The organism is Erwinia aeris, from assembly GCF_041224955.1.
GTDB lineage: Bacteria > Pseudomonadota > Gammaproteobacteria > Enterobacterales > Enterobacteriaceae > Erwinia > Erwinia aeris.
Window position 1 is genome coordinate 113,931 of record NZ_JBGFFX010000008.1, and the last position, 57,671, is coordinate 171,601.

The 57,671-nt window shown below is 58.0% G+C and carries 42 protein-coding genes (2 of these 42 cut by a window edge); 11 read left to right on the forward strand and 31 right to left on the reverse strand.

Going from position 1 to position 57,671, the window contains the following annotated elements:
• From recB to AB6T85_RS14340, 4 genes are all read right to left on the reverse strand, one after another.
• Positions 1–1,488 carry the 5' end (the start) of an exodeoxyribonuclease V subunit beta gene (gene recB, locus AB6T85_RS14325; RefSeq protein ID WP_369895932.1) on the reverse strand. Its footprint begins 2,049 nt before the window's first position, so the window shows 1,488 of its 3,537 coding nt (coding positions 1–1,488); its start codon is at positions 1,486–1,488; its stop codon lies beyond the left edge, outside the window.
• Positions 1,485–4,370 (reverse strand): pitrilysin, encoded by a 2,886-nt coding sequence (ptrA, locus tag AB6T85_RS14330; protein ID WP_253458770.1) that lies wholly within the window; start codon positions 4,368–4,370, stop codon positions 1,485–1,487. The genes recB and ptrA overlap by 4 nt, the downstream gene beginning before the upstream one ends.
• Positions 4,371–4,509: 139 nt before the next feature.
• Positions 4,510–7,878 (reverse strand): exodeoxyribonuclease V subunit gamma, encoded by a 3,369-nt coding sequence (recC, locus tag AB6T85_RS14335; protein ID WP_369895934.1) that lies wholly within the window; start codon positions 7,876–7,878, stop codon positions 4,510–4,512.
• Between the two features lie 104 nt (positions 7,879–7,982).
• The gene (locus tag AB6T85_RS14340; RefSeq protein ID WP_253458764.1) at positions 7,983–8,732 is read right to left on the reverse strand and encodes an oligogalacturonate-specific porin KdgM family protein; all 750 of its coding nucleotides are present in this window, start codon (positions 8,730–8,732) and stop codon (positions 7,983–7,985) included.
• 230 nt (positions 8,733–8,962) lie between these two features.
• On the opposite strand from AB6T85_RS14340, the gene AB6T85_RS14345 reads away from it, so the two are divergent.
• A complete protein-coding gene (locus tag AB6T85_RS14345) occupies positions 8,963–9,109 on the forward strand; it encodes a hypothetical protein (protein ID WP_253458761.1) in 147 nt (48 codons plus the stop codon).
• A 1-nt stretch (position 9,110) separates the two neighbouring features.
• Here AB6T85_RS14345 and AB6T85_RS14350 read toward each other — a convergent pair whose 3' ends face one another.
• The 4 genes from AB6T85_RS14350 to AB6T85_RS14365 are packed head-to-tail and all read right to left on the reverse strand — an operon-like array spanning position 9,111 to position 10,849.
• A complete protein-coding gene (locus AB6T85_RS14350; protein WP_253458758.1) occupies positions 9,111–9,404 on the reverse strand; it encodes a prepilin-type N-terminal cleavage/methylation domain-containing protein in 294 nt (97 codons plus the stop codon).
• Between the two features lie 16 nt (positions 9,405–9,420).
• Positions 9,421–9,861 (reverse strand): DUF2509 family protein, encoded by a 441-nt coding sequence (locus AB6T85_RS14355; protein ID WP_369895937.1) that lies wholly within the window; start codon positions 9,859–9,861, stop codon positions 9,421–9,423.
• Positions 9,858–10,409: a prepilin peptidase-dependent protein gene (locus AB6T85_RS14360; protein WP_253461231.1), complete on the reverse strand. Its 552-nt coding sequence runs from the start codon at positions 10,407–10,409 to the stop codon at positions 9,858–9,860. Before AB6T85_RS14360 ends, AB6T85_RS14355 begins: the two co-directional genes overlap by 4 nt.
• Positions 10,400–10,849: a prepilin-type N-terminal cleavage/methylation domain-containing protein gene (locus AB6T85_RS14365; RefSeq protein WP_301289822.1), complete on the reverse strand. Its 450-nt coding sequence runs from the start codon at positions 10,847–10,849 to the stop codon at positions 10,400–10,402. The genes AB6T85_RS14360 and AB6T85_RS14365 overlap by 10 nt, the downstream gene beginning before the upstream one ends.
• Between AB6T85_RS14365 and AB6T85_RS14370 the strand changes: the two genes are divergently transcribed.
• Complete coding sequence (locus AB6T85_RS14370; protein ID WP_369895996.1) at positions 10,806–11,171, forward strand: hypothetical protein; 366 nt, start codon at positions 10,806–10,808, stop codon at positions 11,169–11,171. The two genes, AB6T85_RS14365 and AB6T85_RS14370, sit on opposite strands and share 44 nt — an antisense overlap.
• 101 nt (positions 11,172–11,272) lie before the next feature.
• On the opposite strand, the gene thyA is transcribed toward AB6T85_RS14370, so the two are convergent.
• The 4 genes from thyA to rppH all read right to left on the reverse strand — a co-directional run bounded on the left by thyA (position 11,273) and on the right by rppH (position 15,867).
• Entirely contained in the window at positions 11,273–12,067 is a 795-nt protein-coding gene (thyA, locus tag AB6T85_RS14375) for a thymidylate synthase (RefSeq protein WP_253458753.1), read from the reverse strand.
• On the reverse strand, positions 12,064–12,945 hold the full coding sequence (lgt, locus tag AB6T85_RS14380; RefSeq protein WP_253458750.1) for a prolipoprotein diacylglyceryl transferase: 882 nt from the start codon (positions 12,943–12,945) through the stop codon (positions 12,064–12,066). Before lgt ends, thyA begins: the two co-directional genes overlap by 4 nt.
• Positions 12,946–13,084: 139 nt before the next feature.
• Positions 13,085–15,331 carry a phosphoenolpyruvate--protein phosphotransferase gene (gene ptsP, locus AB6T85_RS14385; protein WP_253458747.1) on the reverse strand — a complete coding sequence of 749 codons (2,247 nt, stop codon included), beginning with the start codon at positions 15,329–15,331 and terminating at the stop codon, positions 13,085–13,087.
• 11 nt (positions 15,332–15,342) lie between these two features.
• Positions 15,343–15,867: an RNA pyrophosphohydrolase gene (rppH, locus tag AB6T85_RS14390; protein ID WP_125287387.1), complete on the reverse strand. Its 525-nt coding sequence runs from the start codon at positions 15,865–15,867 to the stop codon at positions 15,343–15,345.
• Between the two features lie 687 nt (positions 15,868–16,554).
• Here rppH and mutH point away from each other — a divergent pair.
• From mutH to AB6T85_RS14410, 4 genes are all read left to right on the forward strand, one after another.
• On the forward strand, positions 16,555–17,241 hold the full coding sequence (gene mutH, locus AB6T85_RS14395; protein WP_253458745.1) for a DNA mismatch repair endonuclease MutH: 687 nt from the start codon (positions 16,555–16,557) through the stop codon (positions 17,239–17,241).
• A 68-nt stretch (positions 17,242–17,309) separates the two neighbouring features.
• On the forward strand, positions 17,310–18,020 hold the full coding sequence (locus tag AB6T85_RS14400; protein ID WP_253458743.1) for a TerC family protein: 711 nt from the start codon (positions 17,310–17,312) through the stop codon (positions 18,018–18,020).
• 164 nt (positions 18,021–18,184) lie between these two features.
• Positions 18,185–18,400 carry a YgdI/YgdR family lipoprotein gene (locus tag AB6T85_RS14405; RefSeq protein ID WP_125287384.1) on the forward strand — a complete coding sequence of 72 codons (216 nt, stop codon included), beginning with the start codon at positions 18,185–18,187 and terminating at the stop codon, positions 18,398–18,400.
• 180 nt (positions 18,401–18,580) lie between these two features.
• Positions 18,581–19,621, forward strand: a complete 1,041-nt coding sequence (locus AB6T85_RS14410) for an NADP(H)-dependent aldo-keto reductase (RefSeq protein WP_253458739.1) — start codon at positions 18,581–18,583, stop codon at positions 19,619–19,621.
• Between the two features lie 83 nt (positions 19,622–19,704).
• Here the strand turns inward: AB6T85_RS14410 and lplT are convergent, their stop codons facing one another.
• The 3 genes from lplT to AB6T85_RS14425 all read right to left on the reverse strand — a co-directional run bounded on the left by lplT (position 19,705) and on the right by AB6T85_RS14425 (position 26,385).
• Positions 19,705–20,919, reverse strand: coding sequence for a lysophospholipid transporter LplT (gene lplT, locus AB6T85_RS14415; protein WP_253458737.1), 1,215 nt, complete (start codon positions 20,917–20,919; stop codon positions 19,705–19,707).
• Positions 20,912–23,077 carry a bifunctional acyl-ACP--phospholipid O-acyltransferase/long-chain-fatty-acid--ACP ligase gene (gene aas / locus AB6T85_RS14420; protein ID WP_369895941.1) on the reverse strand — a complete coding sequence of 722 codons (2,166 nt, stop codon included), beginning with the start codon at positions 23,075–23,077 and terminating at the stop codon, positions 20,912–20,914. The genes lplT and aas overlap by 8 nt, the downstream gene beginning before the upstream one ends.
• A gap of 284 nt (positions 23,078–23,361) precedes the next feature.
• Entirely contained in the window at positions 23,362–26,385 is a 3,024-nt protein-coding gene (locus tag AB6T85_RS14425; protein ID WP_369895943.1) for a hypothetical protein, read from the reverse strand.
• A gap of 278 nt (positions 26,386–26,663) precedes the next feature.
• Here AB6T85_RS14425 and AB6T85_RS14430 point away from each other — a divergent pair, with 278 nt between their 5' ends.
• Both AB6T85_RS14430 and AB6T85_RS14435 read left to right on the forward strand, forming a co-directional pair.
• On the forward strand, positions 26,664–27,233 hold the full coding sequence (locus AB6T85_RS14430; protein ID WP_369895944.1) for a hypothetical protein: 570 nt from the start codon (positions 26,664–26,666) through the stop codon (positions 27,231–27,233).
• Between the two features lie 165 nt (positions 27,234–27,398).
• A complete protein-coding gene (locus AB6T85_RS14435; RefSeq protein WP_253458721.1) occupies positions 27,399–27,974 on the forward strand; it encodes a cupin domain-containing protein in 576 nt (191 codons plus the stop codon).
• 211 nt (positions 27,975–28,185) lie between these two features.
• Here the strand turns inward: AB6T85_RS14435 and AB6T85_RS14440 are convergent, their stop codons facing one another.
• From AB6T85_RS14440 to AB6T85_RS14475, 8 genes are all read right to left on the reverse strand, one after another.
• Complete coding sequence (locus AB6T85_RS14440; RefSeq protein WP_369895946.1) at positions 28,186–29,619, reverse strand: efflux transporter outer membrane subunit; 1,434 nt, start codon at positions 29,617–29,619, stop codon at positions 28,186–28,188.
• A 9-nt stretch (positions 29,620–29,628) separates the two neighbouring features.
• On the reverse strand, positions 29,629–32,718 hold the full coding sequence (locus tag AB6T85_RS14445) for a multidrug efflux RND transporter permease subunit (RefSeq protein ID WP_369895948.1): 3,090 nt from the start codon (positions 32,716–32,718) through the stop codon (positions 29,629–29,631).
• Positions 32,715–35,885 carry an efflux RND transporter permease subunit gene (locus tag AB6T85_RS14450; RefSeq protein WP_369895949.1) on the reverse strand — a complete coding sequence of 1,057 codons (3,171 nt, stop codon included), beginning with the start codon at positions 35,883–35,885 and terminating at the stop codon, positions 32,715–32,717. Before AB6T85_RS14450 ends, AB6T85_RS14445 begins: the two co-directional genes overlap by 4 nt.
• Positions 35,882–37,075, reverse strand: coding sequence for an MdtA/MuxA family multidrug efflux RND transporter periplasmic adaptor subunit (locus AB6T85_RS14455; protein WP_301730082.1), 1,194 nt, complete (start codon positions 37,073–37,075; stop codon positions 35,882–35,884). The genes AB6T85_RS14450 and AB6T85_RS14455 overlap by 4 nt, the downstream gene beginning before the upstream one ends.
• Before the next feature lie 274 nt (positions 37,076–37,349).
• The gene (locus AB6T85_RS14460) at positions 37,350–40,262 is read right to left on the reverse strand and encodes a S8 family serine peptidase (RefSeq protein ID WP_369895951.1); all 2,913 of its coding nucleotides are present in this window, start codon (positions 40,260–40,262) and stop codon (positions 37,350–37,352) included.
• Between the two features lie 250 nt (positions 40,263–40,512).
• The gene (locus AB6T85_RS14465; protein ID WP_301730080.1) at positions 40,513–42,231 is read right to left on the reverse strand and encodes a penicillin-binding transpeptidase domain-containing protein; all 1,719 of its coding nucleotides are present in this window, start codon (positions 42,229–42,231) and stop codon (positions 40,513–40,515) included.
• Positions 42,232–42,582: 351 nt separating this feature from the next.
• On the reverse strand, positions 42,583–42,930 hold the full coding sequence (locus AB6T85_RS14470) for a hypothetical protein (protein WP_301252526.1): 348 nt from the start codon (positions 42,928–42,930) through the stop codon (positions 42,583–42,585).
• A gap of 235 nt (positions 42,931–43,165) precedes the next feature.
• Positions 43,166–45,436, reverse strand: a complete 2,271-nt coding sequence (locus AB6T85_RS14475) for a molybdopterin guanine dinucleotide-containing S/N-oxide reductase (protein WP_369895953.1) — start codon at positions 45,434–45,436, stop codon at positions 43,166–43,168.
• A gap of 361 nt (positions 45,437–45,797) precedes the next feature.
• Here AB6T85_RS14475 and galR point away from each other — a divergent pair, with 361 nt between their 5' ends.
• Positions 45,798–46,799, forward strand: a complete 1,002-nt coding sequence (galR, locus tag AB6T85_RS14480) for an HTH-type transcriptional regulator GalR (RefSeq protein WP_125287364.1) — start codon at positions 45,798–45,800, stop codon at positions 46,797–46,799.
• 3 nt (positions 46,800–46,802) lie between these two features.
• Here galR and lysA read toward each other — a convergent pair whose 3' ends face one another.
• Complete coding sequence (lysA, locus tag AB6T85_RS14485) at positions 46,803–48,056, reverse strand: diaminopimelate decarboxylase (RefSeq protein ID WP_253458694.1); 1,254 nt, start codon at positions 48,054–48,056, stop codon at positions 46,803–46,805.
• A 119-nt stretch (positions 48,057–48,175) separates the two neighbouring features.
• Here lysA and AB6T85_RS14490 point away from each other — a divergent pair, with 119 nt between their 5' ends.
• The gene (locus tag AB6T85_RS14490; protein ID WP_369895955.1) at positions 48,176–49,096 is read left to right on the forward strand and encodes a LysR family transcriptional regulator; all 921 of its coding nucleotides are present in this window, start codon (positions 48,176–48,178) and stop codon (positions 49,094–49,096) included.
• On the opposite strand, the gene AB6T85_RS14495 is transcribed toward AB6T85_RS14490, so the two are convergent.
• Positions 49,093–50,256: an MFS transporter gene (locus AB6T85_RS14495; protein WP_253458688.1), complete on the reverse strand. Its 1,164-nt coding sequence runs from the start codon at positions 50,254–50,256 to the stop codon at positions 49,093–49,095. The genes AB6T85_RS14490 and AB6T85_RS14495 overlap by 4 nt on opposite strands.
• Positions 50,257–50,726: 470 nt before the next feature.
• On the opposite strand from AB6T85_RS14495, the gene AB6T85_RS14500 reads away from it, so the two are divergent.
• On the forward strand, positions 50,727–51,350 hold the full coding sequence (locus AB6T85_RS14500; RefSeq protein WP_253458685.1) for a serine protease: 624 nt from the start codon (positions 50,727–50,729) through the stop codon (positions 51,348–51,350).
• Between the two features lie 289 nt (positions 51,351–51,639).
• Here AB6T85_RS14500 and lysS read toward each other — a convergent pair whose 3' ends face one another.
• The 6 genes from lysS to dsbC all read right to left on the reverse strand — a co-directional run.
• Complete coding sequence (gene lysS, locus AB6T85_RS14505) at positions 51,640–53,160, reverse strand: lysine--tRNA ligase (RefSeq protein ID WP_253458682.1); 1,521 nt, start codon at positions 53,158–53,160, stop codon at positions 51,640–51,642.
• Positions 53,161–53,169: 9 nt separating this feature from the next.
• Positions 53,170–54,268, reverse strand: a protein-coding gene (gene prfB / locus AB6T85_RS14510) for a peptide chain release factor 2 (protein WP_125287358.1) whose coding sequence is annotated in 2 segments (ribosomal slippage) — positions 53,170–54,192 and positions 54,194–54,268 — 1,098 coding nt in all. Because the reading frame shifts where the segments join, the coding sequence is not laid out codon by codon here.
• 143 nt (positions 54,269–54,411) lie between these two features.
• The gene (locus tag AB6T85_RS14515) at positions 54,412–54,810 is read right to left on the reverse strand and encodes a helix-turn-helix domain-containing protein (protein ID WP_253458680.1); all 399 of its coding nucleotides are present in this window, start codon (positions 54,808–54,810) and stop codon (positions 54,412–54,414) included.
• On the reverse strand, positions 54,807–55,106 hold the full coding sequence (locus tag AB6T85_RS14520; protein WP_301252521.1) for a type II toxin-antitoxin system HigB family toxin: 300 nt from the start codon (positions 55,104–55,106) through the stop codon (positions 54,807–54,809). The genes AB6T85_RS14515 and AB6T85_RS14520 overlap by 4 nt, the downstream gene beginning before the upstream one ends.
• A gap of 147 nt (positions 55,107–55,253) precedes the next feature.
• Positions 55,254–56,972, reverse strand: a complete 1,719-nt coding sequence (recJ, locus tag AB6T85_RS14525) for a single-stranded-DNA-specific exonuclease RecJ (RefSeq protein ID WP_301252520.1) — start codon at positions 56,970–56,972, stop codon at positions 55,254–55,256.
• Between the two features lie 5 nt (positions 56,973–56,977).
• Positions 56,978–57,671, reverse strand: partial view of a bifunctional protein-disulfide isomerase/oxidoreductase DsbC gene (gene dsbC / locus AB6T85_RS14530; protein WP_253458674.1) — the 3' portion only. 5 nt of this gene lie beyond the right edge of the window; the window shows 694 of its 699 coding nt (coding positions 6–699); its start codon lies beyond the right edge, outside the window — the gene reads right to left on this strand; the stop codon is at positions 56,978–56,980.

Below are 57,671 nucleotides of genomic sequence, written 5' to 3' on the forward strand. Positions count from 1 at the left end.
GCGCAGCGCGGGCTGCTCCTTGCCCTCAACGGTAAAGCTCAGCGCGGCGTTGGGCGCGGCTGGCTCAACGCGAATAAAGGGAATTTCGCTGAACAGAAAGGGATCCTGCATGCGGGAAAAGAGCTGGTTAACGCTGTTAACCATCATCGGCGACGAGCGCCAGTTAGTTTCCAGCGTGTAGTGAGCGCTGACTTCCCCACGCGCTTTCATATAGGTAAAAATATCCGCGCCGCGAAAAGCGTAAATCGCCTGTTTGGGATCGCCAATCAGCAGCAGCGCGTTGTCGGGCTGCTGGCCGTAGATACCGCGGAAAATACGGTACTGCTGCGGGTCGGTATCCTGAAATTCATCAATCAGCGCGACCGGATAGCGGGTTCTGATCGCCTGCGCCAGCGCCTCGCCGCCCGGCTGCCGCAGCGCGCTGTCGAGGCGCTGTAGCAAATCGTCAAACCCCAGCAGCGCGTTCTGGCGCTTCTCTTTCTGGGTTGCCTGGCGGATTTCCTCCAGCGCGGTGGCGATCACTAAATCGCGCAGCGACAGCGGCTCGGCCAGAAAACGGTCGATCTCTTCGAACAGCGGATGCTGCGGCGGCTCGCCCTTTTTGGTTTTTTCATGCAGCACGCGCTGGCCAAAGCGTTCCAGCTCTTTGGGAAACAGATAGTCCAGCGTCTCCGCCATCGCCCACTGGTTCAGCTTGTCCAGCCAGTTAGGTAAGTGCTTACTGCTGTAACTTCGCTTATCCACGCCCGATTGCGCGATCAGATCGTGCAAATTACCGGCCGCCACCCAGGCCGCTTTCAGGCCGTCGATCTGCGCGATAATTTTGTCGTGGCGTTCGCTAAAGGTTTCCTGCAAATCAAGCGGATATTTCAGCACCGGCGCTTCGCCGTTCAGCCAGGGCAGCAGCGTGGTCAGCAGCTGCTCCGGCCCCTGCCACATCTGGGTCATTACCCGCGCTATCGGCAGCGGCAGCGGATAGCAGTAGCGGCGCCAGAAGTCGGCGGCGGCCTGACGGCGCAGCGGAAACTCATCCTCAATCAGCTGCTGCTCAAACAGCATGCCTGACTCAAAGGCGTTCAGGTTCAGCATGCGCTGGCAGAAGCCGTGGATGGTAAAAATCCCGGCGTCGTCCATCTGCCGTTCTGCGGCCAGCAGCTGCGCGGCCGCCTGCGGCAGGTCGTCGATTTCCGTCAGCAGCTGGGCCAGCACGCCGTCAGCCGTATATCCGCGCACGCAGGCGATACGCAGCCGGTGGATGTTTTCACGGATGCGGCCGCGCAGCTCTGCGGTGGCCGCTTCGGTAAAGGTCACCACCAGGATCTCTTCAACCGACAGCGGCCGCCCGAACGACGCTTCGCCGCCCAGCCCCAGCAGCAGACGCAGGTAGAGCAGGCCGATGGTAAAGGTTTTCCCCGTGCCCGCCGAGGCTTCTATCAGCCTTTCGCCTTTCAGCGGCAGCGTCAGGGGATCGAGACGCTGGACCTTCATTTATCGCTTTGCACCGGAAAAGATTGCTGTAGCTTCGACACTTCCTGCCAGGTGGTAAAGCCCGCCGGCTTCGCATAGTCGGCCTTGTCGTGCTGGCTGCCGGAGATCTGCGACAGCAGCGTCAGGCCCTGCGGTTTGCTGACCGCATCGTGGAAAAAGGCCGCCAGCTTCTCTGGCGTCAGCGCCTGAATACGGGCAACCACTTTTTCACGGGTGTCGAAACGGTAGTTCTGCCGGTTGAAATCTTTACTGTAGCGGCCCGCTTCTTCATCCAGCGTTTGCGGACGCTGCTTCAGCTCGTTGATCATTGCCGCCTGATACTGGGCGAAATCCTCTTTGCTCATCTCGCGCAGGCGCTTTTCCGCCGTCGGATAGAACGCCTCAAAGCGCTGCAGCAGATAAGCGGGCTGCTTAACGTTGCTTTGCAGCAGGAAGCCGATGCCCCACTGGCGACCAACCGGCATCTGGAAGGCGAATACCGCATAGCCAAGCTGCTCCTCAGTACGCAGCTGGTTATAGAACCACGGCTGCACAATCTGGCTGAGCATGGCGCTGCTGGCGATGCTGTCGAACTCTTCATAGCCGAGCGGCACGTACAGCGCGGCCAGCGCGGAATCGGTGCTGCTGCCGGCCTGTTGTAAATTGGCGTTTGCCGTTTTATCCACCGTCAGATAATCGCTGTGCCAGCTGCTCTGCCCTTCGCAGTTAAGCTGCGCTTTCAGCGTGGTCGCCAGCGCCTTGACGCTTTCCGGCGTCATATTGCCGACCACCATCAGCTCCGGCGTCGCTTTTTCCAACAGCATACTGCGGTAATTCTTCAGATCGGCCAGCGTAATACCGGCCACCAGCTTACGGCGCTCGCTGCGTTGGGTATAGGGCAGCTGCGACAGCATTTGCGCGGGCTGAATAGCCAGCTCGAAGGCCTTCCCTTTTTCGGCGGCGTCCAGACGCTCCAGATACCAGGACTTCGCCTGATCCAGCTGCTGCTGCGTTGGCTGATAGCTGGCGTACTGTTTCAGCAGCGTCTGCATCAGCTCCGGCAGGTGCTGAGTAAAGCCGCTGGCGTTAAAGGTTACGCCGTCGTTTTCGCTGGTGGAGAAGCTGATGCCGCCAACCGAAGCCTGCGAGTTCAGCTCGTCCAGCGCCTGGCCCGCCAGGTAATCATTCATGCCGAACAGCACCTGATTTTTAGCGGTGCTCATCGCCTCTTTGTTACGCAGCGCCAGCGTGATGTTGGCTTTGGGATCGTCCGCGTAAAAGCGGCTCGGCATATAGAACACGCGCAGGCCCGGCTGGTTAACCAGCGTCTGCGGACGGTCAACCTGCTGCGCCGGTTTAATCAGCGTGAAATCAGACGGGATATAGGGATTCAACACGGGCAGGTCCAGCGAAATAGCCGCGCTTTCCTTCTGCCAGGCGGCAAAACGTTCCGGCGTGATGCGATCGACCTGATAAGGCGCATTAACGAAATAGGCGGTCTTATTGTGCGGCTCGTTCGGGCTGATAAACCAGATCCGGGCGTTCTGCGGCGTCATGCCGTCCAGACGCGCTTTAATCGCCTGCGGATCGTAGCGATCGGCGATATAGGACGCGACCAGCGTGTCGGTAACCGGCACGCGCAGCATGGTATCCACCAGCCATTCGATATAGTCCATGTCACGCGTGATCGACGGATAGCGGAAGTCCAGATCCAGCACGTGCGCCATTTCATCAAAATAGCGTTTGTCGATGCCTTCGTTACGCAGCTTGTTCAGATAGCTGAACACGGCGGCCACCACCCGATCGCGGTTTGCCTGCCCCCGATCGGTCAGCGAAATAGAGATGGAAAAGACGCCGCCGTTGCGATCGATAACCGGATCGGCGCCGGCATCAATAGAATCGGCCAGGCCCTGGCTTTGCAGCCAGTCGGAAAGCGTATTTTTGCTGCGATTGCCGATCAGATAGGCGATTAACGTATCGGTCTTGCTGCGAAACTGGTCGCTGTTATTGTCGATGCGAAACTCGATCCTGACCTGCTTGCGCGGCTGGGCCGGCACGTAGTGGATCACAATGCCTTTCTGCTGGTCCGTCACCACCGGCACGGTAATCGCAGGCACTGCGGCATTGTGGTTCGCCACTCTGCCAAAGGTAGTGGCCGCGATTTTTTGCAGTTCCGCCAGCGGCTTATTGCTGTAAATCACCGCTTTCATCAGGTTGGCCGAATAGTAGCGCTGATAAAAATCCTTCAGCGCATCGTGCAGCTTGCTGTCCGGTTTGTCTTTCAGCGTGTCCAGGTTGCCGCCGGAAAAAAGCGAGCTGGGATGGTCAGGATTCAGCGTTTCCGCGCCGACCTGCGCCATGCGCAAGCCGTCGCGCGAGCGCGCCATCGTCAGCTCCGCATTCACCGCATGGCGCTCGCGATCGGCATTAACCGGATCCAGCAGCGGCTCGGCGATGGCATCCGCCAGCCGATCCACCGCCGGGGCCAGCGCATCGTTTTCCACTTCCAGGTAGAAAGCCGTGCGGTAGGACGCCGTGCTGGCATTGTGGCTGCCGCCGTGCTTTTTCAGGAACTCCGCCAGATTATCCGGCTGCGGATAGCGTTTTGACCCCATCAGCAGCATATGCTCAAGATAGTGCGCCAGACCCTGCTGGTTACGCGGGTTGTCCAGCGAGCCGATGGGCAGCGTCAGCGCCGACAGGGATTTTGTCGCCTGCGGATCGGAAACCAGCAGTACCGTCATGCCGTTGTCGAGTTTGATCGCCTGATACTGGCGCGGATCTTTTTCACTTTTGCGGATAGCTTCAGGGATCGGCTGCCAGCCTGACTGTGCCTGGCTCAGCGGACTCCAGAAGGTAAAAAGCAGAAACAGCGTGGTGAACCAGACTGCATAACGACGCATTCAAACTCCTCGACAATCTAACGTGCTTTCTGCGCCCCCGAAGCGGCGACAGCTAAACGACGACCCTAAAGACTCCGCTGGCTAAGAGCGGACAGAAAAAAAAGCGAAATGGGGTTATAAAGTAACACTACAGGATGTCTCAGTTAATGTCATTCATCCGCAGCAGCGGCAGCAGCCAGACTTCGGCGTTGTGCGTGATTTGCTGTAGCGTTGCTTCATCCAGCGTGCGGAACAGCCGGGCCAGATAGGGATCGCTGCCCTCGCCTTCTATTTGCATATTGCCCTGCCAGGCCTGCAGCAGCTTATTGCGCGCTTTTGCCTGCGTCGCCTCATCGTAAGAGACCGCCGCCGCCTTTTCGTCATAGCAGGCCTCCAGCCAGGCACCGCCGGTTTTGGGCAGCAGCAGCAGCGGCGCGCGCATGCCTGCTTTATAGCCTTCGATATAGCGTTCAAGCCAGCCGCTGGCCTCAATGGCGGAGAGCGGCGGGAACCACCAGCGGCTCTCTTTACGTCCGTACATGCGGCTGGCGCCGCTGCCGCCCAGCACGCAGTAGACCAGATGTTCCAGCCACAGCGCCAGCCCGTCGGTAAAGTTAAGGTGGCCTGGCCGCCAGCGCAGCAGGCCATCGTCCTGTACGGCAGGCAGCCAGCCGCTCAGCTGAAGCCCGCCAACCTGAAGATTGATTTCCTGGCTGACGGCATCCTTGCGCTGCTCGCGCACCACGCCGGCCAGTTCGGCCATATCCGCCAGCTGATCCTGCCAGAACAGTTCGCCCCAGGCGCCATACGGCAGATTGCCCGCCGCGCGATGACGATCGAACAGCGGTTCGCCCGGCTGGCCTTCAATCAGGGTATTCAGCAGCTGGGTATTAAGCTGGTAACGGCTGAGGTTATCCAGAATAAAAGGTTCCGCATCCGGCAGTTCCATGTCTTCCGCGCTGAAGCTGACGCCCAACCGCAGGCTGAAAAAGGCGCGTACCGGATGACGCCAGAAACGCAGCAGCTGGTCGAAGTTAAGCTCGGCAATATTTTCCTCCGGCAGCGGCTGCATAAATGGCGGATGCGGCACGCCGCTCGCCTTCGCTGCCGGTAGCCACTCCGCCGCATAGCTCTGATAACGCGCCTGCGGCAGAAAGTTTTCCGCCGCAAACGGCATCCTGCTGTGTAGGTGATGCAGATGCGCGATAACCCGCGCCGCGCTGGTATCCACATCGCTCTGACGGTCTTCCGGCAGACAGAAGCTTTGCCCGATATAATCCACCAGCTCGCTGACCAGCACCGAAGGGAATCGTTCCGAATTGTCCTGTATGGTGCGGCCGATATAGCTGATATAGAGCTGATGCTGAGCGGAGTTAATGGCTTCCAGAAACAGATAGCGGTCGTCGTCGCGACGGCTACGGTCGCCTTTTTTCGGCTGCTGGCTCATCAGATCGAAACCCGGCGGCGGCAGCGTGCGCGGGTAGACGCCGTCGTTCATGCCCAGCAGGCAAACCACCTTAAAGGGAATGGATCGCATCGGCATCAGCGTACAGAAGTTAACCGGGCCAGCAAGAAAGCGCTGGCTGATCCGCTCCTGATCCAGCCTGGCGCGCAGTTCGTCGCGCAGCAGCGACAGCGGGATAGCCTGCTGATATTCGGCCTGAATACCGTAGCTGATGGCCTGCTGCCACTGCTCTTCAATCAGCGCCAGCGCCGCTTCCGCCTCGGCATCGCCTTCAAAGAAATCGCCAAGCAGCTCGCGACAGAGCGGCAGCCACGCCTCCAGCGCTCTTGGCTCGCTCAGCCGCTCGCGCCAGCGACGCAGCTGCATTAACAGCTCGGCCAGGTGCCCCACCAGCTCGGCAATCAGGCCGCTGGATTCATCATAGGGCAGCACGCCCTGCCAGTGGCCGATATCGCTGTGCATGGCGTAGCCCAATAGCATTCTCGTCAGGCCGAACTGCCAGGTATGCTGTCCGGTTGGCGGCAGATCCAGCTCGCGCACCGTGTCGTCATCCAGCCCCCAACGAATGCCGCACTCGCCGACCCAGTGCCGCAGCCGCCGCAGCCCTTCTTCATCAACAGAGAAACGGCTGGCAACCGCCGGCACTTCCAACAGTGCCAGTACGCTTTCGGAGGTAAAGCGGCTGTCCGGCAGGCTCAGCAGCGCAATAAAGGCCTGCAAAGCAGGATGCGCCTGGCTGGCGCGACGGTCGGAGATGGAAAAAGGCAGCCAGCGTTCCGCAGGCGCATTGCCGAAAACCGCCTGGATAAACGGCGTGTAGGCGTCGATATCCGCCACCATCACGATAATGTCGCGCGGCGAAAGCTGCGGATCTTCCGCCATAATCGCCAATAGCCTGTCCTGCAACACTTCCACTTCGCGCTGCGGGCTGTGGCAGAGGTGAAAAGTCACCGACTGGTCGTCGGGATCCAGCACCCGCTTGCCCAGGCTGGATTCCCACTCTTCCCGCTTCAGGCCGATCACGGCATTGTCTTCCAGCTCCAGCAGATCGTGCTGTAGCGTTTGCAGCAGCGTGGTCGGTTCGATATCGACAAAGGCGTCGATTTCCCGACACTCCATCTGCGCCAGCAAAAACAGGTTGTCGCGCCCCAGCTTACCCCAGGAAGCCAGCAGCGGATTGCTCAGCTGCTGCTCGCCCGCCTCGTTAAACAGGCTGGCGGCGTCTTCTTCACGAAACAGCGCGCTTTCCCGCTGCTGTTTGTAGTGCTCGCGGCGGCGGCTTTGCAGCTTAGCCAGAAAAGCGTAATCCTGAATGTCACCCCAATAATGGCGGCACGGGTTGGTAAACAGCAGGTGGATATCTATATGCTTGCCGAGCGCCTGAAGCGCCTGGAGGTACACCGGCGGCAGCGCGGAGATGCCGCAGATAAATACGCGATCCGGCAGGTTTGGCGGCCGGGTACTGCTTTGTTCCAGCGTGGCGATAAACCGCGCGTAAAGATTGGCGCGGTGCCATTCCGGATGGCCCAGCTCGCGGTTCCAGGCAACCAGCTCCGCCCACAGCGGCGCCTGCCACTGCTGCGCTTCGCCCAGCCCTTCGATCTGCTGCCCTTTTTCCCAGCTGTTAAGCCACTCCGAGCGGTAAACCAGATACTGGTCGTAAAGATCGGCTACCCGCGATGCGAGCTGAAACAGCTTACGCTTGTCCTCGTCGTCAGAAAGATAGTGGCTCAGCATAACGAATTCCGGCCGCGACAGCAGCTTCGGCAGGATAGTCATCAGCTTCCAGCTCATGCTGGCTTTGCTGAAGGCGCTCTCTTTAGGAATGCCCGGCAGAACGCGGACAAACATATCCCAGATAAAGGACGCGGGCAGCGGAAAGGCGATATTAGCCGCAATGCCGAACTGCTCGGCCAACGACATTTGCAGCCACTGCGCCATACCGGGACTCTGCACCAGCACCACTTCGGACTGGAAAGGATCGCGCAGCGGCTGGTTTTCAATATGAAAAGCCGCCAGCGTTTTTAAAAGATCCAGCTGATTCGAGTGATAAACGGTAAACATGCCTGCTCCTGGTACGGTGTTGCGCTCTGCGTGCACACTCTACCCCGTCCGGAGGCTGTTGCAAATGCGGCTGTCAGGCCGTTTACCGTTTATGTAGCCAAAATTTATTTAAAGGTATAGGCGACGCCCAGCCTTAAGCGGAGCTGGCGCTCGCTGGAATAAGCGCTGCGGCCGATATCGGCGAAGGTGACATAAGGCCGCCACTCTCTGTTCGCGCCAACTACATAATCAAACTGTAGCTCCTGCTCGTAGTTATTTTTCTTATTGGCGAACAGTAAATCGTCACCGTGCATATAAATGTATTTATAGGTGGTGGTTAAATCTTTCCAGCGGTAGCGGAAATAGGCATCAAAGCGGTTAACGGTACGGTGCTTGTCCAGGCTGCAATAGTCGTGACCGGCTTCACCGCACTGGCCGTCATGCGCATAGTCGCTTAGCTCCAGGCGATACATACCGCCAACAGACCAGCTGTCATTAATTTTATACCAGGGCACGACGCCAAATTTCCATTCCGTTCTCACCGAACTGAACTCTGGCTGAATAAAAGGGGTAAAAGTCCAGTCGCCATAAAAAAAGTTTTTCATCAGCGTCATTTCGACTACGTTCAAAACTATGTCGTTATAATATTTATCTTTCGGGTCCGGGCCGCCGGTTTTAAATTTGGTTTCGACGCTAAAAACGTAATTATCAGGCAGGCTGGCACCCAGCGCCAGCTTATCGTAGTGGGTGCGGTCGCGCAGGCGGTAGCCGTGTCGATAATCCACGGTCACATCTTTGACGGCATCTGCGCCCGCCGGGGGAAGAAATACCGCGGATAAAGAGAGGGAGAGTAAAAGTTTCGTTGCTATTTTCATCTTGTTTCATCCGTGAAGGTTTATTAAAAGAGCCTGTTACTGACTGCATTAATTGCCAGGCAGATTCAGTCGGGATAGTTAACCGTCCTGGTATACCTCCTTAATACAAAAAGCCGCTGCCGTTCTGTGTTAATACTGACACGGGAAAAGATATTTTTATAAAAACTTTCAAAACCGCCTGAAAAGCAAAGTCACTTGATAAAAACAAAAATATTATGACAGGGAAAGTAATGGATAGTTACGTCCCGAACCTTCGCTATTTTGCCAGCTTGTTTTTTTCTGTGGCAGCAGAAAAAAGATTTCCGGCTGTTATCTCTCATAAAGAGATAATCGGCCGCTGGCTGCTTTCAGGCTTTTTCAAAACGACGACAGCATAAACTACCTGTGCAGCTCTGCACTTTCCTGTTGGTCTTCGCTTTTACAGCTCAGCTGCGATAATGCAGCTTTAGCCCCGGCAGGACTGATAACCCGCGCCGTTAACAGCATGCAGCCTTCGGTCAGCGTTTGCTGTTCCAGCATCGTCTGCCAGCCGGGCGCCTGATAGCCTTCGAACCGCTGCCGGGCCAGCCTGACCGCTTCCCGCTGCTGTAGCTGCAGCTGAAAGCTTCTTCCCAGCGCCAGCTGATACTGAACCAGCGCCAGCGAGCTCAGGCTAAACAGCAGCAGCGCCACCAGCGTTTCCGGCAGGCTAAAGCCCTGCGGTTTCCCTGTCCGGCAGGCAGTCTTCTTCCTGCGCCAACGGACAAAAATCAAGCCAGCCGTGCGGCTGTGGATGTACGCGGCCATTTTGTTCATCGTGGGTTACCCATTGATAAAAGGCGATAGTGTCTTTGCCGCCGTCACCACGTAATAAGGCTTCGCCTTTCGTTGTCACTTTAAAACAGGCCCGCCAGTCAGGCTGCTGCCGTGCCGTAAGGCAGCGCCAAACCACCGTCGACGCCCATTTTTCCCTTTTCCCCGCCTCCAGCGCCGAAGCGGCCAGGCTGGCCTGCCGCAGATAAAGCCGCTCGTCCGCCACAAGGCTTAACGATGCATCCAGCTGCTGTCGGGTGGCGTTGAGCAGCGCCGTCGACATCAGCAACAGCAGGATCGCCATCAGCAGCACACCGCTTCCCTGCTGCGTATTCACAAGTTTTCCGCCGTGATCCAGCGCTCGACGGTTAGCGGCAGCTGCGGAAAACGTCTGGCATAGCCGCCAAGCAGCAGTCGGATCTGTCTCGCCTGCTTAAGCACGCGAAAATCGCTGATTACTATGCTGTCCGGGTCGTTCATTTTTTCCCATCCGCCGCTGTCGCAGCTCTGTACGCCGCGCTGCGCCTCCAGATTGCCGTCGCGCAGCCGGAAGCCATAGTAGTCGCTGTTGTCATTGCCCGGCCCTTCCCAGCGGCCGTTGCTGTTCTCGTCCCAGCGCACCAGCAGGCATGCGTTTTTTTCGCCGATCGTCTGCAGCCCTTCGCCCTGGCATTTGCCGTGACAGTAGCCCGCGCGCCGCACGCTTTTTTCCAGCGTGCTCATCATCAGCTGTAGCTCTTCGTGAAGCTGAAAGGTCAGCAGGATCCGCAGATTGCCGATCTGCAACAGCGGCAGAAATTTTGCCGCGCCCAGCATCAGTACGCCGCTAATCGCCAACGCCACTAACATTTCCGGCAGGGTAAAACCACCGCGCTTCACGGACAGGCATCCTGACAAATGCGCACCCTTGCCCTCGACGACAGGATAATATGACGTTCGCCCGCCGCGCCGACGATCACGATCCGGCCCGGTTTGGCCACGTTGCGGCGGCCATAAAATCCCATCCCCTCCGTGAGCGAGGCTATTTTTATCGCAGGCCAGGGCGCAGTTAACGTTCGGCGCTGGCGGCCATGGCAGGACGCCTGCACCGGGCCGCTGCCCAGGCACCACGAAGCGCCATCCGTTTTCCACAGCAGCGCCTGCCGGTTATGCCAGTTTGTCTCGCTGCGCAGCCGCAGTAAAAAATGCTGGATTTGCCGCGCGCTCGCGTTTAGCCGCTGCGTCTGCTGCCACTGCTGCCAGCCACCGACCGCGCCGGCCATCAGCATGCTGGCGATAGTCATGACGATCAGCAATTCCGGTAAGGTAAAGCCTGCTCTGTTCATGTGCTCTATTGTGCCGTTGGCGAGCAAAGTTGCCAGCCACAAAAAGCCATCATGCGAGCGGCTTTCCGGCCGTTTACGCTTTGGATGTTTCATTACCTGTTTTTTTGCGGCCTGTATTGGAAAAACAACCTTTTCCGCTGCGGTTTTACCGCGCCATCCTGTCGGCAAAAATAAAGTTCAGACAGGTGGGCGCTTAAGCTCCGGGCAGGAAAGAAAGAAGCTGAGAGAGCGGCAGCGGCAAGAGAGCGGCAGCGGCAAGAGAGCGGCAGCGGCAAGAGAGCGGCGCTTAAGCTCAGGGCAGGAAATAAAGAGGCAGAAATAACGGTGGCAACACGGGGATACTTAAATTTAGTACAGCAAAGAGAACGGCAGCAGCTTTGTCGGGTCGTAAAAAAGGGAGCGAAAGCTCGCTCCCTTAGTCGGTCAGATGGCGACCGGCGCCTTAATGGCAGGATGCGGATCGTAACCTTCGATATCGAAATCTTCAAAACGATAATCAAACAGCGAAGCGGGTTTACGTTTGATCACCAGCTTCGGCATCTCACGCGGCTCGCGGGTCAGCTGCAGATTCGCCTGCTCCAGATGGTTGCTGTAGAGGTGCGTGTCGCCGCCCGTCCAGACAAAGTCGCCCGGTTCCAGATCGCACTGCTGCGCCACCATATGCACCAGCAGCGCATAGCTGGCGATATTAAACGGCAGGCCAAGGAACACATCGCAAGAGCGCTGATAGAGCTGGCAGGAAAGCTTGCCGTCCGCCACGTAGAACTGGAAGAAGGCATGGCACGGCGCCAGCGCCATCTCGTCAAGCTCGCCCACGTTCCACGCGGAGACGATGATGCGGCGCGAGTCCGGATCGTTTTTCAGCTGCTCCATCACTTTTGCCAGCTGATCAATCTGGCGGCCGTCCGGCGCGCCCCAGCTGCGCCATTGCTTGCCGTATACCGGGCCAAGGTCGCCGTTTTTATCGGCCCACTCGTCCCAGATGGTCACTTTATTTTCTTTCAGATAGGCGATATTGGTGTCGCCCTTCAGAAACCACAGCAGCTCATGGATAATCGAACGCAAATGGCACTTCTTGGTGGTCACCAGCGGAAAGCCTTCCTGCAGGTTGAAACGCATCTGATGACCAAAAATCGACAGCGTGCCGGTACCGGTACGGTCATTTTTCGGCGTGCCCTCGTTGAGCACTTTCTGCATTAATTCCAGATACTGTTTCATTTTTCCTCACGAACGTGTTGCACGGTACGGCGGCGATACGCCCAAATCATCATAATGGCGCCGGCGATAATCATCGGCGTCGAAAGGATTTGCCCCATGCTGATAAAATTGTCGAACAGGCCCAGCTGGGCGTCTGGCTGACGGAAATACTCCACGATAAAGCGGAATACGCCGTAGCCGATCAGGAACAAACCTGATACCGCGCCCATCGGACGATTTTTACGGATAAAAACATTCAAAATGATAAACAGCACCACGCCTTCCAGCAGCAGTTCATAGAGCTGAGAAGGATGGCGCGGCAGCACGCCGTAAGTAGCCAGCAGCGACTGCCATTCAGGATGGGTGGCGGCCAGCGCTACGTCTTCGCCGCGCGAGCCGGGAAACAGCATCGCCCATGGCAGATCGGGCGCTACGCGTCCCCAGAGTTCACCATTGATAAAGTTGCCCAGACGGCCGGCGCCCAGCCCGAAAGGGATCAGCGGCGCGATAAAATCCGCCACCTGGAAAAAGTTGCGTTTGGTACGGTGGGCGAACCACAGCATCACGCAGATAACGCCCAGCAGGCCGCCGTGGAACGACATGCCGCCATCCCAGACCTTGAACAGATAGAGCGGATTATCCAGAAACAGCGGCATATTATAAAACAGCACGTAGCCGATGCGGCCGCCCAGGAAGACGCCGAGGAACCCCGCATAGAGCAGATTCTCAACCTCTTCTTTTTTCCAGCCGCTGCCCGGCTTGTTGGCGCGGCGTACGGCCAGCCACATGGCAAAGATAAAGCCGACCAGATACATCAGGCCATACCAGTGCAGGGCGATCGGCCCGACGGAGAAAATTACCGGATCAAATTGGGGGAAAGCCAGATAGCCGTTAGTCATCTTTCACCATTATTAATAGTCCCTGATTTCAGGTGACGGAATGAATAAAGCGCGCGTGCGGCGCCGCGCAGAGGCGCGCATCATAGCACAGGCCGCACGAAGGCGGCCCGATGGAACTTTGTAAACTTTAATAAGAGAACTATCGACCACCGCGGATCAGACCGCCCAGCCCGCGCCGTTCCATAAAGGCGGCGACCAGGTGGCGCACCTCATTTGCCTGTTCCGCCTGCAGGCCCGCTTCCGCCAGCTTCTGCGCCTCTTCGTAATCAATATGATGCAGAAGATATTTCACCCTGGCGACGTTGCGTCCGTTCATGCTCAGATGGTGATAGCCCAGCCCCACCAGCAGGGCGACGCAGCTGGAATCGCCCGCCATTTCGCCGCACAGACAGAGTTCGATATTGGCCCGCTTCGCCTCTTCCGCAATGGTTTTCAGCGCGCGCAGCATCGCCGGATGCAGGCTGTCGTAAAGGCTGGCGACGCGCGTATTGTTGCGATCGACGGCCAGCAGGTACTGCGTCAGATCGTTAGTGCCGACGGAGATAAAATCGACCCGCTTTGCCAGGTGGCCGATCATAAAGATCATCGAGGGTACCTCAATCATCACGCCGACGCGCGGCCTGGGAATCGGGTAGCCCAGCATCTCTTCCACTTCCTTTCCGGCTCGTTCGATTAGCCTGAGCGCCTCGTCGATTTCATCAATGCTGGTGATCATCGGCAGCAGAATGCTGAGGTTGTCGCTGGCGACGTTAGCGCGCAGCATGGCGCGTACCTGGACCAGAAAAATCTCCGGCTGATCCAGCGTTAGTCGGATACCGCGCCAGCCCAGGCAAGGGTTCTCCTCGCTTATCGGCATGTAGGGCAGCTGTTTGTCAGCGCCGATATCCAGCGTGCGCAGCGTAACCGGCTTTTCCAGGAAGAGTTGCAGCATCCCCTGATACTGCGCGACCTGCTCCTCTTCGGAAGGGAAACCGTTTTGCAGCATAAAGGGGATTTCCGTACGGTAAAGCCCGACGCCATCCACGCGACCGCCCTGCGCCTGCTCATGCTCCGCGCTCAGGCCCGCGTTGAGCATCACTTTTACCGGCTCGCCCGACTTCAGCGTCGCAGGCCGCTCCACCACGTCTTCCGCCAGCTTGCTCAGCTCGTTTTCTTCGCTGATCAGCCGCTGATATTCCTGCACCAGCACCGGTTCCGGATCCACCAGCAGCTCGCCGCGATAGCCGTCCACGATCAGCAGCCTGCCGTTGAGCGCCTCGGGCTGAATATCCGCGCCCATCACGGTCGGAATGCCCATCGCGCGCACCATAATCGCCGCGTGCGAGTTGGCCGCGCCATCCCTGACCACCACGCCTGCCAGGCGATCGTGCGGCAGCTCGGCCAGCGTCGTGGCGGTCAGCTCGTCGGCCACCAGCACGAAGCGTTCGGGCCAGGTATTGGTGCCCTGCATGGTGTCGTCGAGGTGAAACAGCAAACGCTGCCCCAGCGCGCGCAGATCGCCCGCCCTTTCACGCAGATAGCTGTCCTGCAGGCTGGCAAACTGGGCGGCAAACTTCTCAATGACCTTCTTTACCGCCCATTCCGCCACGAAGCCGTTGTCGATCTCCGCAAAGAGATCTTTTTTCAGCCTGTTGTCGCTGAGCAGGTGCGAATAGAGATCGAAAATGGCGGCGCTTTCTTTATGCACGCTGGAGGTGAAACGTTTGCTGTAGCGGCGAAACTCGCCGGAAGCCTCGTCCATCGCCAGCGACAGCCTTTCGCGCTCGCGCACCGCATCCAGCGTGGAGGCCGCCGAAACGGTATCCAGCGACGGCTGGTTACTTTCTACCCAGCCTGCGGCCACCGCCACGCCCGGCGCGGCGGCCAGGGCGCGCACGCGGGTTTGCCGGTACTGTCCGAACAGCGTATTAAGCTGCGATTGAGAGAGAATAGTGGCCATTTGCGTAGCCAGCGTCACCAGAAACGATTCTTCGCTCTCGTCAAACTGGCGGTGCTCGCGCTGCTGAACGACCAGTACGCCCAGCAGCTGGCGGCGGCTGATAACCGGCACGCCGAGAAAAGAACGGAAGCGCTCTTCTTTTACGGAAGGAATATATTTGAAGCTGGGATGACTTTGCGCATCGGCAAGGTTGATAGGTTCAGCCAGACGCCCTACCAGCCCGACGATCCCTTCGTCGAAAGCCAGCGCGACGGTGCGGCCGCGCGGCTTTTTCAGGCCGCGCGTCGCCATCAGGTAATAGCAGCGACGGTCGTGATCGGCCAGGTAGACCGAACAGACTTCGGTATCCATTGCCAGGCAGATTTCGCTGACCAGAATGTCGAGCGCCTCGGTCAGCCGGGGCGCTCCTGCCACTTTCTCCACTATCTCGCGCAGCTGTATAAGCATATCTGAGCGGCTTACCCTCTCTTCCGTCGATAAGGCGTATTTCGCGGTACGGCATTCTCCTGCAGGGGCATCACCACGCTGGCGAACTCCTTCATCACCCGGCGATAAACGTCGCGTTTAAAAGAGACAACCTGACGTACAGGATACCAGAAGCTCACCCAGCGCCAGCCGTCGAACTCCGGCGTGCTGCTGGTTTGCATGTTGATATCCGCGTCATTGCACAAGAGTTGCAGAAGAAACCACTTCTGTTTCTGGCCGATACAAACCGGCTTTGTGTCCCAACGCACCAAACGTTTCGGCAACTTATAGCGTAACCAGTTCCGGGTAGAGGCAAGGATGCGCACATCTTTGCGGTGCAAACCGACTTCCTCAAAGAGTTCTCGATACATCGCCTGTTCTGCCGTTTCGCCAGGGTTGATGCCTCCCTGAGGAAACTGCCAGGAGTGCTGGCCATACCTTCTGGCCCACAACACTTGTCCCTGCCTGTTACAAATTACGATACCAACATTCGGGCGGTAGCCATCATCATCGATCACTGGACTACCTCAAAACTAATACTCGGATAGCCTGATTGTTTCATACTCCTTACAGACGGTAAACCACTGCTTTTGGGGCGTTACTGACGGCATTCGCGGGATAACTTGCGAACATTCGTAGAGTTATAAACAGAAATCGCCACTTTTGCGCGATCTTATTCACCTTTTCTGTGGATATCTTTGTGCAGAACTCTCCTGGCCGCTGGGGAAAACTCAGAGTGGCGCCTTTTAGCCCAAGGTTAATACTTTGGTTAACGCATTATAAATATTGGGATTTATCCAATTCTACCGCGTCCTTCTGCTGTTTCAGGGCCCCCGATCAATGACGACCCCATGCAGGTGGCGAAAGATCGAACACCGACTTTTTTATCCACAGGATATGTTGCTATCCTAAGCAAAAAATGCGGTAACCCGGGTAAAACCGCCGCGTCAAGCCTGTAAATCGAAACAGTATTATTTTAAAAATCGACTTATCCCATTTTTCTGTGGATAACTACGTGTAAGATCCTGTTCATTGTCGGTGCGCAGGCAGGCATAACCTTTTCAACTTCCCGATCGCGGCCGCAAAGTGACAAAAAAAAGCCGCGATTAATCATGCTATTATTGCGCTTTTCCTCAGGGATGAACGCATCCCTTTTAATATGGAAAACTACTGTTCATTTTTTAACCAACAACCAAGAGCAGGCGATGCCAGACTATTTTTCTCCGGTTTTACCGCCGGAAAACGAAGCCGCGTTACTGGAACGCGCGCGCCAGCTGGCTGGCTTTACGCTGGGCGAACTGGCGTTGAGAGCGGGCCTTACGATACCGCGCGACCTGCGTCGTGATAAGGGCTGGGTGGGTATGCTACTGGAACGCTATCTGGGCGCCAGCGCAGGCAGCAAACCAGAACAGGATTTTGCCGACATCGGCGTGGAGCTGAAAACTATTCCTGTCGACGCGCAGGGCCGCCCGTTGGAAACCACCTTTGTTTGCGTGGCACCGTTGACCGGCAACAGCGGTCTGGTCTGGGAAACCAGCCATGTGCGACATAAGCTGGCGAGAGTATTGTGGATCCCGGTAGAAGGCGATCGGGCTATTCCGCTGGCCGAACGTCGCGTCGGCGCCCCGCTGCTGTGGAGTCCCAGTGAAGAAGAAGAGCTGCTGCTGCGGCGCGACTGGGAAGAGCTGATGGATATGATCGTGCTGGGACAGGTAGAGCGTATTACCGCCCGCCACGGCGAAGTGCTGCAAATCCGGCCCAAAGCCGCCAACAGCAAAGCCCTGACGGAAGGCATTGGCGAAAACGGCCAGCCGGTAATGACGCTGCCCAGGGGCTTCTACCTGAAAAAGGCTTTCACCGCGCCCTTACTGGCACGTCATTTTTTACTGTAAAGCTTTAGCTGAGCGGCATCCGGATGAGTATACTCTTCGTTTAACTTTCGTTTAGGATGCAACGTTGTATGTTTGACTGGATTGCCGATCCCAACGCCTGGCTGGCGCTGGGTACACTGACGATTCTGGAAATCGTTCTGGGTATTGATAATATTATTTTTCTTTCTCTGGTGGTGGCTAAACTTCCCAAACAGCAGCAGAACGCCGCGCGCCGTATCGGCCTGGCGGGCGCCATGCTGATGCGTCTGGGTCTGTTGGCCTCGATTGCCTGGGTCATTCGCCTGACCACGCCGCTGTTTACGCTGATGGACCACTCTTTTTCCGCGCGCGATTTAATCCTGCTGTTCGGGGGGCTTTTTCTGCTGTGGAAGTCCAGTATGGAGATCCACGAAACAATAGAAGGCGGTGAAGAAGAACATAAAAGCAATGTTCATTCCTTCGCCGGCGCGATTGTGCAGATTATGCTGCTGGATATTATCTTCAGTCTTGATTCGGTAATTACTGCCGTTGGCCTGTCCGATCATCTGATTATTATGATGGCGGCCGTGGTAATTGCAGTGGGCGTGATGATGTTTGCCGCCCGCGCTATCGGTGAATTTGTTGACCGCCATCCTTCAGTAAAAATGCTGGCGCTGACTTTCCTGATCCTGGTAGGTTTCACCCTGATCCTGGAAAGCTTCAATATTCACGTGCCAAAAGGTTATATCTATTTCGCGATGTTCTTCTCCATGTCGGTAGAGTGTCTTAACCTGCTACGCGGCAAAAAAAACCACGCCTGATACCAGGCCGACCGGCGCTGCCGGTCGGCTTCTTCCTGTTGTTTTTACGATCAAAGTCAATAGTTCGTCGTGCTGTGACGCCTTTTTAGGAGTTCTGCGGTTAACGCTTTCTGTAAAATGCGCTATTACTGATGCAGGCAAATTGAAGGCTAAGGGAGCGAAGTATGAAGTTGATGTCTGGCGCGGCCGTTCTGATGCTGGCCACGCTGCTCGGCGGTTGCAGCAGTGATTACGTGATGGCGACAAAAGAAGGCAAGATGATTATGACCCAGGGTAAACCGGAGATCGATCAGGATACCGGTCTGGTGAAGTACACCGATCGCTCCGGCCATGAGCTGCAAATCAACGGCGATGAGGTTTCATCGATTGTTGAACGCTAAGCCCAATCCCGCCACCTGACGCTTTCCGACAGGTGGCCCCCACCGCACTTCCCGATAAATCCGCTCTTCCCCCTGTAGCGCCCGACGGTTATAGTCAAAAGCCGGATCTGGCGTTTGCTTCAACAGTTTTACCCCGCACGCCAGGCTGGTCTTTTAATAATGAAAAAAGGAAGCCGGCACATGCATTATCATCGCATCCCCCACAGTACGCTGGAAATCAGCAGCCTGGGATTAGGCACCATGACGTTTGGCGAGCAAAACAGTGAAGCCGATGCCCATGCGCAGCTTGATCTGGCGCTCCGTTCCGGCATTAACCTGATCGATACCGCTGAGATGTATCCGGTGCCGCCGCGCCCGGAAACGCAGGGGTTAACCGAAACCTATATTGGCAGCTGGCTGAAGGCGCGCGGCAATCGCGAAAAAGTGGTGCTGGCCTCTAAAGTCGCCGGGCCGGTACGCGGTGCGGATGCTTCAATCCGACCGGGCCAGGCGCTGGATCGCAAGAACATCCGTCAGGCGCTGGACGCCAGCCTGAAGCGGCTGAACACCGACTATCTGGATCTTTACCAGCTGCACTGGCCGCAGCGACAGACCAACTACTTCGGACGGCTGAACTACGAATATGCGGAAGATACCGCCACGGTCACGCTGCTGGAGACGCTGGAAGCGCTGAACGAGCAGGTTCGTGCCGGTAAAATACGCTATATCGGCGTCTCGAACGAAACGCCGTGGGGCGTGATGCGCTATTTACAGCTGGCGGAAAAGCACGAGCTGCCGCGCATTGTCTCTATTCAGAACCCCTACAGCCTGCTGAACCGCAGCTTTGAAGTGGGTCTGGCGGAAATCAGCCAGCACGAAGGCGTCGAGCTGCTGGCCTATTCCTGCCTGGCCTTTGGCACGCTGAGCGGCAAATACCTGAACGGCGCTAAGCCTGCCGGCGCGCGCAACACGCTGTTCAGCCGCTTTACCCGCTACAGCGGCGAACAGGCCGAGCTGGCTATTGCCGAGTATGTGGCGCTGGCGAAAAAGTATAATCTTGACCCGTCCCAGATGGCGCTGGCTTTTGTCCGTCAGCAGCCTTTCGTCGCCAGTACGCTGCTGGGCGCGACTACCCTGGAACAGCTGCAGCTGAATATCGACAGCTATAATCTGACGCTGGATGAGGAAGTGATGCAGGGGCTGGAAGCTATCCATCGCCGCTACACCTTCCCGTCGCCTTAACTCGTTTTTTGACGAAAACGGTTAACGGTAGCCAGTAAAAAGGGGCGGAATATTTCCGCCCCTTTTTTGCTCTGAAAATCCGTTTATTTCCCCACTCTGGTGTGGCGATGCTGCGCCAGCTGCCAGCCCCACAGCACGGCAATCGCCAGCGCAAACAGCGCACCGAAGCCCACGCCGGTGGCTACCGGCGGCGCGCCCAGCTTCACGGCCAGCGAGTAAAGCCCCAGCATGATCAACATCGCGCCGTTCTCACCCAGGTTTTGTACCGCAATAGCGTTGCCTGCGCCGACGCTCTCCTTGCCGCGCATCTGCAACAGCGCGTTCAGCGGCACCACAAAGAAGCCGCCAAGCATGCCGATAACTATCAGTAATCCGTAAGCGCCTGCCGCCGTGTGCTGCAAGGCGAAAAAGACCACCGCCACGCCAATCAGCACGCCCGCTGGCATACATCTGCCGACCGTTTTCAGCGTCACCAGCTTCGCGGCCGCGCCTGCGCCGAACACAATGCCGATGGCGACCATAGCATTCAGCAGCGTGGGCGTTTTGTTATCGGTAATACCCAACGCGACCGGCACCCACAACACCAGCAGAAAACGCAGGGTGACGCCCGCGCCCCAGAAGAGGCTGGTGCCCACCAGCGAAAAACGCGTTTCGCCATTGCGCCACAGCTCGCGACAGGCGTGGAAAAAGCTGAGCGACATGCGCAGCGGATGCCAGCTTTGCCCCGCCCTCGCCGCCGCCAGTTTCGGGATCAGCACGTTCGCCGCTACGGCAAGCCCGTAGGCCAGCACGCAGGCGATAAGCGCGCCGGTCAGATTCCAGTCCGCCAGCACGCCGCCCGCGATCGATCCCAGCAAAATAGCCGCAATGGTTGAGGATTCCATCAGGCCATTTGCCTTGACCAGCGTTTCGCCGCCGGTGATTTCGCCCAAAATGCCGTACTTGGCTGGTGAATAGGCCGCCGCGCCAACGCCAACCAGTGCATAGCCGATAAAAGGATTAAAGCCGAAACAGATAGTCAGCGCGCCCAGCAGCTTGAGGCCGTTGGCGACCATCATCACCCGACCTTTGGCGAAGCTGTCCGCAACCTGGCCGACGAAAGGCGCCAGGATGATATAGGTGGCGACAAAAACCATTTGCAGCACCGGCTGGCTCCAGTCCGGATAGACCTGGTTTTTAAGCACCGCCAGCGTGGCGAAGAGCAGCGCATTATCGCCAAAAGCCGACAAAAACTGCGCGGCGATAACCGCCATCATGCCGCGCGAAAGCAGCTTTTCGCTGCCGGATGAGTTATGCATTTTCCGCCTCTTTTTCCGGCTGTTCCGCCATGCTTTTCAGCGTAACGAAGTCGGGTTTCCCGCTGCCCAACAGCGGCAGCTGCGGCAACACGCGAATATCGCGCGGCACCGCCAGCTCCGGCGCGCCCAGCTCGCGAGCCGCCTTCTGCAGCCTGTCGCGGGTTAATTCGCCGTCGGTGGTAAACAGCACCAGCGCTTCGCCACGGTTGCCGTCGGGCTTTATCGACGCGGCGTGCTGTTTTTCTGCCGATGCCTTCAGCGCAATCTGCTCGACGATTTCCAGCGACACCATTTCGCCCGCCAGCTTAGCAAACCGCTTTGCGCGCCCCTGGATCTGACAAAAACCATGCTCGTCAAAGCTGACGATATCACCGGTATCGTACCAGCCTGCTTCCATCTGCCCTTCGCCGTTATCCGCCTGCGGCGCTTCCAGCACGCCTGGTTTTTCTACCCGGAGGTAGCCTTTCATAATATTCGGCCCGCGCAGCTGCAGAAGCCCGCCCTGCTCAATCCCCGGCACGGAAATCAGACGAGAATCCATGCCCGGCAGAATACGCCCGACGGTATGGTTTTTCGCCGCCATCGGCACGTTGATGGCCACCACAGGCGCGCACTCCGTCACGCCGTACCCTTCCAGAATGCGGATGCCGAATTTCTCCATCCAGACCTGACGCGTGCCCTCCTGCAATTTTTCTGCGCCGGCCACCACGTAGCGCAGGCGCGCGAAATCATACGGATTAGCAAAGCGCGCGTAGTTGCCCAAAAAGGTGGAGGTGCCGAACAGTACGGTGCAGTTCCGGTCATACACCAGCTCCGGAATAATACGATAGTGCAGCGGGCTGGGATAAAGGAACACTTCTGCCCCGGTCATTAGCGGCGTAAACAGCCCAACGGTCAGGCCGAAAGCGTGAAACAGCGGCAGCGCGGACATAAAGCGATCGCGCGGCGTAAAGTCGGCCACCGTGCGGATCTGTTCCACATTCGCCAGCAGGCTTTTATGCGAATGCACCACGCCTTTAGGATGACCTTCCGAGCCGGAGGTAAACAGCACCATCGCCGCGTCTTCCGGCTGCTGCTGCACTTCAGCATGGCGTGGCAGAAGAAGATGGCCGAGGATCCAGAGTTTATCCTGCGTGGTAACCGTTCCTTTCAGATCTTCCAGAAAGATCCATTTTACCCCGGTAAGCTGCTCCGGCAGATGCCAGAGCTTGCCCTTGTCCAGAAACTGACGGGAGGTGAAAACCGTTTTTACCTCTGCCGCTTTCAGCGCGCTGCCCACGCCTTTAACGCCAGCGGTGTAGTTAAGCATCGCCGGAACGCGGCCACGCATCGACGCGCCCAGGATCGCGGCGGCGGTCACCGTGGTATTCGGCAGCAACAGGCCAATGTATTCACCTGGCGACGTATAACGCTCCAGGATCCGGCCGACGCCCAGCGATTTTTTCAGCAGCCCCGTGTAGCTGTCAGGCTGCAAATTGACGTCTTCAATACAGGATTTGAAATAGCCATAGCGCGTGCGGGCAGCCAGAAACGCCTGATAAAGCGTCTCGCGCGGGCGCACCGCCATTCGCGCTTCCATCATAATATGATGCAGATGTTCCCCCGCCAGCCTGCGGCGCTCCCGCGCGGTTTTGGCCTCCGGCATCGGGATGGTGGTGGCAGGAAGCACGGTCATGCTGATACGCGGGAAAAGGCGGCGCTTAAACACGCCGGCCAGGCGGCCAAACGGCGAAAACTCCGCGCCCTCTATCCGCAGCGGCACAACGGTAGCCTGCGACTTTGCCGCGACAAAACCGGCACCGTCGTAAATTTTCATCAGCGATCCGGTGACGGTAATTCGCCCCTCGGGAAAAATCACCACCGGACGGCCCTGCGCGATTGTTTTCACCAGACGCTTGACCGACAGCGGCTTTGCCGGATCCAGCGGCACAAAATCCACCAGCGGGCGCACCCAGCGCATATACCATTTTTCGCTGATGGAAGAGTAGACGGCAAATACCGGCTTAACCGGCAAAAACAGCGCCAGCAGCATGCCGTCCAGAAACGACATATGGTTGGGCACAATCAGCACCTTTGGCTGGTGCAGCGGGGAAAGATCGCCAGCCAGCCGGGTACGGTAGAGCACCCCAACCAGCAGACGGAAAAATGAAAGCAGCATGCCATCTCCTTAGCAGATAAATTTGCCTGTAACGATGCAGGATATGGCTGCGCATGACAATGGCGGAACATAAAAATCAGGACGTGCTGAATCAATTTATGTGTGGATACCGCAGCGTTGCAAAAAAATTTGCGGCGCTGGCCGAAGAAACAGGCTCCTGCTGGCGAACAACCAAAACCAGTAGCGCTCACGCTTTTTTAGCACCTGCGCTACACGGCAGCATAAAAAATCAGGCGATGGCAGCCCGGCTCAGCAAGCTGATTTTCCTGCGGCCCATGCCTTTCTCAGCTATTGCCCGGCGTAATAATGCCCCGACGCAGCATGGCCTGCATTATTGTGGCCTGCCAGTGCTGGCTTGTTGCTTCCGGCGAACTGGCGTTCAGACGGCCAGCCAGCCGCATTGCGCACTCCTGGGTAAACTGCCCGCGTCCGGATAACTGGCTGTTATGGTGCAGAAATTCGAGCTGGCTGTTAACATCCAGCCTGTCGAAAATAACGCTGACCAACCGGTCCCGCACTTTTTGCGGCATTTCCTGCCAGGCTTTATCCGGCACCGCCTCTTTAAGCACGCCCATGCCGCGGCTGATATGGCTGTCGGAAGCCGCCAGCAGATGATCGGTGCCGCGCCGCCGCGTTTCGGGATCGTCGCTCCACATATCTTCAAGGCTCAGCTCACAGCGTAATCTGACCGCCTGTTCACGACCCGTACGGGAAACGCCGGGCATGCCGGAATCGATAAATCCCCCCAGCAGTTCATCCAGCGCCTGACGATCGTCCGAGTAGGCCACTTCCTCCGTCAGATCCTCACTGCTTATCAGGTGGTTAAGATACCCCACAATCGAAGCCACTTTATTCAGCGTGAAGTTTTCAGGAAGGGCCGCCGTAGCGCGCAGCTCCGCGACGCTGGCTTCATTTCTTTGTTGATTACTGATTACCGGAGCGGCATTTTTCCCCGCCTGGCGCAGCTTTTCGCTGAAGGGCCTGTCGTGCAGCGAACGGCGCTGCTCCGGCGTCAGGGAATCATTAACCAGCTGTTTTGCCAGATGCAGAGCTGATCCAATAGTGAGAGAAGGACGATCCAGCTGCATTTCCCTGCTCAGCATCCAGTTTCTTTCAATGCTTTCAGGTTTCGTTTCGCTGCCGTGACTGAGACGCAGCATTCTGTCGTCATAACCCGGCAGATTACCTATCGAGCTAATCGTACTTTCGGTAAAGCCAAAGGAGCCTCGGGCGCGAATCAAATCACTCTCTACAACCTCAGCAGGACTGTACGACCAGCGCTGCGCCTTCCCTGAATTTGCGTTCAATTTAAAGCTGGGATAGCGCGCTTCCGGTTCGAGGCTATAGGTGTTCAGCATGGAAAAAGGCTTATCGGTATCGTGACCAGCAAAACGGCCGTGCCCGTTTTCGCCGTTAAAACAGTGTTGAGCAATAAAGTTACCGTTATCAATGGACTGCTGTAGCATTTTTGGCTCATGCCTGATGGCTGCATGAGTAATGTGCGTAAGGAGCTGGCCTTCACCATGATGAAACCAGTTCTGGCTGGCCTCGTAATGGCGAAACCGCTTTTGTAGGGCTTCGTTTCCCTCTGTTTTCGCGCCCACCAGCGTCAGGCTCCCTCCCAGCACTTTGGTTGCGCCCAGATTGCCGAACTTTTGATGGCTTTTGCACAGGAATAAGCGGAGTTCATTATTGGCTAACGCTTCGCTAAAGGTCCCCATTAGCGCCTTCATTTCTCCTTCTTTTTCAATGGTGGTGTCGATAACCACGTTAAGCGGCTCCGCTTTATTTTTGCGGTTTTTCATCTCCTGCCCGATGCCCTCAATCATATCCTGCAAAGACCAACTGTGTTCGGGTTGACTGTTGTGGGCGACAAAGCTGTCGCAGAAAGAGGTGTAAAACGCAGGCGACTGCTTTTGCGGATCGGCCAGCTTGCCGAAGCTGTCCGCATACTCCTCGGCCTCGTAATAGAATTGCGTGCACTTTTCCCCGTTCTTCAGGGGCGCTAATCCGCTGCGGCTGGCGATCAGGGCGGCCTCAAGGGCTTCCGTAAGCGCCTGCATTCCTGAGGATAACAAGAAAGGTTCGATCGGATTGAGCTGCATCGCCTGCTGCGGCGGCAGCGCTTCGCGGATGCGCTGCGAAGCGTACGCCTTAAAGGCGTTGGCCTTGTACGGGCTTATGGCGCCCAGCAACACCTGCATTTCCTCCATCAGCGCCCGGTGAGCGTTGCCGAATCGGGTGCTGTCCGTAGCCAGCGCGGGCATGGCTTCGGCAATAAAGCGGATGCCCTGCAATCCCTGCGCAACCAAAGGATTTTGCTGATGACGCTGGGCCAGCTGCGGGTAGCTGAGTATGCGGGTAAGTTCGTCGATCATATCCGCATCCGCCCGGGCCAGCACGCTGGTGCTGAGCGAGTCAGGTATCTTTCTCAGCTGCGTAACCGGCCCCTGGGCATGAGGAGAGCGAAGCGCCGCAACAGTCAGGTGATTCTGTACTCGCGGGTCGTTGATGAAAGGCTGCTGCTGTGCGCCGACGGCGTTCCGGGCCACCTGATAAGCCGAAGGACGGGCGCCGAATTTATCAGCGAGTAAATCCAGCGCTTGCCAGTCATCCACACTGTCGCAGCTGATGGCAATAATACCCGGCGCGACGGCTTCCTGTTTTAACGGCCCGTGCCCGGGATGCTGGGCCTGGAAACGTTTAACAATTTTATCCGTCATAAATTCGCTGTTGATAAACAGACGCTGCTGCTGCTTCGCCTGCGGATAACGCAGCTGGTAGAGCTGGTGGCACAGATTGAGGGTTTTTCCCGAAGGCGCCATACGCTGATAGTAGCCATTCATTTCATGCCCGATCTCCAGCTTGCCGAACGGGACTTTACCGCTTGTTTCATCATGCGCAAATCCCAGCCCATACTGCGCGGCGGCCACCTGCCCGCCCGGAGTAGCGTTCAATTGCGCGCACCGCATACGCTTCCAGGTTTGCGTTCCCAAAAAATCAGCCGTGGCCGCTTTTTCATAGCGACGCTGGCCCAGCATATGCTGATGCAAATCAGCGCTGAACGTGCCGGGCGCGGCTTCGAGATCGTCCTTTGCCCGGATCTTATTAACCTGCTCTTCAAGCTCAGTAACCTGTTGTTGCAGATGTAAATTCGCCGACCCGCTATCCATACTGTGACGACGCCCGCCAGGCCGCCCGGCCTGGTGAGCCTCTCCGCTGCGCAACGGCGTAGTGCTTTCCTCACGTAACCTGTTTCCCTGGCTCGGGTTTTGGTATGGCCTTAGCTGGCCGGAAACGAATTTCATAAGTTCACCTTATTTTCTAAAGCGCTTTAGTGGCGACGTGAAACTTATGGTTCCTTACAACGATTGCTCCGCCCGGGTTGCTGGCCATTCCATTATTTTACGGGAACCGTTAACGCGTTAAGGACACTAAAGCCCCCTCATATCACATCACTTTTATTGAGGAAGACGCGTGCAGGTTAATCGTTCAGGCATATCGGCGCCCGCTCTGGCTACAGAGCAGAATAAACAGGCAGCCTCTGCAACCCGCCATTTACAAGGGCCGCTAAACGGCTTGCATCATGGCGCGGCTGGCAATTAAAGGAAGCGTTGCCCCTGACAACCTTCGGCAAGGATTGTTGGGGATGGGACAGGTCGCCTTGCTTAAAGGAGATAATCAGCAGATGGAGACAGGTGGATGCGGCCCCCGTATTGGCGTAGGCATCACTTATCGTTCTCGTGACGGGGAAACAAGCGGGTTGCTTGCTCATCTGCAACCGGAAGCGGATATCAAAGATTTTGCTGCCAACGTCCGCCAGGCGTTCGACGATCATTTTGAATCTGAAATTAATCTCACGCTGGCTACCGTTCTCGACAAAGATCCGGCCGTTGCCGACCAGCAGCAAACCCGTTTAGCAGCGCTTCAGCAAAATCTCAGGTCGCAATATGATTATCTGGATCTGGACGACGATAACGTCCATGTTTCTACCGCGCACTCTGCGCTTTCCATCGATCTGGCAGCCAATGAAATAAAAACCAGCCAGGAGACAAAAAAGGATTTCAGCACCGCTGATATGGACTACATGCGCGATCATATGCTGAATGACAGCAGGACGCTGCGCTACTTCACCGAGCCATCCGGGCAGCATTAATAACGCGCGATTAAAACTTTTCGGACGTGCTATATGGGCGCGTCCCAATTTATGCTGCATCAGCCATAACGCTGTCACACAGATGTTTAAACATACTGGCTGAAATAAAGGGATGTTCGGATTGCCTGAGCATTTATATTTTTCGCCGCAGAGGAGAAGTACGCTATGCCGTTACCCGCCATCCACCGCATTGTTACCGGACACGACGCCAAAGGAAAATCAACGATTTATAGCGAGGGTTCGCTGCCTTCGGTCATTGAGACGGAAGCGATCCCGGGGCTGATTTTTCACGAGGTCTGGGAAACGTCGGCATCGCCCGCGCCGGTTAATAACGATCCGGATCCCACTAGCGGACCGGTAATGCACAACGCGCCAACCAACGGCACGCGTATTCGCTTCGTCGATCTGCCGCCCGATGCCTCTTATCTGGATCAGGAAGATAACCGCATTAAAGATCTTTTTGAACAGGTTAACTATACCGACGGGCTGACGGTAAAAGCCGATTCGCCCCACCCCATGATGCACCGCAGCGAGGCGGTCGATTATTGCGTGATCGTACACGGCGAAGTTTATCTCGTGCTTGATGACTCAGAGGTGCTGCTCAGGCCCGGCAGCGTAGTTGTACAGCGGGGCACTAATCATGCGTGGTCCAACCGATCGCAGGAGTCCTGCCGTATCCTGTTCGTTCAGCTTGATGGTCGTTACGACCCGGCTCTGGCGGCACAACTGGCGGGAAAATAATATAGGTTACGACCCGGCGTTGGCGGCCCAACCGGCCGGGAAATAATGTAGTTAAGGCTGCCAGAGATATTTTACGGCCAAAGTGGCGATATTTGTGGGCGCTGGAATTTGTATTCGTAATGCGGGCAGTCTTAACGATGATACTGCCCGCCATGCTGATATTCCAATTGCTTTTCAGACCGGTTTCCGCCGGGGCGATAACGCCCATATGTTAGCGCGATGCCTCCCGCCAGCCGCCGCCCAGCGCGGCGATCAGCTGCACGCTGGCGACCCACTGCGTGCTTTGCAACGACAGCAGGCTCTGCTGCTGGCTCAGGCTGCTGTTTTCAGTGGTGGCGACATCCAGATAGTCAATCATCCCCGCTTCATACTGGTTACGCGTGACGCGGGCCGACTCCTGCGCCGCCGAGGTGGCGTTTTGCTGCGCCACGATTTCGTTTTGCAGCGTGTGCAGCTCCACCAGGTAGTTTTCCACCTCCTCAACGCCGGTCAGCACCGCCTGGCGATAGCTGGCCACATCGGCGTTATAGGCCGCTCTCGCCTGCTCCACTTTCGCCGAGGTGGCGCCAAAGTCCAGCAGCGTGCCGCTGAGCGACGGCCCGAGCGACCAGACGCGATTCGGCAGCGACAGCAAATTATGCAGCGCCGAGCTGGTAAAGCCGCCGGTGGCGCTCAGCGTGAGGTCGGGATAGTAGCCTGCGATCGCCACGCCAACGGCGGCATTGGCCGCTGCCACAGTGCGTTCTGCGTAAGCGATATCCGGGCGGCGCTCAAGCAGCGTCGAGGGCACGGCCTGCGGGATGGCGGGCAGCGTGGCGGTCATCGCTTTCGTTACCGGCAGGCTGAATTCCGCCGGCGTTTTACCGAGCAGGATAGCGATAGCGTGTTCGGTTTGCGCCCGCTGCCAGCTGAGGTCGAGCGCCGAAGCCCGCGAGGTTTCCAGCTGCATTTGCGCCTGCGCGAGCGTGGCGCGAGACTCGCTGCCAGCCTGATATTTATTCTCAATAATAGTCAGGTAGCGCTGGTAAGCCTCAACGCTTTGCTGATACAGCACGATCTGCTGGTCCATAATGCGCAGCTGAAAATAATCCTGCGCCAGCTCGGACTGGGCGCTGAGGGTGATATTCGCCAGCTCCGCCTCGCTGGCCTGCGCGCTGGCTTTGTTCTCTTCCAGCGTGCGCCGCAGCTTGCCCCAGATATCCACTTCCCAGCTGGCGCTGGCCTGTAGCGAATGGCTGTCGCTGGCGGTGCGCTGGCCCGTGCCCGTCGAAGCGCTGCCGCTGCGCGTTGAGGAACCGCTATAGGTCGCACCGGGCAGAAGGTCAGAGCGCGCTTCACTGACCAGCGCCCTGGCCTGGCGATACTGCGCTTCATACTGCGCCACGTTCTGGTTTGAAACGGCAACCTGCCGCAGCAGACCGCTCAGCGTATTGTCATGATAGACCGACCACCAGTCGCCTTTGCTTTGTGCATCCTGCGGTGCGGCCTCGCGCCAGCCCTGCGCTTCTTTATAGTGCGCGGGCACGTTCACCGCCGGACGATGGTAATCGGGGCCGACGGCGCAGCCGCTCAGCAGCAGCGCCAGGAAAACAGGCGCGAGCCTGGAACTTGTCCTTTGCCCGGACAGAAACGGTAATTTTTTCATTGTCATTATTTAAGCTCTGAGGCGCGCCCACTGACGTTTAGCGGCGCGGCTGGCACGATCGAGATAGAGGTAAACCACCGGCGTGGTAAACAGCGTTAACAACTGGCTCAGCGCCAGGCCGCCGGCGATAGCCAGGCCCAGCGGACTGCGCAGATCGGCGTCGCCGCCGCTGCCCAGCGCCAGCGGCAGCGCGCCGAAAAAGGCGGCCAGCGTGGTCATCATAATGGGCCGGAAGCGCATCAGGCAGGCCTGCACAATCGCCTGCTGCGGCGTCATGCCCTGCTTGCGTTCCGCCGCCAGCGCGAAGTCGATCATCATAATGGCGTTCTTTTTTACGATGCCGATCAGCAGCAGGATGCCGATCAGTGCGATCACCGTTAGCTGCGTGCCGGTCAGCAGCAGCAGCAACAGCGCGCCAACGCCCGCGGACGGCAGCGTGGAAAGGATGGTCAGCGGATGAATATAGCTTTCATAAAGCATCCCCAGCACGATATAGACGGCCGCCAGCGCGGCAAGGATCAGCCACGGCATAGAGGCGGTGAGATCGCCAAAGGCTTTCGCCGTGCCCTGAAAACCGGCCTGAATATCGCCCGGCAGCGCAATTTTCGCCATCGCGGCTTTAATCAGTGCCGAAGCCTGCTCCAGCGAAACGCCGTCCGCCAGGTTAAAGGCAATCGTGCTGGTGGCCGACTGGCCCTGATGCGCCACCGACAGCGGCGCGTTGGCGCCGCTGAAGCGGGCGAAAGCCGAAAGCGGCACCTGGTCGCCGGCATCGTTAATCACATACAGCTTGTTAAGCGTTTCCGGATCGCGCGTCCACGCATTCTGCAATGACATCACCACATGATACTGATTAAGCGTCTTGTACAGCGTGGCGACCTGGCGCTGCGCAAACGAATTATTCAGCAGCGTATCGACCATCTCCACGTTGACCCCCAGCCGTTTGGCGCGATCGCGATCGATCGTGACCATTACCTCCTGGCCGCCGGTTTGTGAGTCGGAATCGACGCTGGTCAGCTGTGGGATCGCCTCCAGCGCGGCCTTGACCTTCGGCGTCCAGACACGCAGCGTCTCCAGATTGTCAGCCTGAAGGCTGTACTGATAGCTGGCGTTGGCGCTGCGGCCGCCGATATGAATATCCTGCGCCGCCATCAGAAACAGCTCCACGCCCGGCACGTTGCGCGTTTTGCCGCTCAGCCGGTTGGCGACTTCCGTCGCCGTCGCGTCACGTTGGTCGAAGTCTTTCAGATGCACGAAAAAGTTGGCGGTGTTGCGCGAACCGAACGCGCCGCTGCCCATTGACGACATCACGCCGTCCACCGCCGGATCCTGCTGGATCAGTCTGGCGAACGCCTCCATTTTCGGCTTCATCGCCTGGAAAGAGACGTTTTGATCGGCGCGCAGCATCCCCATCAGCAGACCGGTATCCTGATTGGGGAAAAAGCCTTTCTGCACCACCGAATAGAGAAACAGATTGAGGATCACCGTCAGCATCAAGCTAAACAGCGTCAGCCGCTGATGGCGCATCACCCAGTTCAGCCCGCGGGCGTAGGCGGCCAGCAGACGATTAAGGCCGTTTTCGATCCACTGATAAAGCGGATGCGGCCGCGCGGTGACGCCGGGTTTACGCTTCAGCAGCCGCGAACAGAGCATCGGCGTGAGGCTGAGCGACACCAGCATAGAGATAATCAGCGAAACGGTCAGCGTCACCGCAAACTCGCGAAACAGGCGGCCAACGATGCTGCCCATCAGCAGGATCGGGATAAACACCGCCACCAGCGACAGCGTCATCGACAGCACGGTAAAGCTCACCTCGTTCGCGCCTTTCAGCGCGGCGCGCACCGGGCTTAGCCCCTCTTCTATATAGCGCGTGATGTTTTCCAGCACCACGATGGCGTCGTCCACCACAAAGCCGGTGGCGATGATCAGCGCCATCAGCGACAGGTTATCCAGGCTGTAGCCGAGCAAATACATCACCGCACAGGTGCCCACCAGCGAAACGGGCAGCGCCAGCGCGGGAATGGCCACCGCCTGCAAATTGCGTAAGAAAATAAAGACCACGCCAATCACCAGCGCGATGGCGATCAGCAACGTTTCTTCGGTGTCATAAAGGGACGCGCGCACGTTGGGAGAGCGGTCAACCACGATTTTCAGCGAGACGTCGGCCGGCAGGTTTTCCTCCAGCGCCGGCAGCTGCGCTTTGATGGCATCAATGGTTTGCAGCATATTGGCGCCCGCCTGGCGCGTGACGCCGATCATCACCGACGGCGAACCGTTGAAGTAACCGACGTTGTACTGGTCCTCTACCGAATCGTAAACGGTGGCGATGTCGCTGAGGCGGATAGCGCGGCCGTTCTGGTAGCTGACCACTAAATCGCGGTACTGCTTTGCGCCGTCCAGCTGGCTGTTACCGTCAATCACCCAGCTCTGGTTAGCGCCCTGCAACATCCCTTTCGGCAGATTGCTGGTGCTGTTGGCGATGGCGGCGCGCACCGTATCCAGCGAGATCCCGGCATGGGCCAGCATTTGCGGCTGTAGATCTATTCTGACCGCCGGCAGCGCGCTGCCCATCAGCGAGACGTCGCCGACGCCCTGCACCTGCGCGATTTTCTGGTCGATTTTGCTCTCGGCGATATCGTACAGCTCGCCCTTGGAGCGAGTGGTGGACGTCAGCGCCAGCATCACAATCGGCGCGTCGGACGGGTTGGCTTTACGATAGGTCGGCAGCGACGGCATGCTGCTCGGCAGCAGGCTGCGCGAGGCGTTGATCGCCGCCTGTACATCCCGCGCCGCGCCGTTGATGTCGCGGGTCAGCTCAAACTGCAAAATGATATTGCTGGAGCCCTGCGAGCTGCTGGAGGTCATCTCGGTAATGCCCGCGATTTGCCCCAGCGCGCGCTCCAGCGGCGTGGCGACCGTGGCCGCCATCGTCTCCGGGCTGGCGCCCGGCAGGCTGGCGGAAACCATAATGGTCGGGAAATCGACCTGCGGCAGCGGCGCGACGGGCAGCAAACGATAGCCCAGCGCGCCCAGCAGCAGCAGCGCCAGCGTTAACAGCAGCGTGGTAACGGGCCGGAAGATAAAAAAGCGCGTAATCATTTAGCCGCCCGCATTCTGCGGCGTGCCCGCCCGGCCAGGCGATCGAACCACAGGTAGATCACGGGTGTGGAGAACAGCGTCAGCACCTGGCTGAAGATCAGGCCGCCGACAATCACCAGCCCCAGCGGCTGGCGCAGTTCAGCGCCCGAGCCGGAGGCCAGCATCAGCGGCAGCGCGCCAAGCAGCGCCGCCATGGTGGTCATCAGGATCGGGCGGAAGCGCAGCAGACAGGCCTGATGGATCGCTTCCCGCGGGCTGAGGTGCTGCTTTTTCTCCGCATCCAGCGCAAAGTCGATCATCATAATCGCGTTCTTTTTCACAATGCCGATCAGCAATATCACCCCAATCAGCGCAATCAGGCTGAATTCCGTGCCCGCCAGCAGCAGCGTCAGCAGCGCGCCGACCGCCGCCGACGGCAGCGTGGAGAGAATGGTCACCGGATGAATAAAGCTTTCATAAAGAATGCCCAGCACCACGTACATGGTCAGCAGCGCGGCCAGGATCAGCCACAGCGTGTTGCCGGTAGCGTTCTGGAAAGCTTCGGTTTCGCCCTGATAGCGCAGCGTCATGCTGGACGGCACCTTCAGGCTTTGCTGCGTCTCCGCTATCGCCTTTTGCGCCTCTTCCAGCGAGTAGCCGTCGTTGAGATTGAACGAGACGGTCACCGCCGGGAACTGGTTCAGCCGCATATGCACCAGCGAGCCGATGCGCTGATGAATGGTGGCGACTGAGGTCAGCCGCACCATGCCGCCGCTGCTGGTTGAAGAAGCGCTGTCAGACGAGCTGCTGTCGGTATCGCTTGAGGTGCCGCTGCTCGTGGAGGTGGTCGAGGACGAAGCGGCAGCCGCCAGCCAGATGTCGTTAAACGAGGCCGGAGACTGCTGATACTGCGGCGCGACCTCCAGCACCACCCGGTACTGATTCGACTGGGTAAAAATGGTGGAGACCAGCCGCTGGCCGAAAGCGTTATACAGCGCGGTATCCACGTCGGCGGCGGTAATGCCGTAACGCGCCGCCGCATCGCGGTTCAGTTCGACCCAGGCGACCTGCCCCTGATCCTGCAAATCGCTGACCACCGAGCTGAACTCCGGCCGTTTTTCCAGCGCGGCCACCAGCTTCGGCGTCCAGGCGACCAGGTTCTCGCTGTCGGCGTCGTCCAGCGAGAACTGATAGCGATCCGGCGTGACCCGATCGTTGACCGTCAGATCCTGCGCGGCCTGCATATAAAGCTGAATGCCCGGCACGCTGCGGGTCGCCTGTTGCAGTTCGGCAATCACCTGGTCGGCCCGCTCGTCGCGCTGGTCAAACGACTTCAGGTTGATTTGCAGCCGCCCGCTGTTCAGGCTGGTATTGTTGCCGTCGATGCCGATAGTGGAAGAAAGACTCGCCACCGCCGGGTTCTTCAGCACGATAGCCGCCAGCTGCTGCTGCCGCTTCGCCATTTCACCAAAAGAAACGTCCTGAGAAGCCACGGTCACGCCCTGGATTAACCCGGTATCCTGCGCCGGGAAAAAGCCTTTGGGAATAACCAGATAGAGCAGCGCGGTCAGCGCCAGCGTCGCCAGCGCCACCAGCAGCGTCAGGCGCTGATGGTTAAGCACTATCGTCAGCAGGCGATCGTAACCGGCCACCAGCTTATCGAAGAACTGACCGCCCTTGCGGTAAAAGCGGCTCTGCTTCTCTTCCGGGATATGGCGCAGCAGACAGGCGCAAAGCATCGGCGTAAGCGTCAGCGAAACCAGCATCGAAACCAGAATCGACACCGCCAGCGTAATGGCGAACTCGCGAAACAGCCGTCCGACCACGTCGCCCATAAACAGCAGCGGGATCAGCACCGCAATCAGCGAAAAGGTCAGCGAGATAATGGTGAAGCCAATCTGCGCCGAGCCTTTCAGCGCCGCCTCCATCGGCGTTTCGCCCTGCTCCAGCCGCCTTGAGATATTTTCCACCACTACGATAGCGTCATCAATAACGAAACCGGTGGCGATAGTCAGCGCCATCAGCGACAGGTTATTCAGGCTGAAGCCCGCCAGATACATCACGCCAAAGGTGCCGACCAGCGACAGCGGCACCGCCACGCTCGGGATCAGCGTCGCCGCGACGTTGCGCAGAAACAGAAAGGTCACCATCACCACCAGCGCAATCGACAGCATCAGCTCAAACTGCACGTCGCTGATGGAGGCGCGAATGGTCTGGGTGCGGTCGGAGAGGATCTGCACTTTTACCCCGTCCGGCAGCGCGGCCTGGAGCGTCGGCAGCTGCTTTTTAATGTTGTCCACCACCGCAATCACGTTGGCGCCGGGCTGGCGCTGGACGCTAATCACAATCGCCGGGCTGTTGTTGGCCCAGGCCGACTGATAGCTGTTTTCCGCCGCCTCTTCGATATGGGCGATATCCTTCAGCCGCAGCGCCGCGCCGTTCTGATATGTAAGGATCAGGTTGCCGTATTCCTCTGCGGTGCGCAGCTGGTCGTTGGCGTCGATGGTTATCGAATGGTATTTGCCGTCGAAACCGCCTTTCGAGCCGTTGACGTTGCTGTTGCTAATCAGCGTATTGACGTCTTCCAGCGTCAGCCCGTGCGCCGCCAGCGCTTTGGGATCCATCTGCACGCGGATAGCGGGCTGATGGCCGCCCGCCAGCGTCACCATGCCGACGCCGGAGATTTGCGACAGCTTCAGCGCGACGCGGGTGTTGACCAGGTCCTGGACTTTAATCAGCGGCAGCGTATCCGAGCTGGCCGCCAGCGTGATCACCGCCGTATCCGCCGGGTTCACCTTTTTATAGGTTGGCGGATTAGGCAAGTCGGAGGGCAGCAGGCTGTTGGCGGCGTTGATCGCCGCCTGCACTTCCTGCTCCGCCACGTCCAGCGACAGATCCAGCGAGAACTTCAGCGTGATCACCGACGAGCCGCCCGAGCTGCTGGAGGCCATCTGGCTCAGGCCCGCCATCTGCCCCAGCTGCCTTTCCAGCGGCGCGGTAACGCCCGATGCCATAACATCCGGACTCGCGCCCGGATAGAGCGTGGTGACCTGAATGGTCGGATAATCCACCTGCGGCAGCGCGGAGGTCGAAAGAAACTTATAGGCGAAAACGCCGGAGATCAGCACGCCGATCATCAGCAGGATAGTGGCGACCGGACGCGCGATAAAAATGCGGGACGGATTCATTGCGCTTTCGCTTTGTCGCTGGCGGCCGGGGTTTCATCAGCCGTAACCACAGAGACTTTACTGCCGTTGCTTAGCCGATCGATGCCTACGGTAACGACCTGCTCGCCCGCCTTCACGCCTTCAGTAATCGCCTGCTGCGTGTCGCCCAGCGTCGGCCCGGTTTTCACCGCGCGGCGCGTAACCGTTTTATCGCTGCCGATCACGTAGACGAAGCTGCCGTCGCTGCTGAGCTGCAACGCCTGCGCCGGGATCACGGTCGCCTGCTTCAGGGTGCCGGTTTGCAGCCGTAGATCCACAAACTGGTTGGGATAGAGCGCCTCGTCCTGATTGTCGAACAGCGCTTTCAGCTCGACCGTGCCGGTAGCGGTGTCGATCTGGTTGCTGATAAACCGCACGCTGCCGGAAGCCAGCGCCTTATCGCCATCCTGATCGAACGCGGTTGCCGGCAGCGTCTGCCCGTTGTGCAGCGCCTTAATCAGCGTGGGAATGTTGCTTTGCGGAACGCTGAAAGTTACGGCGGCGGGCTGCATCTGGGTAATGGTCACCAGGCCGGTGGTGTCGCTGCTCTGCACCATATTGCCTTCGTCAACCAGGCGCAGGCCAACGCGCCCGGAAACCGGCGCAGTGATGCGTGCAAATTCAATATTCAGCTTTGCCGAGGCGATTTGCGCCTGGTCGGCTTTTACCGCCCCGCGATACTGCCCCACCGTGGCGGCCTGCGTATCCAAATCCTGGCGGGCTAAAGAGTCCTGCGCATAGAGCTTGCGGTAGCGCGCCAGCGTCAGCTCCGCGCTTTGCAGCAGCGCCTGGTTCTGGCTGAGATCGCCCTGGTACTGCGCCAGCGTGGCCTCATAGCTGCGTGGATCGATCTGCGCCAGCAGCTGGCCGGCTTCGACCTGCTGCCCTTCCGTAAAGTAAACCTTCATCAGCTGCCCGTCCACGCGGCTGGTAACGGTAACGGTAGCATTAGGGATCACCGTGCCGAGCGCGGTCAGGTAAACCGGTACGTCGGCGGTGGTAACCAGCCCGGCGTGAACCGCTACCGGGCCGGCCATCATCATGCCGGGGCCGCCTGGCCTGCCCGCGCCGCTGCCGTGCGGCCAGAAACGCCAGACCAGCAAAATGGCCAGAATAATAAGAGCGGCAAGGATAAGTTTGCGACGGAAGGGTTTTGCTGTTGTAGAGGTCATGAGGCTCAGTCGGATCAAATAAAACAAAGAAGCGGCAGCATCTCGTCACCGCCAGAAAAAAGCAGGTCATCTGACCCGGCGGTATTATGATTGAGCAGGCTGATTAAATTCCATGCTCAGAACGTAAGGTTTCTGTTAAGGGTGGTTTACAAGTCTCAGCCGTCGAATTCAGGCCGCCGCGTTATTGCCATCTGCCGTCAGGGCGTAGGCATTTTAAGCACGGGCGAAAAAAAAGCTGGCAGCAAGGCCAGCTTCTGTCATTGTCGCGCCGCGATTAAAAGGCGATATCCACGCCGCCGCGGAAGACCGACTCGTCGCCTTTCTCCGCCACGTGCTTGTCCACTCGCAGGAACAGGCGCGCATCTTTCGCTTTGCCTACGTCCAGCCGCATCCCGTACCACTGAGAATCCCTGTCCAGCGTCATGCCCGGAATGGCGAAGCTGTCGCCTTCAGAACCGGTGCCTATCCAGCGGGCGTTCACATCCAGCGACGGATTGGTAAAGGCGTGCTGGTGCTCGCCGTAGACGGAAAGCAGCGACCACCATTGATCGACCTCAAGCAGAGGCGCGCTCAGGTTAAGGCCGGTGAGGCCAACGGTGCGGCTGTAACGGGCACTGTCGCCTTGCAGTCCCAGCGCGCCGGCCTCATCGTTAAAGCCGCCGGTATAGAGCTGGCTCAGCTTCATGCCGACATAAGGTTGCAGCGTCAGCCTGTCGTCCAGCGACCAGCGGTAGCCGGTTTTGACCAGCGCCTGCCAGCTGTCGTTGCGCGTTTCTGATGAAGATGAACGCACGCCGTTCAGCAGCAGCACGCGATCGAGATCGGTCTCGCCATGCTGATAGCTCAGGTTGCCCTGCCAGAACCATTCCGGCGTTACGGCATACTGTCCATAAAGCATAACGCCCTGCAAACTGTTGGTGCTGTTGCCGCCGCTGCCTTCGTAGCTGGCCCGGATTTCGCTATCGGTGACGGCCGCGCCTACCCGCAGTCCCGGCACGTCGAAACTGCTGTCCACGCCAATCGCAGTAGTGTTGGTGCGGTAGTGGCTGCCCAGATAACCATCCTGCTGCAAATCGCCGTGCAGCGTGCCCGTTTCCGCCCACATGCCGTAAGGCTTTTGCCGCGCCGGATCGAGGCGGTTATTCAGCAGCTGGTTCTGGTAATCCAGGCTGTTGAAGAGAATAGCATTGCCGCTGGCGTGTGCCTGGCCGGAAAGCGAATCCAGCACCGCTTCAGCCGCCGCGCCGCTGCCGATACGCTGGAAAGCCGCCGCATCCTGCAACAGTTCGGTTTGCTGCGCGGAAAGGCCCGACTGCGTCGACAGCCTGTCGGCCGCCTGCAACGCCCGCTCGACGTTGGCGGCGCTTTGCAGCGTTGCTTTGCCGGTCAGTCCCGCCGCCTGGGCCGCCTGAACGGTATTCACTCGCTGAAAATGTCCGGTAACGCTGTTGGCGCTGTAGGCCACCGTGCCTTTCAGGAAGACGCCGGTATCCACGCTGGCGAACTGCCCGCTGATGCCCTGTCCGCTTTCCAGCAGCGATTCGTTGGTCTGCACAATATAGGTATCGGAAGGCAAGGTAACCTGAAGCGCGCCATTGAGCGTCGCCGGGCCTGCAACCGTCAGCGGCTGAGAGAGCGTTATCCGCAGCGTGCCGTCGGCGCTTTGCTGATAGCTGCCGACCACGCGCAGCCCGCCAGCGGCGGTGGTTACCACCGTGCCCTGGTTGCTCAGATTACCGTTGATCCGGCCCGAGCCTGCCAGCAGCCCGCTGCCCGTTACGCGCACGTCGCTGGCGACGCTGCCGTCGATAAACAGACTGTTGCTTTCCACCCGTGTTGCGCCGGTGTAGGTGTTATTGCCGCTCAGCGTCAGGCTGCCGCCCGCGTTGCTGGCGCCGCTGACAATCAGGCCGCCGCTGCCGCTGATATCGTTGGCAAACACGTAGCTGCCGTAGGTCAGCGCGGCGGTAAAGTCATCGCCATAAAACATCCCCGGGCCTCGTAACGCCTTATCGACATTCACATTTCCCCAGCCGAAGGTGTTGTTATAGGGCCGCCCGTTGGCGGTGTCCTGGCTGACGCCCGCCACGGCATCGCTGTGGTAATCCGCCGTCGTCAGCAAAGTTTGCTGAAGGTTGTAGCCGGTCATCCACGGAAACTGCGCCGACACACGGGATGCCGCGCCGGTCACGCGAGGTGCGGCGAAAGAAGTGCCGTATTTGCGACCCAGCGTGCCGTTGTCCTGCAGGTAATCCGCATAGCCGGGCGCGGCCAGACACCAGGCGGCGACATCGCCACAGGCGTCAAACACAAACAGCTCCGGCGGACGGCTGCCCTGCGCCACGGTATAGCCAGGCACATAGCCGGTCACGGCGATCAGCCCTTTTTGCAGGCTGGGGTCATTGTAGATTAAAGGGATCTGCGCGTTCGGCGAAGGCGTAGACGTCCCGTTGTTGCCGGTCACCACTACGCCCAACGCGTTAGCGCTGACGATGCTGCTCAGGCTGTCACGCAGCAGATCGTAACGCCCGCTGGTTCTGGCGCTTTGCTGCTGTGCCGTAGTAGCCAGTCGCTCGCCGGAAGCATAAGACATGTTAATTATTTTTACGCCGTTATTGAGCAGCCCGCTGATAGCCTTTTGCGTATCCTGGTAATAAAAAAGGTTATTACTGGAAGCCTGCGCTATCCATAAATCGCTGTCCGGCGCCACGCCGCCGGCAAACGCCCCGCTGGCCAGGCCGGCCGCCGTCAGCGCCACCAACGTGCCGTGCCCTGCCTGACCGTTATTATCGTTCAGGGTCTGGCTGCCGCCGGAAAGATAAGAGGCGAAATGGACATTGTCGTAGTTGATGTCAGAACGACCGGCCGCCAGGCCCGAATCGACAATACCGACTTTAACCTTGCCGTAGGTAACGACTGGCGAAACCGGCATCGGCTCTGGGGTTGGCGCCGAATCGGTAGTCGGCGTCGTCTCGGCTACGGGTTCGGTTGTCGGCGTTGGCGTCGGCGTCGGCGTTGGCGCGGGATTGTTTACAGGCGCCGGCGCCATGTTCAGCGTTTCGCCACCACCACCGCCGCCGCCACCACCACCACCACATCCGACAAGTAATAACGTACTGATTAAAACGGCCAGCACCGATAGCTGAGAAGGTGCCGGAAAGTCAGGAGTCGATCTGATAATGTGCACGAATGTCCTCTTGGATCGTATGAAAGTAGAGCCATCCATGCTTTGATATAAACAGTTTAGATCTTATCTGGAGATATAACAGATATTGATATTTTAATAGATCACACAATTTCCAATTGTCAGAATAGCTGATGTTTAACAGAGGTATTTGTGCGTTAAAGCCGGAGCGGATGACGGGAGGCTAAGATAAAAAAAGCCCACGCGCTGGCGTGGGCTTCTTGTTGACGGCGGCCTCAGATATTGGACAGTATCAGGTGCCGCTGTGCGTGGAGTAGAGCGCGTCCGGTGCCACGTTCATATGCTTGAGCACGGGGCCGATAATATTGCCGAAGACCGGCGCGGCGACCGAGCCGCCAAAGTGATCCCCTGCCGTCGGGTGGTTGATCATAATCACCAGCGCGACCTGAGGATTACTGGCTGGCGCTACGCCCGCGGTATAGTTGATATAGCCGCCGTCATATTTACCGCTCGAGCCCATTTTTTCGGCCGTTCCCGTTTTAATTGCCAGTCGATAGCCCGGTACCGCCGCGCGCACGCCGCTGCCGCCGGGCAGCGCGTCGCTTTCCATCATATGGACCACCGAGCGCACGATATCTTCGTCTGCTACCCGCGTGCCGATCACGGGCGGCGTCACTTTGGTAATCGAAAGCGGACGATAAACGCCGAAAGATCCCAGCGTGGCGTATTCACGCGCTATTTGCAGCGGCGTGACGCGCAGACCATAGCCAAAGGAGAAAGTGGCCCGTTCGATATCGGCCCAGCGTTCACGGTGCAGCGGGAAGTAGCCTACGCTTTCGCCGGTCAGCCCCAGGCCGGTGGGTTTCCCCAGGCCAAAAGAGTGGAAGGTGTTGACCAGCACTTCAGCGGGCATCGCCAGCGCGATATGCGATACGCCGATATCGCTCGATTTTTGCAGGATGCCGGTCATGGTCAGTCGCGGCCAGTGGCCCACGTCGCGGATCAGGTGGCCGTTAACGCGATAAGGCGTGGTATCCAGCACGGAATCCGGGCGCACCAGCTTGCGCGCCAGCCCTTCCATCACCACCAGCGGTTTTACCGTTGAGCCGGGTTCATAGCTGTCGTTAATGGCCGCATTACGCATCTGGTCAGGCGAAACGTTGCTGAAATTATTGGGATTATAGGAAGGATAAGACGCCATCCCCAGAATTTCGCCGGTATCGACTTTAACCAGCACCGCCGCGCCGGAATCGGCTTTGTTCAGCAGTACGCCATCGCGCAGCTTAGTGTACAGGGTGTACTGATCGAATTTATCGATGCTGAGCTGCACCGTCGGCGGCTGGCGAGGCGGCTCATAGTTAATCATGGCGATAATATTGCCGTGGGCATCCTGACGATATTTCTCTACGCCTGCCGTGCCCTGCAACACCTTATCAAAACCTTTTTCCAGCCCGTTCAGGCCGCTATTGTCCGCGCCGACAATGCCGAGCAGCGGCGCAGTCGCCTCGCTCATCGGATAGAAGCGGCTGTCGTCATAGACGGTGGAAATGCCGGAAAGATGCAGTTTGGCGATATCTTTAGCGATACCCAGCTCGATTTTATGGCCCAGGTAAAGAAAGCGACGGTTGGGATTGGCTTTGATCTGCCGGGCGATCTCTTCAGGTCGCTGATCCAAAGCGTTAGCCAGATATTCCCATTTCGCGCTGGTAAAATCGGGATTGGCTTCCAGCACGCGCTGCGGATCGGCAATAATATCGCGCGAGGGCACGCTCAGCGCCAGCGCTTCGCCGTTACGATCCAACAGCGTGCCGCGATTAGTCGGAATAGTGACCGTGCGCAGCGAGCGCTCGTCCGCCTGTTTTTCCAGCATAGGATGATTAATCAGCTGCAAATCCCCTACCCAGAGCAACAGCAGCAGCATGGAAACGAACACGCCAAGACAAATCAGGCGAAAGCGAACGGGATGAAACGGCTCCTGGTCTTTAGCCAGTGATTTCTTTAAGCGGGGCATGGCTCTTCTGTCGGCGAATAGCGGATAACTGACCGGGAGTTATACAAAAAATGCAGGGGTGATAACAGGAAAACTGTGTTTCAGATCGTGATTATTGCCGTGCGGTTTAGCAAAAGCGTCAGATAAAAAAAACCTGCGCATCTGCGCAGGTCGGTGAAACAAAGTTATTTTGATGTTCACCCATCAATACCTCTGGGACATAAACTGTAGCAACCGGGCCAGCCTGCTCGCCAGCCCACATTCGCAACAGTTACCCGCAAAATGTAACCAGCCATGTGATTTCTATGTGTTTTTGCAACGTTAGTGGGTTGCTGAAAGCTACATCCCGCCTTAGCGGGATGACTGCCGGACTCAGGAAGGAAAGAGAATTTTCAGGATAGCTGGCAGAGTGGGTATGATCTGGGCAAAAATCACGGCGCTGACGCACCAAAAAATAATTGCGTTTTTTGCATCGCTAATTGCCACGTTCAACTTGCGAACCTCTTCTAAAGGGGTGCTGTTATCCCCTTTCAGTTCGTCTCTGAAAACGCCGGGATCCTGCTTTGTCATATAGTTCGACTTGATGACGGCAATATCAATCCGAATGCCCGCTACGTCTTCTTCCAGCTTCCTTACAAGATTTCGCATATTTCCCCCTCTGCCGCCGCTTTTTTCCCAATAGCCGGGAAACGGCACCGCATCCCTTTCAGTTCCATACATAATTTATCCCTCCCTGATAGCTATATCATGGCTATTTTTTAGCCAGACGGCGGGCAACCGGATGATAATCCCTTGAAAGCTTTCAAAACTGCCATCCACTCCAGGACAGCAGAAACGATCTTTACGGTTTTTATCTGTATTGCCCGGTCTGTCAGCAGGCTAATTTTTAATCTTTTTCACTCCATTATCAACAATTATTGGCACTATCAGAGTGGTGCCCGTTTTGTTGCTGGCATCAGACTTCCGTCGCCTTGCAGATTTCTACCAGGCAGCTCATGGCGTTTGGCCCCTGCGTCAGCGAAGAGGTGCCGATATCCAGCGTCAGCACGTTGGGATTGCCCGCCTGGTCATACGGCAGCCAGGCTTTGCCAAAGCCCGGATCGAACCAGGCGCCGGTGGCGATCAGCACCACGCTGCGGCTGACGCCGTCCGTAAGCCTGACGCCAGCCAGCATCCGCCCGCGATCGTTGCTGACCTCAATGGTGTCGCCATCGGCAATCCCGCGCGTTTCGGCATCTTCCGGATGCATCCACAGCGTTTCCCTTCCGGCCGTTTTGTTAGCCTGCACCGTCGGCGTCGCATCCATCTGGCTGTGCAGTCGATCGCCAGGCTGCATGGAGATCATATGCAGCGGGAAGCGCTGGCGGATTTCCGCTCCCAGCCACTCCTGCGGCGGCTGCCATTCCGGATGCGGCGCAAAATCCACCAGGCCAAAGCCCGCAATGGTTTCGCTGAACAGCTCAATTTTGCCGCTGGCGGTCTGGATCGGGTTTTGCTGCGGATCCCGGCGAAAATCCTCCATAAAAATAAACGGCTTGTCGCCTTCTGGCACCTCCACGTAGCCCCGTTCCCAGAAAGTCTGGAAATCCGGCCAGTCGACGCCCCGACGCTGGTGCGCCACCCCGCACTGCTGGTAAAGGTGCTCAATCCACTGCGCTTCGTTCCGGTTTTCGGTAAAAGCGTCGCGATAGCCCAGGCGCTCCGCCAGATCGGCAAAAATATCAAAGTCGTTACGCGCCTGATGCTGCGGTTCGATCGCCTGATGCATAGCCAGCACAAAGCGGTCGCGGGACGAGCCGCCGATATCGTTGCGCTCCAGCGAGGTGGTCACCGGCAGCACGATATCCGCCATCTGCGCCGCAGGCGTCCAGACGATATCCTGCACGATAACCGTTTCCGGCTTCTGCCAGCCCTCGACCAGCCGGTTAAGCTGCTGATGATGATGAAACGGATTGCCGCCCGCCCAGTGGATCAGCTGAATATCGGGATAAGTATGGGTTTGGCCCTGGAAAGCGTATGGCTCGCCCGGATGCAGCAGCATATCGCTGATGCGCGCTACCGGGATCGCCTGGTCGGCAATGGGATTGACGCCGGTTGACATCATCGGTGCCGGCCCGTCAATGCGCGGGTTGCCCACGCTGTTCATGGAACCATGTCCAAAAGAGAACCCGGCGCCCGGCAGGCCCGGCTGGCCCAGCATCGACGAGAGCGCGATCATCATCCAGTAAGGCTGTTCGCCGCGATGGGCACGCTGCACGGAATAAGAACTGGTCATAAAACTGCGTTTGCCGATCAGCTGTCTGGCCAACAGTTCAATGCGCGCGGCCGGAATACCGGTGATCTCGCTGGCCCAGCGCGGGGTTTTTGCCACCCCGTCGCTGTCGCCCAGCAGATAGCCACGCAGCTGCGGATAGCCAACGCAGTGCGAAGCCAGAAAAGTGCGATCCGCCGCGCCCAGCCGCTCCACTTCGTACCCCAGCGCCAGCATCAGCGCCACGTCGGTATTAGGTCGGATCGGGATCCATTCGGCGTTAACAAATTCCGGGCAGTCATCCCGCATCGGGCTGATGTTGATCACCGGCGTGCCTTTGGCCGTCAGTTCAAGCAGCGCCGGTTTCAGGCTGTGCTGCCCTGCGCCGCCGGAGGCAACCTGGCCATTTTTCAGCGCCAGTCCGCCAAAGGCGACAAAAATTTCGCAATGTTCTACCACGCTCGGCCAGTCGGTAACGCGACCGGTCAACGGCATATAGGTGCCGATGATATAGGGCAGGAAAAACTGCGCGGCACCCCAGCTGTAGTTGCCCAGCTGATCGACGCCGCCGCCGCCGGTAAAGTAGAAGCGACGGATCAGCGTGCGGGCATGGTTAACGCGCCCCGCCGAAGACCAGCCGTAAGAACCGTTAAAAATACCGGCGGCGCCGTAGCGATCGCGCACCCGACGGTTTTCTTCCGCCACTAAATCCAGCGCTGTTTCCCAGTCCACCGCCACAAAATCTTCCCGTCCCCGCAGCGTACGGTCGCTTTTCTCGCGCGATTTAAGCCAGGAGCGGCGCACCATCGGCTGACGAATGCGCCGGTCGGAATAGACCAGCTCGGGAATAGTGTTAAGCATTGGCGACGGATCGCGATCGGCGAAAAAGGGTTCGCAGCGCTGCAGTTTGCCGTTTTCGACAACGGCGGTAAAGGCGCCCCAGTGGGCAAGATGCGGCACTTTTTTTAGAGTCATGGCAGGCAGTCCGGCTGGTGTTCGTGTCAGTCTACAGGCTACCATTTTTCCGGTGCGTTTCAGCAAACTTCTGTGCGGCCGATATGCGGTGGTAAAAGCCCGCTGACCCGGTGCCTGATGCGCTAAAAGCACATTACTGAAGCTGCTCTTTGCATATTTGCAGTGCCTGGACCTGCCGTGCTTTTACATCGAAAGCGGCAAAGCGTTAAGGGAAAGACGGCCCGGTAAAAGGATCCGCCGATAATACCTCGCCTTTTTCATCGGCTTTGCGACATTCACAGCATTCTGCCTGCTTGAAGTAGCTGGCAATTTCCGCAACACTGGAGCCATGTAAACGTTTACCCTGGAAGGCTTTGTCACTATGGCTACCATTAAGGATGTCGCCAGGCTGGCGGGTGTGTCCGTTGCTACGGTCTCTCGCGTAATTAATAATTCGCCTAAAGCCAGCGACGCTTCTCGCCAGGCCGTTAACAGCGCAATGGAAGAGTTGCAGTATCATCCCAACGCTAACGCGCGCGCGCTGGCGCAGCAGTCAACGGAAACCATGGGGCTGGTCGTCGGCGACGTTTCCGATCCCTTTTTCGGCGCGCTGGTCAAGGCGGTCGAGCAGGTCGCCTACGGTACCGGCAACTTTTTGCTGATTGGCAACGGTTATCACAATGAGCAAAAAGAGCGCCAGGCGATTGAACAGCTGATCCGGCACCGCTGCGGCGCGCTGGTGGTGCATACAAAAAAAATCCCGGACGCCGACCTGATCCCTCTGATGAAGCAGATCCCCGGCATGGTATTGATTAACCGTGCGCTGCCGGGTTTTGAAAAGCGCTGCATTGCGCTGGACGATCGCTACGGCTCGTGGCTGGCAACGCGCCATCTAATCCAACAGGGCCATCAGAACATCGCTTTTATCTGCTCAAACCACCCTATTTCCGATGCGGACGAGCGGCTGCAGGGCTATTACGACGCGCTGAAGGAGCACAATCTGCCGGGCAGCGATCGCCTGGTCGCGTTTGGCGAACCGGATGAGATCGGTGGCGAACAGGCGATGACGGAGCTGCTGGGACGCGGCAAGGCCTTTAGCGCCGTAGCCTGCTATAACGATTCAATGGCGGCGGGCGCGCTGGCGGTACTCAGCGATAACGGCGTGCGGGTGCCGGAAGAGATGTCGCTGATTGGTTTTGATGATGTGCTGGTATCGCGCTATGTCCGCCCGAGGCTGACCACGGTGCGCTACCCTATCGTCACCATGGCGCAGCAGGCAGCGGAGCTGGCGTTAGCGCTGGCTAATAACCAGCCGCTGCCGGAGGTGACCAATCTGTTCAGTCCGACGCTGGTGCGCCGCCATTCGGTCGGCTCGCCGGACTGATGCTTACGTCTCCAGCGCCAGCAGCTCCTGAACGGTCTGCGCGCGGCGGATCTGGCGCGGCTGGCCGTTTTCAAACAGCACTTCCGGCAGCAGCGGGCGGCTGTTGTAGTTAGAGGACATCGACGCGCCGTAAGCGCCGGTATCATGAAATATCAGATAGTCGCCCGGCCTGACGTGCGGCAGCGCGCGGGTTTCGACTTTGCCGCCTTCCTGCTGGGTGAAAACGTCGCCGGATTCGCACAGCGGCCCCGCCACCACGGTGTCAATCGTCCGGCTCTCTTGCAGATCGCGTCCATCACCGGCAATGGCGGAGATATGATGATAGCTGCCATACATCGCCGGACGCATCAGATCGTTAAAACCGGCGTCCACCAGCACGAAGTGGCGGCTGCCCATCTGTTTAACGGCGCGCACTTCAGACACCAGCACGCCAGATTCCGCCACCAGAAAGCGTCCCGGTTCAATTTCCAGCTTCACCGCATGGCCTAAATGCTGCGCCACTCGCTGGCGCGCCGCATCCCACAGCCCAAAGTAGTGAGCGGTATCGATCGCTTCTTCGCCAAAACGGTAGGGAATGGAAAGCCCGCCGCCGGCTGAGATCGCCTCCACATCCTGTCCGAAGTCGATAACCAGCCTGACCATCGCGTCGCAAACCTGCTCCAGATGACCATAATCCACGCCCGATCCAATATGCATATGGATGCCGACCAGCTGCAGCCGATGCTGCCGGATAGCGGCCAGCGCCAGCTCAAGATCGCCGTGCCAGATCCCGTGCTTGCTGTTTTCACCGCCGGTATTGGTTTTCTGGCTGTGGCCGTGACCAAACCCCGGATTAACGCGCAGCCAAACCTTATGGCCCGGCGACACTTCGCCCAGCTGATGCAGCATATCAACCGAACCGGCATTCACCGGGATCGCAAGCTCTGCCAGACGGGCAAGCGTAGGCGCATCCAGCAGATCGGCCGTAAAGACGATCTCTTCCCCGCCGGGCTGAAAGCCTGCCGCCAGCGCGCGCTCCACTTCTCCCAGCGAAACCGAATCAACGCGAACGCCCGCTGCGCGCATCAGCTTAAGGATATGAACGTTAGAGCAGGCTTTTTGCGCAAAACGCACCACGTCAAACTGTTGCAGCTGCGCGATACGGTCGGCAATGACATCGGCATCATAAGCCCAGACGGGGCCGCCATACTGGCGCGCCAGCTGGAGCAAATTGTCACGGTTCAGAGCGGTTTCAGTGGTGTTCAGCGGGCGTGGCATCGGGCTTTCTCCTGTCAGTAATAGCGTTATTACGCCATAGCGACAGCGGGATGAAAAATATCTGTTTTAGCGAAGTCTATTCATTCATGATATGAATTAGTCTTTTTGCGGGGGTTTTTATGGCTGGCATCACGCTGCGGCATATCGAAATTTTTCATGCGGTTGTTACCACCGGCAATCTGACCGAAGCGGCGGTCATGCTGCATACCTCGCAGCCCACGGTCAGCCGCGAACTGGCCAGGCTGGAAAAGCTGACCGGCCTGAAGCTGTTCGATCGCATCCGGGGCCGTCTGCACCCTACCGTTCAGGGACTGAAGCTGTTTGAGGAAGTGCAGCGGTCCTGGTACGGTCTGGACAGGATTATCAACGCGGCCGAAAGCCTGCGCCAGTTTCGCCAGGGCGAGCTGTCTGTGGCCTGTCTGCCCGTGTTTTCCCAGTCGCTGCTTCCCCTGCTCTGCCAGCCCTTTTTGCAGCGTTATCCCGACGTCAGTTTGAATATCATTCCGCAGGAGTCGCCGCTGCTGGAAGAGTGGCTGTCGGCGCAGCGTTACGATTTAGGCTTAACGGAAACCGGCCAGACGCCGGCCGGCACGGAACGCAGCGTAATCTTTACCGGTAATGAGGTTTGCGTGCTGCCGCAGGACGACGCGCTGGCGGAAAAAAGCTGCCTGACGCCGCAGGATTTCGCCGGGAGAAACTTTATCAGCCTGTCGCAAACGGACAGCTATCGTCAGTTACTGGATCAGCTATTCAGCGAGCAGGGCGTTCAGCGCAGAATGGTGATGGAGACGCACAGCGCGGCCTCGGTTTGTGCGATGGTAAGAGCGGGCGTGGGCGTTTCGATAGTCAATCCGCTCACGGCGCTGGATTATGCGGGCAGCGGCGTGGCAATCCGCCGCTTCAGCATTGCGGTGCCTTTTACCGTCAGCCTGATCCGGCCGCAGCACCGTCCCGGCTCGGCGCTGGTTGACGCGTTCAGTCTGCATCTGCGCGAGCATAGCAGCCTGTTCAACCAGCGCCTCGCGGCATTACTGGCTTAAGCGCGCGCCGCCTGCTGCTGGCCGCGCGGGCGGCGGAAGGTCAGCAGGCAAATCAGCAGGCCCATAACGGCCAGTACGGCCGCCGCAACCGGCACGGAAGTCAGCCCGTAACCGCCGTCAATCACTGCACCGCCCGCCCATGCGCCAAACGCGTTGCCGACGTTAAACGCAGAGATATTCAGCGTAGACACAAGGTTCGGCGCCTCTTTGCCGTGGCGAACTACGTTGATTTGCAGTCCCGGCACGGTAGAGAACGTTGCCATCGCCCATAAAAACAGGGTGATTTCCGCCAGCCACAGCGCATGGCTGGTCCAGCTAAAGGCGAGCGAAAACAGCGCGATCAGCGAGAAGCTGAGGATCAGGCTAAAAGAGACTTTCCAGTCGGCCAGCCTGCCGCCCAGGATATTGCCGACGGTCAGGCCGCCGCCGATTAAAAATAGCGTCCAGCTGACGCCTTTGTTGCTGATGCCGGTAACCTGGAGCAGCAGCGGCGCAATATAGCTGAACAGCGCAAACATGGCGGCGGCGAAAAACACCGTCATCAGCAGCGACAGCCACAGCTTGCCGTTAGCCAGCGCGCTGACCTCGCTGGCCAGATGTACCGGCTTTTCGTTGCGGTTGGTGGGCAGGCTGACGATCAGCGCAATAAAGGCCAGCACGCCAATCACCGCCACGCCCCAGAAGGTGGCGCGCCAGCCAAACAGCTGGCCAAACCAGGTACCCAACGGCACGCCCAGCACGTTAGCCAGCGTTAAGCCGGTAAACATCAGCGCCACGGCGGAAGCCTGCTTGTCGGGCGCGACCAGGCTGGCGGCTACCACGGCGCCAATGCCGAAAAATGCGCCGTGGCAAAGCGCGGTGATCACCCGTGCCATCATCAACAGGTTGTAGCTGTAAGCCAGCGCGCAAAGCACGTTGCCGACAATAAAGATCGACATCAGTAAAATCAGCGTTTTTTTACGCGGCAGCTTAGCCGTGAGCAGCGCCATAATCGGTGCGCCGATCGCCACGCCCAGCGCATAGCCGCTGATTAACCAGCCCGCCGAAGGGATCGTTACGCCGAGATCGCCTGCCACTTCCGGCAGCAGGCCCATAATAACGAATTCCGTGGTGCCTATAGCAAAGGCGCTCAGCGCCAGCGCCAGTAAAGAAACGGGCATCTCATCTTCTCCAGAAAAAATTATCTTTCCGCCGACAGCGGTCGACAGGCAAAAAAAGGGCGGGGAAAGTATTACAGAATGTGAATTTTGATCTACATCACATCAGAGATTAAAGCACAGCTCATCAGGGACTTATACCCCTTCTCAGGCAACAATCTCTTGCCTGAAAGGCAATAATCACCGCCGACTGACCGTCAGATCCACCGATTTTAGCCTTTCCGGCGCGTTTTTGGGCCTCGCGGTTTGTCTATACTTGAGGAAAATACGCCGCTACTTTAGTAAATAATGGTCGTGTTTTGCGCGCATTGAGACGGTAATCATTACGGAAAATTATCAATTATCTGATAATCATTTGACGCGGAGTGAGGTTAAATAGGTAAAGTTTTCCGAGTGTTGGCCGATACCTCGATGATGGATGCAACGGGCGTTTATTGAGCTGTGCTTGATCGATTCATTACCGAGGAGCAAAGATGCGACTGGCTATTTGCCTGCTGACGCTGAGTATCACCGGGTGCTCAGTAGGAAAATATGAGTACAGCAGCGAAGCAGAGAAGCGTGTGGATATGACCGTTACCGGCATTCCGACCATTCTGGGCGTGGGCACGCTGGGCACCACTATTCCGCTGACCGCCGATTACAGCCTGACGGCGGCGCACGTGGCGAAATATTCGCTTTATCGCGTTAAGTCGCGCCATCCTGAATGCGACCTGGCGGTGGTTTACCATAAAAACGGCAACGTTCCCGCGCCGCGCTTCCGTAACGGCTTTATGGGCGACAAAATCAATCTGTATGGCTACAGCTTTATCTCTGCCATGCCGGTGGCCTCAACCGGCACCAATCTGGTGAATACCGGCCTGAAGAACGACTGGAACAAGCTGAGCTGCGTTGTGGTGGCTTCAGACGCGGGCGTGGTGCAGGGCATGTCCGGCGGCGCGGTCTATAACGCGTCCGATGACTCCGTGGCGGGCGTTATCGTTGGCTATTCCAACCGCATTAACGATATTAAAACCGGTAAAACGCTGTATAAAAACGTCTCGCTGTACGTGCCCTACGCGCGCTTTAAGGATTGGCTCGACGAGGCGATAAAATCGTAACGGCATGGCGGCTTACTCCGCTGGCCGCAGGAGCTTATCGCTATTTCGACATGAAGGGCGATGGTGGTCAAAGAGCGGCACCGGACGCGCTGGCGGTTCCAGTAACAAACCGGTTTTGCGCAGGCAAACATTACGTACTTTATTCCAGCGCAGGCTTTAGCCCAGCGAAGAGCAAAACCCGTCATTTTGATGGGGACTTCCCGGAACCGTTCAGGCCATCGCCAGCTCCCGCCTGAAATCAGCCGTAAAAAAGGGGCGACAAGTCGCCCCTTAATCTCACAGCCGTTGCTTATTTTCCTGACGGACGCAGCGCCGGGAACAGGATCACGTCGCGAATGGTGTGGCTGTTGGTAAACAGCATCACCATACGGTCGATACCAATGCCCAGGCCTGCGGTTGGCGGCAGGCCGTGCTCCAGCGCCGTTACGTAGTCTTCGTCGTAGAACATCGCTTCGTCGTCGCCCGCATCCTTGGCGTTAACCTGCTGCAGGAAGCGTTCAGCCTGATCCTGCGCGTCGTTCAGCTCGGAGAAGCCGTTACCGATTTCACGGCCGCCGATAAAGAACTCGAAGCGGTCGGTGATTTCCGGGTTAACGTCGTTGCGGCGAGCCAGCGGCGACACTTCGGCCGGATATTCGGTAATAAAGGTCGGCTGGATCAGATGGCTTTCCGCCGTCTCTTCGAAGATTTCCGTTACCACGCGGCCCAGACCCCAGCTCTTCTCAACCTTGATGCCCAGCGACTGCGCGATAGCGCAGGCTTTGTCAAAATCATCCAGGTCGGCCAGATCGGTTTCCGGACGGTATTTCTGAATGGCTTCTTTCATCGTCAGTTTGTCGAACGGCTTGCCGAAGTCGAACTCCTGATCGCCGTAAGGCACTACCGTGGTGCCCAGCACGTCCTGCGCCAGCGTACGGAACAGGCTTTCGGTCAGTTCGATCAGATCCTTGTAGTCCGCATAGGCCATATAGAGTTCCATCATGGTGAACTCTGGGTTATGGCGCGGCGAGATCCCTTCGTTACGGAAGTTACGGTTGATCTCGAAGACGCGATCGAAGCCGCCGACCACCAGACGCTTCAGGTAAAGCTCGGGCGCGATGCGCAGATACATGTCAATATCCAGCGCGTTATGATGGGTGATAAACGGACGGGCAGACGCGCCGCCGGGGATCACCTGCATCATTGGCGTTTCCACTTCCATAAAGTCGCGGCCGACCATAAAGCTACGGATGCCCGCCATGATCTGCGAACGAATTTTAAAGGTTTTGCGCGAGTCGTCGTTGGAGATCAGATCCAGATAGCGCTGGCGATAGCGGGTTTCCTGATCGGCCAGGCCGTGGAACTTATCCGGCAGCGGACGCAGCGCTTTGGTCAGCAGACGCAGTTCACTACAGTGGATAGAGAGCTCGCCGGTTTTGGTTTTAAACAGCTTGCCGCGAGCGCCGACGATATCGCCGAGATCCCACTTTTTAAACTGTTCGTTGTAAATGCCTTCCGCCAGATCGTCGCGAGAAACATACAGCTGGATGCGGCCACCTACGTCCTGCAGCGTAACAAAGGATGCCTTGCCCATAATACGGCGCGTCATCATTCGTCCCGCCACGCTGACTTCTACGCCCAGCGCTTCCAGCTCTTCATTCTCTTTCGCGTCATATTCTGCGTGCAGCTTGTCGGAAAGGCTGTCGCGACGGAAATCGTTGGGAAATGCCACGCCGTTCTCACGCAGCGCGCTCAGCTTTTCGCGACGCGCTTTCAGTTCATTATTCAGCTCAAGTGCGGCGTCGGCGCCCTGCGGTTGTTGTTCTGACATGTCAGTTCCTTATAGCCCTGCTTTCAAACTTGCTTCAATAAATCGGTCCAGATCGCCGTCCAGCACCGCCTGAGTATTACGGGTTTCCACGCCGGTGCGCAGATCCTTGATGCGTGAATCGTCCAGCACGTAGGAGCGGATCTGGCTGCCCCAGCCGATATCGGATTTGTTATCTTCCAGCGACTGTTTCTCAGCGTTTTTCTTCTGCATTTCCAGCTCGTACAGCTTCGCCTTCATCTGCTTCATCGCCTGGTCTTTGTTCTTATGCTGAGAACGGTCGTTCTGGCACTGGGTCACCGTACCGGTTGGAATATGGGTGATACGCACCGCCGATTCCGTACGGTTAACGTGCTGACCACCGGCGCCGGAAGCGCGGTAAACGTCAATACGCAGGTCGGCCGGGTTGATCTCGATATCGATATCGTCATCCACTTCCGGGTAGACAAACGCGGAGCTGAAAGAGGTATGACGACGACCGCCGGAGTCGAACGGGCTTTTACGCACCAGACGATGCACGCCGGTTTCGGTACGCAGCCAGCCGAAAGCGTAATCGCCGCTGATGCGCAGCGTGGCGGATTTAGTACCGGCTACTTCGCCTTCGGACTCTTCGATCACTTCCGTTTTAAAGCCTTTCGCTTCGGCCCAGCGCAGGTACATACGCACCAGCATACTGGCCCAGTCCTGCGCTTCCGTACCGCCGGAGCCGGCCTGAATATCGATATAGCAGTCCGCGCCGTCGTATTCGCCGGAGAACATGCGGCGGAACTCCAGATCGGCGAGCTTTTTATCCAGCCCGTCCAGCTCGGCAACCGCTTCGTTGAAGGTTTCTTCGTCGTCCGCTTCTACCGCCAGCTCCAGCAGGCCGGCAACATCTTCCAGCCCCTGGCTCAGCTGATCCAGCGTTTCTACTACCGCTTCCAGCGCGGAACGCTCTTTGCCCAGCGCCTGCGCGCGTTCAGGCTCGTTCCAGACGTCCGGCTGTTCCAGCTCGGCGTTAACTTCTTCTAAGCGCTCTTTCTTGGCATCGTAGTCAAAGATACCCCCTGAGAACGCTGCTGCGCTCAGTGAGATCCTGAATTCGGTTCTTTACCGGATTAATTTCAAACATGATTTAGATCTTCAAAAGTCTGCAATGTAACTACGCAGTTTAAACGAATTTGCGGGGAGTTTGTAGCGTTAGCGCGGCAGCAGTTTACCGCAGCCAATCCCTTAGTCGGAAGGCGCACCGGCGCTGGTTACGCTTGTTGACGCTTAACCGGCAGAAGCTGGGGGCTCGGGCGGATATTCTGCCACTAACGAAGCCAGAGGAATGTTAAACATCTTATGCAGCCTGCGGATCATCGGCAGCGTCAGCGTTCGTTTATAATTCAGCACCTCATAAACGCGATTTTTGAGACCGATTGCCGGCACCAGATCGTTGGCGGTCATTCCCATTTGCTCCATGCGAAATTTAATGGCCGCGACCGGATCCGGCGCTTCAATGGGATAATGCTCCTGCTCATATTTTTCTATAAGCAAAATAGTCACTTCCAGAAAATCTGCTGCCTCTGAGCCAGGTTCAGGTTCATTATCAAAAAGCGGCGAAACCGCAGCCAGCGCATAGTGATAATCTTCTTCAGTGCGAATAGGTTTGATTTGATACTTTGTCATAGCTCCACCGTCTTAGCGTCAATGTCGTTATATTGGGCGTGGGTTCCAACAAACTTCACGTATACCGCCTGAAAGCGGTAAGCCACAGCGGCTATTAACCGATAGTCGTTACCCTTTATCTCGAATATCACCCGGTTTTTCGCCACAAAATCGGCTGACGGATAGCGCCTCTTTATATCCTGTGGCGTCCGCCAGGTTGCTTTTCTGACTTCATCAACCCAGGCCTTAAGCGGTTGCTCAGCCTGATTGTGGAGGGTCCAGAATTCCCGTAATGGCGCTACCGCGATAATCTTCATGTCCCCTCCCTGGGTAAACATTCGCCTTGACTATACCAGTCCCATTTTGGGACTGCAAGATAATGAAAAGCGCTTACTTATTACGCTATCCCTCTGCCATGACAAATCACAACCTCTTCCTGACTGAGTAAGACTTGCCTGTTCAGGCTACAGCGGCCAGAGATGCTCGATAATCAGCTGCACGCTGCGGTTGCCGCGAAACTCGTTGATATCCAGCTTGTAGGCCAGCTCTACCTGCTTCACGCTGGGATCGGGCCAGAGCGCGGTATCAATATTGAAAGCGATACCGTCCAGCAGCGGCCCGCCGCCCAGCGGCTCCAGCATGACCTTCAGATGACGCTCGCCCACCAGCCGCTGCTGGATCAGCTTAAATTTGCCGTCAAACTGCGGTTCGGGAAACGCCTGCCCCCATGGCCCGGCTTCACGCAGCAGCTCTGCGGTGGGCAACGTCAGCTCCTGCGCCATCAGCTGGCCGTCTGACCAGACCACGCCCTGCAAAGACTCTTCGCTGAGCCATTCGCCGATTAGCTCGCCAAAGCGCTGGCGGAATTCATCGAACTTTTCCGCCTCCAGCGACAGGCCCGCCGCCATCGCGTGGCCGCCAAACTTGATAATCAGGCCGGGATAGAGCGTATCCAGCCGCTCAAGCGCGTCACGCATATGCAGCCCGCTGATGGAGCGTCCCGACCCTTTCAGCGTGCCGTCACCGGCGGGCGCAAAGGCGATAACCGGACGGTGAAAGCGCTCTTTCAGCCGCGAAGCCAGGATGCCGACCACGCCCTGGTGCCATTCCGGATGGTACATGGCGATACCAAGCGGCAGCGCTTCGCTGCTGCGCTCCAGCGCATCGCACAACGCCAGCGCTTCCGTCTGCATCCCCTGCTCTATCTCTTTGCGCGTCTGGTTCAGCGCATCCAGCTCGCTGGCCAGCATGCGCGCCTGGGCGATGTCTTCGCTAAGCAACAGCGCGACGCCGACCGACATATCGTCCAGCCGTCCGGCAGCGTTGAGACGCGGCCCCAGCGCAAAACCCAGGTCGCTGGCGGCAAGCTGGCGCGCGTCGCGATTGGCGATTTCCAGCAGCGCCCGGATGCCGACGCGGCATTTGCCGGCGCGAATACGGCTCAGCCCTTGCCAGACCAGGATGCGGTTGTTGGCGTCCAGCGGCACCACGTCCGCCACCGTGCCCAGCGCCACCAGATCCAGCAGCTCGGCCAGGTTTGGCAGCGTGGCGACGCCGCTGTCGCGCAGCCGCGCGCGCAGCGCCAGCATCAGATAAAACGCGACGCCCACGCCCGCCAGCGTGCGTGAAGGAAACTCGCTGTCCGCCAGGTTAGGATTAACAATCGCTTCCGCATCCGGCAGCGTATCGCCGGGGAGGTGGTGATCGGTGATCACTACGGCGATGCCTTTTTCGTGCGCCAGCGCGACGCCAGCATGGGAAGAAATGCCGTTATCCACGGTCATAATCAGCTGCGCACCGCGCGCCGCCGCCTGCTCCACCACTTCCGGACTCAGGCCGTAGCCATCGTCAAACCGGTTTGGCACCAGATATTTGATATTGCGGCCGCCCATGCTGCGTAAAGCCAGCACGGTCAGCGCAGTGCTGGTGGCGCCGTCGGCGTCGAAATCGCCAACGATCATAATGCACAGGTTATCGGCAATGGCCTTTTGCAGGATCTCTGCCGCCCGCTCAATGCCGCTGAGCGAGTGAAACGCGTGAAGATTTTTGGCACCGCGCTCCAGCTCCACGGCCTGCTTAACGCCCCGATGCGCATAGAGGCGACGCAGCAGAGGATGGAGATCCTCCGGCAGCTCGCACGCCTGCGCCGCCACGCGGCGGCGTAATTCGGTTTTTCCTTTCACTGGGCTTAGCCGCCTGTCTTCTGGCTATCCAGCAGCTTTTTCATCTCCTGCGGCCCCTGATAGCCAGGGATCATCATACCGTTTTGCAGCAGGATGGCTGGCGTGCCCTGAATACCGTAGAGAATGCCCAGCTGGTAATGCTTAGCCAGGTCAATTTTGCAGTCGGCCGCCGCAGGGGTTTCGCCTTTCATCGCCGCGTCGAACGCTTTTTTGCGATCGGCCACGCACCAGATTGATTTCATCTCTTTGGCGACCTGTCCGTTCATGCCTTCGCGTGGGAAGGCCAGATAGCGCACGGTGATCCCCAGCGCGTTGTAGTCCGCCATCTGCGAATGCAGCTTATGGCAGTAGCCGCAGGTGATGTCGGTAAAGACGGTGATGACATGCTGCTCTTTCGGCGCTTTATACACGATCATTTCGCTGCTCAGCGCGTCGACTTTTTTCTCCAACAGTTTGTTGGTGACGTTGATCGGCTGCGCGCCGCTGATGTCGTACAGCGGCCCCTGAATAAACTGCTTGCCGTCTTCGCTGACGTAAAGCACGCCGCTTTCGGTCAGCACGGTTTTCATCCCTGGCAAAGGCGACGGCTGGATCTCCATCTGCTGCAGTCCCAGCTTCGCCAGGGATTGCTTGATGGCCGCATCGTCGGCATGCGCCAGGCCAGCTGCTACCAGCAGAGAAAGGAGAAAGTAACGCTTT

Bases quoted from the DNA above. Each gene is read 5' to 3' on its own strand.
- ptrA (WP_253458770.1), bottom strand. From the start codon at position 4,370: ATGCGTCGTTATGCAGTCTGGTTCACCACGCTGTTTCTGCTTTTTACC.
- recC (WP_369895934.1), bottom strand. From the start codon at position 7,878: ATGTTTACCGTTTATCACTCGAATCAGCTGGATCTTTTAAAAACGCTG.
- AB6T85_RS14340 (WP_253458764.1), bottom strand. From the start codon at position 8,732: ATGAAAATAGCAACGAAACTTTTACTCTCCCTCTCTTTATCCGCGGTA.
- AB6T85_RS14345 (WP_253458761.1), top strand. From the start codon at position 8,963: ATGGATAGTTACGTCCCGAACCTTCGCTATTTTGCCAGCTTGTTTTTT.
- AB6T85_RS14370 (WP_369895996.1), top strand. From the start codon at position 10,806: ATGACGATCAGCAATTCCGGTAAGGTAAAGCCTGCTCTGTTCATGTGC.
- AB6T85_RS14365 (WP_301289822.1), bottom strand. From the start codon at position 10,849: ATGAACAGAGCAGGCTTTACCTTACCGGAATTGCTGATCGTCATGACT.
- thyA (WP_253458753.1), bottom strand. From the start codon at position 12,067: ATGAAACAGTATCTGGAATTAATGCAGAAAGTGCTCAACGAGGGCACG.
- lgt (WP_253458750.1), bottom strand. From the start codon at position 12,945: ATGACTAACGGCTATCTGGCTTTCCCCCAATTTGATCCGGTAATTTTC.
- ptsP (WP_253458747.1), bottom strand. From the start codon at position 15,331: ATGCTTATACAGCTGCGCGAGATAGTGGAGAAAGTGGCAGGAGCGCCC.
- mutH (WP_253458745.1), top strand. From the start codon at position 16,555: ATGCCAGACTATTTTTCTCCGGTTTTACCGCCGGAAAACGAAGCCGCG.
- AB6T85_RS14400 (WP_253458743.1), top strand. From the start codon at position 17,310: ATGTTTGACTGGATTGCCGATCCCAACGCCTGGCTGGCGCTGGGTACA.
- AB6T85_RS14405 (WP_125287384.1), top strand. From the start codon at position 18,185: ATGAAGTTGATGTCTGGCGCGGCCGTTCTGATGCTGGCCACGCTGCTC.
- AB6T85_RS14410 (WP_253458739.1), top strand. From the start codon at position 18,581: ATGCATTATCATCGCATCCCCCACAGTACGCTGGAAATCAGCAGCCTG.
- lplT (WP_253458737.1), bottom strand. From the start codon at position 20,919: ATGCATAACTCATCCGGCAGCGAAAAGCTGCTTTCGCGCGGCATGATG.
- aas (WP_369895941.1), bottom strand. From the start codon at position 23,077: ATGCTGCTTTCATTTTTCCGTCTGCTGGTTGGGGTGCTCTACCGTACC.
- AB6T85_RS14425 (WP_369895943.1), bottom strand. From the start codon at position 26,385: ATGAAATTCGTTTCCGGCCAGCTAAGGCCATACCAAAACCCGAGCCAG.
- AB6T85_RS14430 (WP_369895944.1), top strand. From the start codon at position 26,664: ATGGCGCGGCTGGCAATTAAAGGAAGCGTTGCCCCTGACAACCTTCGG.
- AB6T85_RS14435 (WP_253458721.1), top strand. From the start codon at position 27,399: ATGCCGTTACCCGCCATCCACCGCATTGTTACCGGACACGACGCCAAA.
- AB6T85_RS14440 (WP_369895946.1), bottom strand. From the start codon at position 29,619: ATGAAAAAATTACCGTTTCTGTCCGGGCAAAGGACAAGTTCCAGGCTC.
- AB6T85_RS14445 (WP_369895948.1), bottom strand. From the start codon at position 32,718: ATGATTACGCGCTTTTTTATCTTCCGGCCCGTTACCACGCTGCTGTTA.
- AB6T85_RS14450 (WP_369895949.1), bottom strand. From the start codon at position 35,885: ATGAATCCGTCCCGCATTTTTATCGCGCGTCCGGTCGCCACTATCCTG.
- AB6T85_RS14455 (WP_301730082.1), bottom strand. From the start codon at position 37,075: ATGACCTCTACAACAGCAAAACCCTTCCGTCGCAAACTTATCCTTGCC.
- AB6T85_RS14465 (WP_301730080.1), bottom strand. From the start codon at position 42,231: ATGCCCCGCTTAAAGAAATCACTGGCTAAAGACCAGGAGCCGTTTCAT.
- AB6T85_RS14470 (WP_301252526.1), bottom strand. From the start codon at position 42,930: ATGTATGGAACTGAAAGGGATGCGGTGCCGTTTCCCGGCTATTGGGAA.
- AB6T85_RS14475 (WP_369895953.1), bottom strand. From the start codon at position 45,436: ATGACTCTAAAAAAAGTGCCGCATCTTGCCCACTGGGGCGCCTTTACC.
- galR (WP_125287364.1), top strand. From the start codon at position 45,798: ATGGCTACCATTAAGGATGTCGCCAGGCTGGCGGGTGTGTCCGTTGCT.
- lysA (WP_253458694.1), bottom strand. From the start codon at position 48,056: ATGCCACGCCCGCTGAACACCACTGAAACCGCTCTGAACCGTGACAAT.
- AB6T85_RS14490 (WP_369895955.1), top strand. From the start codon at position 48,176: ATGGCTGGCATCACGCTGCGGCATATCGAAATTTTTCATGCGGTTGTT.
- AB6T85_RS14495 (WP_253458688.1), bottom strand. From the start codon at position 50,256: ATGCCCGTTTCTTTACTGGCGCTGGCGCTGAGCGCCTTTGCTATAGGC.
- AB6T85_RS14500 (WP_253458685.1), top strand. From the start codon at position 50,727: ATGCGACTGGCTATTTGCCTGCTGACGCTGAGTATCACCGGGTGCTCA.
- lysS (WP_253458682.1), bottom strand. From the start codon at position 53,160: ATGTCAGAACAACAACCGCAGGGCGCCGACGCCGCACTTGAGCTGAAT.
- AB6T85_RS14515 (WP_253458680.1), bottom strand. From the start codon at position 54,810: ATGACAAAGTATCAAATCAAACCTATTCGCACTGAAGAAGATTATCAC.
- AB6T85_RS14520 (WP_301252521.1), bottom strand. From the start codon at position 55,106: ATGAAGATTATCGCGGTAGCGCCATTACGGGAATTCTGGACCCTCCAC.